The following is a 46,067-nucleotide window of genomic DNA, read 5'->3' as shown; positions in this document are numbered from 1 at the left end:
AACTGCTGCAGACCCTCGTCCATCAACGCTACAAGCAACGCCGCAGCATCCTCGTCACGTCCAACCGCGTCGTCCAGGACTGGGGGCGCTACCTTCGCGACAGCACCATGGCTTCGACGATCCTTGACCGTCTGCTGCATCGCTCCAAACTCCTCGAGTTTGAAGGCAAGAGCTATCGTCTCCGTGAAGCCGCTGCCAGGCTTGCCGTCACTGAGGAATCCGACGCATAATCCGCTCGTCCTGCCTGGGGGAATTTAGCCGCCCACAAGTGGAGGAGTTTGAACTGCCCATCGGGGGTTGTACTGCGCCCAGTTCTTGACGCGGTATTCGGCTTTCGAACTCGATTGCTTGCTGGTCGTGTCCTTGCGCATCTTCTCGGCAAAAATCGAGAATGTACGCAGGAAACCGAACTGTTATCAGAGCCACGCCCGTACGGTGTTGCGCGTAAACGTCAGCATGTCGCGGCCAGATTTATGCAACAACGCCACTCGAGGCGGTAATGTCAGAAGTCCCGGTGCTGGACTGACAACGCCGACGATTAGCGGCTGATAGCAAATTCGCTGGCACGCGCGACGGTCTTCGCCACGTTGTCCCCGACAGACGATCGGGTGAAACAGGGACATGCGCGCAAATTACCGACACGATGCAGGAACTCGGGCATGGCAACGTACGTGGAACGTCGCGATGGCAGTAAGGCGCAGGCGCGCAACTTCACGTGAGCACCTGAGTTTCTGCGACCTTCTTCCAAATTCTGCGGCGGCAGTCCGGTTCTATGTAGAGGTAAACGATCAGGTATGGCTGATTGCGCATCGTCAGAGCCTCGATTTTGCTCAAACTTCCTGAGGGCTTTTGATGGTGCAAAATGGTCCTCTTCGAGGCGCCATTGCGCGCGGCCGTACGCTCAAATCTTCCGTGAGGAACAGACCGTGTCACGTCGGAAACAGATATCTGACAACCTGTTGTCTAGTTTCTTCGATTTCTATTACGTCTGTAATCAGGCCATCAGCCTTCAAGAGATTTGGATTCTGGATCTCGTCCGATAGCTTTCGCATAGTGTCTTTAATAGCGCCTTCAGCACCAGACATCACTTTGCTCATCGTGTCCGCGCTAAAAACGCCGATGTGCGCCTGGGGATACGCCAGCACGGCTATTGGATCGAATCCGGGGCCGCTCATCGCATACACGCCGCCGGTGTAGGCTTTTCGGACGACAAGGAGTAGCTTAGGTACGTTGCATCTGACATGTGCTCTGAACAACTCCGCTGCTGCCAAAAATATGCCGCTATTTTCAGCTTCCCTGCCTATCATGAACCCGGGAACGTCGGCAAGGAAGATGATTGGCATGCTGGTCTTTGCAGCAATGTTTATCATCTTTGCCATCTTGGCCGCGGATTTCCGGTGGATGGCGCCGCTGTTGAATCGCGGGTTGTTTGCCACGATTGCCGCGAAATGTCCCTTAATGCGCGCATAGCCCGTCAGTGCTTCTCGCGCGTATTCGGCGTTTGTTTCAGTGAAGCTGCCTTTGTCGACAAAAGAGAGCAGCAAATGATGCATGTCGTAGGGGGTGCGGTGATTGGATGGAATCAGATTTTCAAAATCGACTGCGTCGGGTTCCTCATATTCAAGCGCTGTGTCTTTGACGAGGCAGCGTAGAAAATCTCTTACGCATTCAAATAAACGGCGTTCATCTTTGAACGCGAGCTGAACTGACCCCGAGCCCCTGCAGTGAACGTCTGTTCCGCCAAGCGAATACAGATCTGACTGCTCAGCCAGCATCGCCTTCACCATATCCGGACGGCCCATACATAGAGCCCCTTTCTCAGTCATCAACACCAGATCGGCGAGCATAATCGGAAGAGCCAACGGGCCTGACGTCGGTCCTAGTATTGCTGAGATCAGCAGATTGGCTTCTGCGAAGTCTGCAAGCGACGCGCTGACCCTGCCCATGCCTGCTGGAGACAAAAGCAATCTCGACATATCCGACGAGATTACTTTCGTTGTATCGAAACTGCCCACCTCTCCCGGATGATCCTGAATGTAGATCAACGGAGCCCGCTGGTCCCGGGCCTGATTCACTGTGCTTATGATTTGCTCGGCGGTACGCCATTGTCCGGCTCCCTTGAACATACAGTCTTGTCCACGATTCATGACCAGAAACGACTTGACCGAATTGATTAGTCCCTCGCCGCAGAGGAAGTGGGCGTCCGCCGTTGGATAATGGTCCACAAAGCTACCCGCGTCAAAAAGCATGCTTATTCTTTGCGACGAAATCTGCATGGATTGCTTACCTCCGAGCAGTGCGTGAGCGTTTGGAAGTCCAGCGCCAGCGCGGCTGAAAGTCGCGTACGCTACGAAGCAAGAATCTCTTCCACAGCGGCTGCCATCAGGAGGAGCCGGCGGTCTTGGCCGCGTGCGGCATCAAGGCTTATTCCCACGGGTAATGCATCGTTCGGCGCCACAGGCAAGGTAATGGAGGGCATTGCGACATTGCTGGCGAGGTCGGTGTTGCGTATTACGTCTGCGAATAGTCCTGGACGCTGTGCATCGCTAACGTGAGGAGTGCTGCGCGGGACAGTGGGATAAGCGAGAAAATCGATCCCTTGGGCGTTGAGCAGCGCATTCATTTGTAGCCGCAAAGCGTTAATGTTCTGTACTGCGGCGGTATAGTCTTTCGCGGAGATCAGACTTCCGTCAAGGTGTTGGTGAATGATGCTCCTCACGCACTTGTCATGGATGTTGTCGAACACAGCATTAACCCTACTTCCCCATCCAAACGAGAGCAGTGCGCGCGGAAAGTCCGTAAAAAATTCGTAGACTGGAATAGTAAAAGTGCCGAACTTATTTAATTCGGAAACAACCGCGTCATCGAGGTCGACGCACTGAAAGCCTGCGCGAGTGAGACGCCTGATCGCCTGCCAGCAATGCATCCGAACATCATCATCCAAGTCGTCCCACATGGAGCGTGGAAGACCGATTCGACAGCGAGTATTTGTTTGTTTTGACGGGATTTGGCTATCGGAGCTCAGCAAGTCGTATAGAAACAAAGCGTCTTTTGCCGTTCGCGTCAGGAGGCCCGGTGAATCCTTCGTGCGTGAAACCGGAATGATTCCGGCTGAAGACCAACGGCCACTTGTTGGTCTGAAACCCGCTATGCCGCAAAAGGCCGCAGGTATCCTCACCGAGCCGCCAGTGTCGGTTCCAATCGCCATCGGGACAATACCCGCTGCCACAGCTGCGGCGCAGCCGCCGCTGCTTCCGCCGGCCAAATGGCCCGGAGCCGCCGGATTGCCCACGGTTCCCCAATGGGGATTGACGGACGTGATTCCAAAGCTCAGTTCATGCATGTTGTTCTTGCCGGCGACGACGGCGCCGAGGGATTTGAGCTTTCTGACCACAAGTGCGTCGCGTGTGGCTATACAATCTTCCATGCCCGGTGTCCCGGCGGTTACAGGGAGTCCCTTGACGCAGATATTGTCCTTTGTAGAAAAAGGAATGCCGTAGAGTGGCGCGCCTCTCAGATTGTCCCTCGCTCTCGCGAAGTGCGCCTCCGGGCTGCGAGCACGTATGAAACAGTTTAGATGTGTCTGGTTAGCTTCGGCGTTCAGTGCGCGATCCCGGATCTCTTCCGCTGTAACTGTTCCAGACATTATGACGTCGCAAAGCGATTCAAGAGTGTTTTGAAAATGCATGAAATTTTGCACGTGGGAGGTCGGGGAGTGCGATATTAGTAGCAGTAGGCACTGCGTATATCGTCAAGAGGGTTGCCAGGTAAAAGATCACCCCCGACGCTACGTATAACGGCGCATGCGCTGTTGATCGCTGTCTGCACGGCTCCCTCAATCCACCCACCGGTGAAAGAACAGCCGCATCCTGCCAAGTAGAGCCCTGTATCGCTTGCTGGATCGTTTGCCGTCTGGAATTGAAAAAACAGACGCTGCGAATAGACATCCTCACCTGGGTAGTTGAGCTTGAAGGCGCCGGACGAATGCGGATCTGTCAGCCAGTCATGATGGAGGACGCAGCGTTCATAGTCCTCATCTGCAGGGACGAGGTGACGCGCAAGTTCTGGATGGAAGGTAGACAGGTCGTCGACGAAGCACTCGCACCGCTCCTTTTTGTCTGAAACACTCAGCAACTTGTGAGCGTCGTCCTCCCAAGTGTAGCTGAGCAAAACCACACCCCGACCATCTGGATTGTGAGGTTCGTAGTCAAGGCAGTATACGCCTCGTGCGAAGCTGTCAGACTGGATGGTGACGGGCAGTTTCTTGTTTATCCAGAACTTGTCTCGGGTGAGCATGAAGAGCTTTGACGATCCAGTCAGGTGAGTTTCTCTGACTGCTCTGGAAACGTCGCGGCTGAGAAACGTTTCGTCATCTGTCAAGCAATGAACCATCTGCATCGCCCTGTTGTTGCTGGTGACGATCACCCGGTCAAAGGTCGCAATTTCGTTATTGTCGGTCACGAGCTTGATCTCTGCACCTTCTTTGTAGATGCGACCGACGCCGCTGAAGCGAACCCGTTCGGCGACGGTGCTTCCATAAATATTCTCGTTTGCAATACGTTCAGCCAACGTTGAAATTCCGCACGAGATGAGGCGTTGATCGTCCATGTAACCGTTAATGACGAGACGCAAAATTTCAGTGAATCCGGCCTGATAGACGGAGAGAAAACCACCCGAGCCAATCCCAAGAGATCCAAATAGCTCGAAGTCGTACGGCCTTTCCCAAGCAGTACCTCCAGGCGGGCAAGGACCCGTGAAAATGGTGACGATGGCGGCATAGAACGAACTGTCGCGAAATAAATCCAGCCATGTTTGCCACGCGGCGCATGCCTCATTAAAGCGCTGCGATTTCAACATGGCCGTAATTTCGGCCGGCGCGACGAGAGATGTGCCATTGATCACGCATCCATCCTGCAAGAGAGCTCTCCAGCCTTCGTGTACACGCCTGAATAGAGGCGGTGGGGGATTTCCGGCCGGCCAGATATGGCGAACGCCGCGATAATGTAGTTCCGTATCAACGACTCCAGGATCGGGGAACGATGCTGTGGTGGGAATATCGTACCGGTCAAGGTAATGAAAAAGACCGGTCGCACTTGGAGGAAACCGCATTGCGCCCATTTCGGCGATGAGATCTGGGTGCTCTGAATCAAACGGCTGTGACCACAACCTGCCGCCAATGCGATCGCGAGCTTCAAACACAGTGACGTCGCCTACACCTGCTCGCATCAGTTCGTTCGCGGCCACAAGGCCGCTGACGCCTGCCCCCACGATAGCAACGCGTGGACTTGCGATATCCGAGGAAAGCGTTCCGATTGCCCCAACAGATGCGCCCCGCTCCAAAAACGGAGCATAGTCATACAGTAGATCGACGGTCGGCGATGGAACTTTCGAAGATGTGACGTAGTTTTTCATGGATTCCTCTCCTGTAATGGCAATGCATCGAGGCGAAAGACGATGATGGCGGGAATGACGCACGCATCTCGATAGAACAAGTCGAGATCCTATAATTCGTTGCCGATAACGTGTTGCTCGTCAGTAGAAAATGCCGCGCCGGAATGTCTATGCAATCGACGATAGCAATCTCCTGTAGCGGAATCAAGCAAGTAAAATTGATGTCTTTAGCAATCTGACGCGGGCTATGGATAGTTGTGTCGATAGTGTGAAAATGGAGGTGCTATACCTGAGATCCGACAATGTGCTCTGGGTCAACCTTAAGGGCGGTGACAACGATGGACTTTTCATCGGGTCAGAAACCTCGTCGCGCCCGCGCGTTTGTGTCGGGTCACGACGCCGGCACCTTGATCCATGTGGCATTGCAAGCGTGTGACTCTTCATTGTTCTCTTTTCCATCTCATTGCCTGTGAGCTCAATAGCGCTCGACGAGCACGACCAGTGGACCTTCCAGCATTGGCTTCCCTAACTGCAGAAGGGTGGGTTAGGCGTGCTCCACGAAATCCAAAGCCAAGCAACGCATCGCTCGTCCTCACGCGGCAATTACGCTGACGCACGGGTGCCGGGGAGTGCGTATTTGGAATAGGCGAAGACATCGCTACTGCACAGATGGACGACCAGTTCATGACTGGTCTTTTGGCGCCCCTTGATGATTTGCACCCAGCAACATATACATTGCCGGTACGACGAATAGTGTGAACGCAGTGCCGATCGACAGTCCGGTGAAGATCACCAGGCCCATTGCGTTCCGGCCTGCTGCGCCCGCGCCCGAGGCGACGACTAAGGGCAGTACGCCGAGCACCATGGCGACCGTCGTCATGAGGATCGGGCGCAGGCGTGCACCTGCGGCTTCCTCCAAGGCTTCTCGCTTACCGCGCCCCATGCGCTGAAGCTGGTTCGCGAACTGCACGATAAGAATCCCATGTTTGCTGACGAGCCCCATGAGCGTGACAAGTCCGACCTGCGTATAGATGTTGAGCGTCGAAAAGCCGGTATTGATGAAGACGAGAGCACCGAAGAGCGCCATTGGGACGGATACCAAAATGACTAGCGCATCGCGGAAGCTTTCGAACTGCGCTGAAAGCACAAGGAACACGATAATCGTTGCGAACGTGAGCGTGACCAGGAAGTTACCAGAATCTTGCATGAACTGGCGCGATAGCCCTGCGTAGTCGGTGTTGTAACCTGCCGGAGCTGCGTCGGTCGTGGATTTACGAAGGAAGTCGAGAACTTCGCCCTGGGAGACGCTAGGTGAGATCACAGCGGAGATCGTTGCCGCATTGAGTTGCTGGAACCGATTGATCGATTCGGGGACGACCGTTTGCTTCAGGTACGCAACCGTCGACGCCGGAATCATGTTGTCGTCCGGCGTGCGCAAGTAATAGTCGAGTACCTGTGACGGATTCAGTCGATCTATTTGCTGGACTTGCGGAATCACCTTGTATGAGCGGCCAGCGATCGAGAAGTAGTTTGCGTAGTTACCGCCGAGTGCAGCGCCTAGCGCCTGTCCCACATCGCTTTGCGTGAGGCCGAGCGACGCGATCTTGTCGCGGTCAACCGTGACGACGGCTTCAGGCTCGTCGATCCTTAGATCGCTATCGACAAAGAGAAACATGCCACTTTCACGCGCTTTCTGAAGCACGGCTTTCGTCACCTCGTCGAGATTCTCGAAGGGCTCTGTCGTGCTGATCACGAATTGCACGGGGAAACCCTGTGCGCCCGGCAAAGGCGGGAACTGGAACGCGGCGACACGAGCACCAGCAACGCTATTCCACCTCTGCTGAAGGTCCTGTTGTAGGTCGGTTGCGCCTCGTTTCCGCTTGTCCCACGTCTTGAAGAGCACGCCGCCGAAGCCCTGATTCAATGTCGGCAGGCCGGTCAACTGAAACATCTGGGCATACTCGGGCAAGCGCCTTGACATTTCTAATACCTGATCGGCGTATGTCTGCATTTGCTGGACTGTGGCATTAGGCGGCCCCTGGATCAGCGATAGCACGATGCCTTGGTCCTCCTGCGGCGCAAGCTCTGCTTGCGATGTCGAAAAGAGATACACGGTTCCGCAAAGCAGCATAACTCCCATGACGACGAACACGGAAGATGTGTCGAGGGCCGCATGCAAGAGCCGGGCATAGCCGGCATGCACACGATCTAGCTGTCGATTGACGAAAACGGCGAAACGCCCGGACTCGTGCACGTTCCGGAAAATGCGCGAGCACATCATCGGCGACAGGGTTAGCGCAATCACGCCTGACACCGCGACGGCGCTCGCAAGGGTGAACGCAAATTCAGTGAACAGGGCGCCTGTCAGGCCGCCCTGAAAGCCGATAGGCAGATATGCGGCGATCAGCACGGCGGTCATTGCCAGAATCGGGCCGGCAAGCTCGCGCGCGGCGGCTAGCGCGGCTTCCATGGGAGGCTTGCCTTCATTCATGTGGCGGTCGACATTCTCAACGACGATGATCGCATCGTCGACCACGAGCCCAATCGCGAGCACCATCGCGAGTAACGTCAACAGATTGATCGAGTAACCGAGCAACTGCATCATGAAGAACGTGCCAATCAGCGAAAGCGGCATCGCGACCACGGGTACGATGACGGCGCGCAAACGGCCGAAGAAGAGGAAGATAACGGCCGTGACAATCAGTAACGCCTCGACGAGCGTCTTCACTACTTCATCAATCGCGCTGTTGATGAAGTCTGTCGCGTCGTAGACGATATCACCAGCCATCCCCGTCGGGAACTGCTTTTTCAGATCGGGAAACACCGCTTTAACGCGTCTGGCCACATCGAGCACGTTTGCGTCAGGCGCTACCTTGATTCCGATAAACACAGAACGCTTGCCGCCGAATGCGACGCTGGAATCGTAATTGTCCGCGCCTAGCACGACATTGGCAACGTCCTCGAGATGCACTATCACTCCGTTCTTCTGTTTGACAGCCAGTTTCTGAAAGTCCTCCACCGAATGGACATCGGTACGCGCGTTTAGACTAACGCTGGTCATCTGGCCTTTTGTTGTGCCGAGTGTCGCGAGGTAGTTATTGTTGCCGAGTGCTGTGTAGACATCAGAAGCAGTGACATTATGCGCTGCGAGCTTGGTTGAATCGAGCCATGCGCGCAATGCGAACTGGCGACCGCCCAGTATCTCCGCGGTCTGCACGCCCTGAATGGAGTCGAGCTTCGGCTTCACGACGCGCAGCAGATAGTCGGTGACATTGTTGGGCGGCAGCACGTCGCTGTAGAAGCCCATATACATCGCGTCGGTGGTCTGACCCACCTGCATCGTCAGCACCGGCTGCTGGGCCTCGCGTGGCAACTGGTTACGCACTGACGCTAACTGTGTATTGATCTCGGTGAGTGCGCGGTTCGGATCATAACTCATGCGTAGCGTCGCGTTGATCGTCGACACGCCCGTGCTGCTTTTCGACGACATGTAGTCAATGCCCTGCACCTGAGCGATGGCGGCCTCCAGCGGCTGCGTGATAAACCCAGCCATTGTGTCGGCGCTCGCCCCGTAATAGGAAGTGGTAAGCGTGACTACGCCCGTCTGGGTTTGGGGATATTCACTGACCTTCAGCGTGGAGAGCGAACGCAAGCCTAGTACGAGGATCAGCAGGCTCAGCACTGAAGCGAGGACCGGCCGGTTGAGAAAAATGTCGGTGAATTTCATCGGGCGGTTTCTCACTGCTCCTGAGGCGTCGGAGCAGGGCTGTCCGCAGGTAGCACACGATTATTGATGACGAGCGGTGTGCCGTTCTGTAGCTTGAGCTGACCGCTCGTGACGACCTGCGCGCCCTCGTCGAGACCCTTCAGGATCGCCACCTGATCGCCGCGCGTGGGCCCCGGCGTCACGAATACCTGTTGCGCCACCGGCATCGTTTCACCGTGCGCGTTTTTGTGCTCGCTCGGTCTAATGACGAATACCGTTGCACCGTACGCATTGTGCGCGATCGCGGTTTGCGGCAAGGTCAGATAGCGCTGCTCGCTACCTACATCGATCTTCACGTTCGCGTACATGCCGGGCAACAGCTTGCGCTCGCGGTTGTCCAGGACCGCTTCGATCTGCACGTTGCGCGTCGTGCTGTCCACGCGCGGATTTATCGCGCGGACTTGGCCGCCGAAGCTGAGGCTCGCAAATGTGCTCGTATTTACGGCGACGTGCTGTCCGGCCTCGAGATGCCCCAGTTGCTCCTGGGGTAGATGAAAGTCGACGTAAATGGGATCGACGGCTTGCAGGGTAACAATTGCGTCCCCCGGGCTGATGTACTGGCCGGGATTAACGGTGGTGATCCCCACGCGTCCTGCGAAAGGTGCGCGAATGGTTTTCTTGGCGACGAGGGCAGCTTGTTGTTCGACTTGCGCCCGTTTGCTCTTCAGTTCGGCAGTGTCGGCATCCAACTGCGCTTTTGAGATGGCCTGAATCTCATACTGTGCCTTGTCGCGCGTGTAAACCGTTTGCGAAAGGTCCGCGGCAGCTTGTAGCGATGCGAGCTGTGCGCGATCAGAGTCGTCGTTGAGGCGCAGGAGGACCTGTCCAGCTTTCACTTCCTCTCCGGAACTGAATTCGATCTCGCGCACGAGGCCTGCCACTTCTGTCGTCACGTCGACGCCGCGCACCGCGCGCAGGCTGCCCGTGGCGGAAAGCTGTGGCTGCCACGTCTGATAGCTGACCACAGCTGACGTGACCGTGGCGGCGGCCATGCCGTCGCGCATCATGAATTTACTAATGGTATGCGCTTTGTAAAGATTGAAGCCGATCAGCGTGCCGAGCAGACTGCCCACGCAGATCAGCATGATGATCATCCGTTTTCCTGTTGGTCTTTTCGTCGTCATCGTAGTGTCCTTGCACGGCAAACTCTCGAGGCACAAGCGTCTTTGGCGCGCTGCCCGGGAAACGTATGCAGCGCGCAGCAATCGTCATGAGCATTCACTGGGAGCGGAGACCGGCGTTGGCATGCCCCTTCTCGTCATACGCCGTGTCATTCCACCAACTACCACCCAGTGCCTGGAATAACGCGGCTGTATCTGCATAGCGAGCTGCTTGCGCCTGCGCGAGATTCACGACGGCCTGCTGATATTGGCGCTGTGCGTCGAGCAGCGACAGATAGCTGACTCCGCCGACTCGAAACTGTCCGCGCGTCACATCCAGTGAACTGCTAGCCGCGCGCGAGGCTTCGGTTTGCGCGGCAAGAGCAGCCGCGTCGTGATCGAGTGCGCGCAATGTATCCGCCACATCTTCGAATGCGAGCAGCACGACTTGCCGATATCGCGCGTTGGCCTCGTCAAATGCGGCTTCCGCCGCCCTTTTCTTTGCGGTCAACTGCCCACCATGGAATATTGGTTGGGTGAGTCCCGCGCCGATGTTCCAGATCATGTCGGCATACTTCAGCATGCCAGCCGGCGTTAAAGACTGCGGGCCGTAATTCGCGGAGAGCATGAGTTGTGGATAGAGGTTTGCCGTGGCGACTCCGACCTCGGCGCTCGCCTGGTGCAGCACGGCATCGGCGGCCAAAATATCCGGTCGCTGCCGGACCAGCGAGGAAGGCAGACTGACCGGCAAGGTTTGCGGCAGCGTGAACATCGACATCGTGAATTCGGGCACACCTGTTTCGCTCGGTAATCTGCCCGAAAGCGCGGCAAGCTGGTGTCGAGTCCGATCAAGCGACTGCCGCAGCAGCGGTAGCGTCGCCCGTGTTTGCGCGACTAACGTCTCTTGCGCGAGCACGGCAATCCGGTCCACACCGCCGAACTCGAATTGCTTGCGCAGAACGCCAAGCTGCGTCTCCTCGTCGGCTACAATGTTCTCGGTCGCGCTGATCTGCTCACGCAGCGACGCTTCCTTGACGGCAGTCGTGACGATGTTTGCCGACAGTGCGAGGTAGGCGCCTTGCAGCTGAAAGCGCTCAAAATCGACCTGCGCGCCCAGCGATTCGAGCTCGCGCCGAACACCACCAAACAGATCCAGATCATACGAAACACTTACTGATGCGTTGTATAGAGTCAGTATTTTGTTGACGTTGGGCTGCCCCAACGTCGCGCCGTTCAGCTTTTCACGTAGAGCGTTGGGCTTGGCATCGACAGATGGGTAGAGTGCGCTCCCTGCTTGTGCGCGCAGATCCTCGGCGGCCCGGCGTAGCGCGGCACTGGCTGCTGCGATCGTTGGGCTGTGTTCAAGTGCTTCGCTTATCAGCGTGTTGAGCGGCTCGCAGCGATAGAGCGTCCACCATTGAGCAGGCAGGTCGCCGCCGGCCGCAAACCGCTGCTCAAGTCCCGCTTCGCCCTGCGACGATGCCGTGCGATCAGGTAAAGGCGTTGGTGTGTAACGCTGAATCGTGGGTGGCGCTGGAGGGTGGTATTCGGGGCCGACCGTGCAGCTGGCCAGCGAGCCGAGCAGTGGGAACACTCCAGCGATTACTGCGGCACACATGACAACCCGGCCTGTTGTGCAGTGAAAAGCTACCGCGCAAGATTGCGGACGCAAACGTGCACGACCGGAGCTGCAATGGACCTCGTCATTCATCTATCTACCTGGCTTGCGAGCGATGAGTGTTGTCAATATTTGGATGCAGAACTCCCCCTGGTTCAACGGTGTTGCTGCGAAGCGTGTATGCAATCACGAATGATGGCAACGGTCAGAACGGTGGAGCCAATTCAGGACCATATCGGCACCTTCGTCGACGGACTTACAACATGTGTCAATCAAGACGTCTGGATCCGTCGGCTCCTCATACGGGGAGTCGATGCCAGTGAAGCGCTGGATCGCGCCGCGCCTTGCCAGCCGATACAACCCTTTAGGGTCACGGGCCTCCGCCGCGGCTAAACTCGCGTGAACATGGATTTCGGCGAAATTATGGCTGCCCGCCGTAGACCGGGCGAATTCCCTATCGCGGCGGAACGGCGAGATGAGGCATACCAACACTACGATGCCGGCGTCGGCCAATAATTTTGCGACCTCCGCGACGCGCCGTACGTTCTCGTGACGGTCTGCATCGGTAAAGCCAAGGTCTTTGCATAGACCGAGCCTGACGGAGTCGCCGTCAAGAATGTAGGTGAGTCGGCCGGCTGTATGGAGACGCGCCTCCACGGTGTCAGCAATAGCCGACTTTCCCGCGGCTGATAGGCCGGTAAACCAGAGAATGGCCGGTGTTTGCCGAAGCAAGCGTGCTCTTGCCTCCGGGGGAACCCGGAAGCCGTGCGCATGCAACTCTGAAGTCGAAGGCTCATTCGCCATACTTGCCTACTTAGATCGGTGCGGTCGGGGTATGAGCTTGCGCTCACTTGTTGCGGCATTGCGGTGAAGATCCCAATTCATGCAACCCGAAAAGATTTCGGCTCGTCGATTGACGCCGATATCTCGTTTCTGCATGTCTTGGTGAATAGAAGACCATTGCACCAAACGTGTTCGACACCTCCCCATTCACACGCCGACGCAGCATCGGGAAAAAAGCCTCGTCCCAGGTGGTTGGCGCTGGTGTTGCAAAGCAAGGGAAGGCCTGTGAGCTTCTCGTATTCGATTAGCAGCTGCGCTACAGGGTGTTCGGATGACCTTGCAATGGTCTGCAATCGCGCAGAACCATCGAGATGCACGACGGCAGGTATCCTGTCCCGCCATTCGTCGCGTGTTTGATGATCGAACAGCATGTAGGGATCTGGAGTGCCTGGGAGAAATACAGCAGGCGCCCGGTCTTCAAGACATATGGGCGCCACAGGACGGAAATATTCCCGATGCTTGACATCGTTGAGAAGAGCCTTCGTGCTCGGCGAAGTCGCAGCGGCGAGAATACTTCTCGCCCCAAGTGCTCGGGGGCCCAGCTCGGCGCGTCCGGCAAGGAAAACGACGGGCCTATTTTCGGCGAGAATATGTGCAAGTTCAGCTAGGGAACAAGGTGACGCAGACCAGCCGGCCGCTCGGTTGCCCGTTTTCATTGCGGGGCCGCTATATACCGACCACTCTAACGGCATGAAGCCCTCGTTCGCGGCTATTGCGCAGCATGCGGTGCCGATCGCCGAACCGCTGTCGTTCGGAAAGGGCGGAATCCAGGTAGCATCGAACAAGCCACTTGCGCGTAATGCACTGTTCCATTTGATATTGAGTCCGCATCCGCCGGATATGCACAGGTTGCGCGGCCCAGGAATACAATGGCGCCGCAGAGCCTTTTCCATTTCGCGGACGAGTAGGCGCTCGAGGAAAGTATGGAAAGAGGCGAGTACGTCTTCGGGAGGTTTAGCCTGCAGCTCCGGCACGCATGCGTGGAAGAAATTGCGTATCGCTGCGAGCGATGTACTCGGAAGGTGGAGATTCTGGCGATAGTTTCGCGCAAGTTCTGTGTCGCCTGCAAAGCGTTCAAGGTAAAGATGGCGAAATATAGCAACGATTTCTTCGTCGACTGACCCCAAGGCGATGTATGCCATTAGCTTTCCGGCCACTCCCAGGTCCCACTCCGCACCCGCCGCCTTTGCGTACGGCCCGAAATGATGTCCGGCCGCCGCATACATTTGACCGATGATGGGGAACAGCTGGTCAATGAGCCGCACGTCGTCGCGTCCTACATGGTACAACCGTGGCACCATGCCGCCATCCCACACCAGGCATAACGCAGGTTGCCCAAGTTGTGCGAACGGACTCGTGCAGTATGCGGCGGCGACATGGCCGGACACGTGAGGGTAGCTCCTGTACCGATATGACTTGCCACCGATCAGCAGCCCAGTGCCGTCGACCGAAGCCAGAAGATCGCCGTTTTTTCGTTCCGTATAGGGGGCACCCTCGAGGACGATTGGGGTGGGGCCGCTCAGCACCTGAAACTGCGACGTCACTTCGCCGTCCCAGCCGTCGATCACAAATTCGTCGATGTCGTCAGTCCGTAGACCGTGCTCGGCTAATGCCGTTTCAATTGCATCGAGGTTCCGTATATCGTGATATCTCGGATTGTTGTCCCGCTTCTCCTGTTCGATGCAAAAAAGGAGCTTTCCGTCTTCGACAACGGCGATTGCTGCGTCGTGTGTCAGCTTGAGGCCACAGATGCGCATGGTATCTTTCACCCTAGCGAGGGAAATCTGATTGATGGGAAAAATGCACTGCGTTCTGGAAGCGTGCGAGCAGGCAATCCTCATTGGACGACTGGCCGACGCACTCGACTCGCTCAATCTCGGTGAACCGTTCGTTTAGCATCTTCAGCACCGTTTCAGCACCAGCAATATGTCCCCAGCGTTGACAATTGGCGTCACGTGCTGAACCGAATATCAACTGGCCGTCAGGCGCGAGTACGCATGCCAGTTTGCGGATAGCATCCCGCACTTTGGCGATGTCGGCGAGATAGTAGAAAACCTCCGCGACTACGATCAGTTCGAACCGCTCTGCGCTGGAAAAGTGCTGGACGTCTGCAACGATCCAGTTCACGTTCGGAGGGTAATTTAGCCGCTTGCGTGTCCTCGCAAGCGCTTGCGGCATCACATCCATCACGGTGAGCCGCTCACAGTATGGCGCCAATTTCTCTGTGAACGCGCCCCCCGCACATCCGACCTCAAGAGCATTGGCAACGGGACCTTTAGCGAGCGATAATCGAAGCATCTGAATATGACGCTCATGCTCGAAAGGGCTACTGTCCAGTTGCCACGGATCGTCCGCGTCCAACTCCCGACGCAACAAGTCAAAATGCGCTACGTTTTTCAATTTAGCTTTCCTGAGAGTGTGCGTTCAAATCTCGCTGCGGGACAGATCGAGCCGCTGACCGCATGTCCGGTGCAGATGCAGGTGAGTCATAGCTCAGGGCCATTGCGTTCGATTTCAGTCCCGTGCGGCCACTCACTCATACCCCTATCAATCGGCAAAATCACCGCCAGTACATCTTCAACACGTGTTGCCGGCAAATCGAGGTGAACGTTGGGAAGCGTTGAACGGACGCGAACCCCCGAGATGATCGTTCCCATTCCATGTCGACATAACCTGGTGAAGTGGTTCTTCAAAGCCTGGCGGACGGTGCCGAATGCGAATGGCACGCGAAGCTCCTGCAATACAGGATACATCGCGCGAATGGATTGGCTGATTCCGAGCCCCTCCAGGTCTGGCCGCACTCCATACAGACCCAGCTCCGCCACCAGCACGTCGGTTGCGCCAACCTTGATGAAGCGGCGCAACGAACCCATGTGCGCCGCCACACCTTGCGAATCGTAGGCAATGGCGCGGAGTTCGGGCCTCGCCCCGGCCCAACTTCGACCGCCGTCGAACGGCTTTGCATTGAACGGTCCGGTTGGACCATACGTTGTCCGGAAAAACTGGGCCAATTCGAGATGATCGGAAAGCTGGAGCTCATTCTCCCAGCACAGTTTCCACTGCACATTTGAGGACATGGAAAGTTACCTTATTCAGTTGCGTTTACGCGCAACCCGTGGCGTGCGATTGCCCAGAAGGCGGAAGCATCGCATTCGGGATTTTGCGCCAGTAGGAAACGCAAAGATCGTAAAATGAATCTTTAGATAGCAGACTTGCTAGAAGGATAGATTTGGTGCTGTTTCTATGAAAATGAACATGGGCGAACATGGGTCATGCGATCACGAGAAAGTCCATCTCACGCTGTTTCAAAAAATCTCTCATACGGCCCGCGACTGAAGTGACCTTTCAACTCTTCGAAGTTGAGTACGGTTTGCTCCAGAGGCCGTACTTCCTGCCTTTGAAGCGCCGTCCTGTGAGAGCAGGGATGCACGGAAGTCCCAAGGAACGTCTGCACCGCTTCCATGCATCCGGCGGGGTCATCGAGGAGGTTTTCATAGTCTATTGAAAGCAGATTCTCTGGCGCAAAAGAGTCGACGACTTGACGATGAAAATCGTCTGCAGCCTTAAAGTAGGCTTCGCATAATTCAATAGTCAACGCGACCTGCGGAGGCGGAGCTGATCCATTGTCCGAACCGTACTTCAGCCATTCACCACTTTGTCTCGCTTGCACCAGGGATCGCAGAGATTCCAGCGTATTCCTGCGGACTACAAGCATCGCCTTCAGGCATGGCCACCGTGCCAATTCTTCAAAGAACCCGGGGCGTTCCAGAAATTGCGGCTGATTGATCTTGCAACCGATATGCGTGGCGTACGCCTTTCCCTTTTGGACCGGATAGCGAAGATAGGCAAGTTCGAGAAGTTCCCGATTGCTGCACCTAAACCGGTTGGTGTCAGGCCAATTGGTGTCGTGGGTGTTGAGCAACTCGCCATTGCTCAAAACGTTCGGATGAGCATTCAGCAGTTCTTCCAGATAGTGAGTGCCGGTTCTAGGCATCCCGAGAATCACGAACGGCTGAGTTTTCGGCATGAAGTGGGTCATGGCGTGCATTTAATTAGGTTGAAAGCGGTGGTTCGGATGTAGCCCCAGTCCGACGCTTATCACAAGACTGCTTCTGAGGCGCAACGCCGTCAGCGTCAAGACATCAGGCGGCGCCGGACCAGTGTCGCAGACAGGAAGAACGGCAGTATTGTGTAGACACAAAGCACGCCCAGATGCAGCCCCATGTCGCCGACCGGACGTGCAAGCATCGCCGGACGGATCAATTCAACGGAGTGGACAAGCGGCAGGAACTGTGCAAGGTATTGAAGCGCGCCAGGCAGTTGGCCCACAGGGAAGACGACACCACTCAGGAACAACATGGGCGTAAGCACAAGCGTCTGGTAGAAAACGAAATAGTCATAACTCGGCGCGATTGCGACGAGTACCATTGCCACGCTCGCGAAAGCGAGGCCAGTGAGAAAAACGACAGGGATCACAGATACGATGCTCGAAAACGCCGCGTAACCGAGCGTCGCCGCAACCACCATCACGGCGGAGCCCGCGAGAAGGGCTTTTGTAGCGGCCCATGCCAATTCGCCAAGAATAACATCGCCAATTGTCAGTTGGGTGCAGAGCACGGCTTCCCACATGCGCTGAACTTGCATGCGAGCGAAGGCAGCGTAAATCGTTTCAAAAGTCGCTGAGGTCATGGCGCTTGTCGCAACCATTCCAGCCGCTAGGAACGCAATGTAAGGAGCGCCGTCGATGTGACCTATCATTATTCCGACGCCGAAGCCGAGACCAAACAGGTACATCATCGGGTCCGCCAGGTTGCCGAGAAGGGAGATAAGTGCCGCTTTTCTCCACGCCAGATAATTGCGCCGCCATACAGTGCGCCAGTTCCAGGCGTTGCCGGGTAGGGCAATCATAAACACTTCGCGCATTATTCAATCCTTCATTTCTCGTCCGGTCAGCCGAAGAAAAACGTCCTCCAGGTTCGCGGGACGTTGCACTATACGCAGACCTGTGCGCTCGCGCAGTTGCGTGCATACCAGTTGTGGATCGGCCGTGTAGCAGAACAGTGCATCACCGCTTACCTCCGTACGCTGCGCAAACGGCATCAGCAGCGCTTTTAGTTCATGTGGGTTGCCGCCATATATCTCGAGAACGTGACTTCCAATCTGCTCGTGGATTAATGCATCAGGTGCCCCCTCAGCAATGGTGCGTCCTCTGTCGATTACACATAGCCGATCGCACAATCGCTCTGCCTCTTCCATGAAATGAGTAGTGAGTAGAATTGTTTTGCCGCGTGCGAGTAAACAGCGCAATCGATCCCAGATGAGGTGGCGTGCATGCGGATCTAGCCCAGTCGTCGGTTCGTCCATGACAATAAGTTGCGGATCGTTGATGAGCGCGCGTGCAATGGTTAGGCGGCGCTTCATCCCGCCCGATAACTCGGTGACGCGTGTGTGAGCCCTGTCCTCGAGGCGTGCGAACTGCAGCAAGGATGGAACCACCGCCTCGATTTCGCCTGTGCTCATCCCAAAGTAGCGCCCGAAGAGCTGCAGGTTCTCGCTCACACTAAAACCTGGCTCCAGGTTGTCGAATTGCGGAACGACACCTATGCGCCTGCGCGCCAGGCGTGCCCGCGCTGGCACCGGTTCTCCGAGGACGGTAATCACGCCTGCGTCAGGCAGCGCCATACCCAGCACCATTCGCGTGGTAGTGCTTTTGCCGGCACCATTAGGCCCGAGCAGACCGAAGCACTCGCCGGGTTCCACACGGAAGGACAATCCATCGACAGCAAGCTTACCGCCGTAGGATTTCCTTACACTCGAGAAGGTGATCGTTGCATTAGACATGGAGCCAGAACTGTATACAGACCACTGTTTAAGGAAGATTCCGCAGCGCGCGCGACGCTACGCATTACTCGCTCTTGGGAACACGGTGCTCGCCGCGGTCTTTGACGGCAGAACTGCGGGAAAGCCAGTCACTGTTGTCCAAGGTACATAGAGCGTATGCCTTTACAGGAAGCAGCAGCAAAAGATTGATGAGTGTGTGCACTGAAAATCCAAGAAATCGAAGCTCTTGGGCGCGAATGGCAGCAACGGAGCAGCGGACCATCGTCATTGAAGCAATAACGAAGCCTGCCTGCCAAGGAGCTGTGGCTGTGAGCACGATCTGCAGAAAGCCGGAGATCATTGAAATGGCGAGCAGCAGAGAGCCAATGTTCTGCGCTACCACATCAAGAGTTAGGTAGCGGTCAAGACGAGGCAAAAGGCGAAGGGCGAGCAGGGTGTCACGATAGGTGCTGCGCGCCCAGCGCAATTGCTGGCGCAGGTACGGTCGCAGCTTATCTGGAACCACGGTCGCGGCGACTGCATCTCGAACGTACTCCGTCCGATAGCCCGCCGCGAGCATGAGAATTGTCAGATGGCGATCTTCGCCGAAATCGCTGCGCTTGCCCCGGAACATTTGCGTTTCGTACTGGTCCAGCAGCAGAAGAAGCGCTGTGCGCCGGTATATTGCACACGGTCCGCAGCAGCACATCACAGCGCCAAAGCGCGCTTGAGCCGCGCGCTCCTCGTTGCACGCAAGCCAGTATTCCATATCGATCAGGCGGGTCAGCCACGTGTCGCGGCGATTGCTGGCTACCAATTGACCCATGGCTGCACCGACCGATGGGTCGCTCATTGTCAGCACGAGTTTCTTTACTGCGTCCGGCGCCAGAGTGGTGTCCGAGTCTACGTTAAGTATGAGCTCTGAGGTCGAAGAACGTATCGCGGCGATTTGCGCTTTGCGCTTTCCCACATTCTGTGGAAGAAGCAGGACATTGAATCGCGGATCATGCTCGTGCTCCCGATACACCACGTTCAACGCATCGCGGTTGGCGGATCCATCATCGACCACGTGAACCCTGATGGCGCCCGCGTAATCCTGGGCGCCAATCGAGTCGAGACACGCCCGTAGCGTTTCTGGGTTTTCGTTATAGCACGGGACGATGATGTCGATGTCCGGCAAATACTCGGTGTCGGATATCTTGATGCATGCAGGTGGGCCGCTAGTCGGCAGAGTGTGAAGAACCTGCGCGCTTTTATAGATGGCCGAAAGTGACGCGTATAATAGGACAGATGTCGTGTTGATTGCGGCAGGAATGTTCATCGGGGTCGGTGTGCTAGGAGACGTTGGGATTCTCAGTACAGGCCTGCCGGGAGCGATGGCGCGGGAGTCAGGCACGGTAATACCATCTAGGTTCACGCGCGATTCGAGGGGCAATTATTCTCGTGCATGTAGAGTTGGCGTTTCTTCATGGAGCAGGAAAGACGCTGTTATAGCGTGCGAGAAAAATGTCCAGTAACGTACCTCATGGTAGCGAGGTCGACAAAACGCTTCCATCGGCGTCGGCTGAAAGTCAGATCAGCCTACGCCTTCTTCGGGGTCAGTATTTCCTTAGTTCTAGCCATGATCGTCAGCGCGCAGACCACGCGCATACTTATCTATTGGTAAGACGTTTCTAATGGAGTATATCGTCCACTTGTCGAGCAGTTTGGGGTCAGAGATGCTCGTTAAGCGAGATTTTCCATTGAACTTACGGAAGTGAACTGATGACGAAGCCCCTTTCCTTCAATCCTAGAATCAGGCGCGATAGTGCCATGACAGTCTGCACGCGCGAAGCATCGCGATGATGCAAGTCACACTCTTCGGGAGGAGCCCCGTCGTGCAGCAGTACTATCGAGCCGGGCAGAACGGATGTCAGTACAGAATCGACAATCGCCTCGGCACCCGGACGGGACCAATCTCGTGGATCTACCGACCAGTGGAGTGACATTAATCCCGCTTTCATGGATTCGGAGATAACGTCGTTCGTCCATTTGCCATACGGCGCGCGCATATATCGCACCGCTGCCGCTGGGCAAGCACGCTGGATAAGTGCGTTCGCTTCTGCTATCTCGTGCCGTATTTGACCTGGCTCACATTTCGACAAATCCCGATGGGAGAGGCTGTGATTCGCGACATCGTGGCCTTCCGAGACCATGCGCCGGATCAGTTCCGGATACTCAGCCGCGTAGGCACCGAGTACACAGAAGGTTGCCGGTACCCGTTGCCGCGCCAGCAGATCTAGTATTTTCGGGGTCCATATCGGGTGTGGTCCGTCGTCAAAGGTAAGGTAAACCTTACGCAAACCGTTACGTTCGCGCTCGTTTGGCACTTCCGCAATAGATTGCAGCATTTCACAATCGCTCAGTCTTCTCATGGTCTTCCACTTATCTTTGGATGAGTCGCCGTCTGCCTTGGAACCAGCCACAGTCGCAATCGCGAAATGCCGCGTAGTAGCTCAATATCTGGGAGTGGATGTCGAGAGTTGTTCAGTACAACGACAGGAATACTCATATCAATGACTTGCATGTCAAGCTGAATTGCCGTAACTTTGCGGTACCTCAGTTAATTTGTACAATCGATTCTGTCGATGTGCTTCATCCATAACGCGGATTATTAAAAATGCGCTTCAAAGGCCTCGATCTGAATCTTCTCGTCGCGTTGGACGCATTGATGGCGAAGCGTAACGTCACGCTTGCTGCACGCGATATCAATTTGAGTCAACCTGCCATGAGCGCTGCGGTGTCGCGGTTACGAGACTATTTTCGCGACGACCTCTTTGTGATGAGAGGCCGAGAGTTTGTGCCCACGTCACGAGCGATAGAGCTTGCCGGACCGGTGCGGGAGGCTCTATCGCATATCCAGCTTTCCATCATCTCGCGCGACGTTTTCCAGCCGGCCAAGTCGGATCGCCGGTTCAGGGTCTGCCTCTCTGATTTCATGACGCTCGTCTATTTCCAGAAGGTCATTAAGCGCGTTGCACGCGAGGCTCCCGCGGTCAGTTTCGAATTGATTTTCCCAGACGACGAGCCTGGGGATTTGCTGCGGCGTGGCGACGCCGATTTTTTGATTCTGCCCGATCTATTCCTGCCGGATACTCACCCGAAAGCGCCGCTCTTCGACGAGAAGCTCGTGTGTGTAGGCTGTCCCGCCAACAAGCAGTTGTCGGAGCAGCTTCCGCTTGACCGGTATATGTCCATGGGACACGTGACGGTGAGGTTCGGGCGGGCACGCAGGCCTACGATCGAAGAGTTTTTCCTACTAGATCTCGGTCTCAAACGGCGCGAAGAGGTCGTCGTCCCGACCTTTCACCTCATTCCGGCGGTGCTATCGGGTACCCGTCGCATTGCGACGATCCCATTAAGGCTTGCCAGGCATCTCGGGGAGGCCTCTCCTCTGCGGATCGCCGAAGTACCGCTCCCGCTATCCACTTTTACTGAGGCTATCCAATGGCCTGCGCTGCATAGCGGTGATCCTGCAAGTATCTGGATGCGCGAGCTATTGCTGGAGGAGGCGCAAAGTCTTGTTTAGAGGCGGTTTCATAAAGACTGTTGAGCCCGCTGAAGGATGTTCCAGCAGATCAGGCAACAGCCGAGTTTGAGAAACGTTTCATGAATGTCGGCGCGACGTTCGAAGCAAATACGTAGACGGCGGAAGTTGTGCAACCAGGCATGTGTACGTTCGACGACGGATCTTTCCACGGCCACTGCCGTGGGGGWGGCCGCGTCGCGCGATGCTGGTGGGAATRCTGCGCYCGTGAAGAATGCGKCGGTATTTGTCGTGGTCRTAACCCCGGTCAGCGTAGRCGCGGCCGGGACGGCTCAAAGGCCKCCCACGCACGCCGCYAATCGGTACGATGGCCTCAATCAGCGGAACAAGTTGGGTGRCGTCGTTACGATTGGCGCCAGTCAGGATTGCCGCGATCGGTGTTCCGTGGGCGTCGGTGGCGAGGTGGTGCTTGGATCCTGRTCGCGCTCGATCAGTGGGATTCGGGCCAGTTTTCGCCSGCCCCAACTGCGCGAATCGACGACGAGTCGACGACCACGCGCGAGAAATCGRTCTTGTCGACCGCCCTCAACTTCGCCAGGATGCGTAGCCTGCGCCAACAACTGACGCCGGAGCCGCCCCCCATCTCGGCTGGCAAATCTCGCAAGCGGATACCGGTCTTCAGCACGAACAAGATGCCGGTCAGCACAGCCCGATCCGGTACCGGTTTGCGGGCCCGGATGCTTGAAGCGCCGTGGCTTCGCTGGTGGTAGCAGTGGCTCGATCAGTGCCCACAGTTCGTCGTCGATGATTGGTTTGCCCATCTCCTCGATCCTGTTGATACGACGATCGAGGTCAACGGGTTACGTTACGAGTTAACAGCCCCTATGAACTCTTTTAAAACCGTCTCTTAGGGTGATGTCATGTGTACTGCTATTCGGCGAGCCCACGCTTTCGGCCAGCGTGTATCGGAAATCGCGCAACGTCGCGCGAATTGCCCTGTCGATTTCTTCCTCCGATGCGCCGCGATAGCGGAAGCGTGCGAGGATGTTGCTAGAGCGGCGGGAACCGTTGAATAAGTGACGTCTCACCGGGAAGATAGATTCGTAAAGCCCCGGGATAGCGTTCGGCAATTGTGCGTCGACGAATATCTTGCCGACGGGCTCTGGCAGCATCAAGAATCCACCGCGTGTGGGCGAGGTTGACGCGACTGACGCCGCCTGCGCCCGTGCGGCGAACCGCGCCTCGTCACCTGATTGGTGGGTGACCCAGAGGTCGAAGAGGTCGACGCCGTACAATTCATGGAAAAGAAAGGGGATTTCCCCGCTGCCGACACGGGCACCGACTTCCAGAAAATAGAATCCGTCGCAAGCTCCGATTATCTCGAGATGAAACGGTCCATTACTCAAGGCGAGCGCTTTCAGGCATGCCGTCGCAAATTCAAGCACAGCATCATTGAGCGGCCCCGGGTCGAGCATCACCGAGCCTAGGGGTTTTCCTTGTGCAAACTGAAGACGGGTGTTGATGTAGCGGGACGCGCGCGCAATTACCCATGTGTTGTCTCGCACGAAACCGTCAACGTGATAGACGGGCCCTTCGATGTACTCCTCGCACTCATACTCAACCAGCGGTAGTGTCGGCCACAACATATCCAAGCGCGTACGGGTGTCGATGAGCCGTACGTCTAGGCTTGCGGCTGCGGTACGTGGCTTTACAATGATCGGAAAGCGCATTACAGGGGACGAATTTGCTTTCGCAAAGGCCACATCTTCCAACGCTGCAACGCGTGGCACACGCAGGCCCGCGGCAGCAACGGTATGCTTCATAACGGCCTTGTCACGAAAGCGGACGACGGTATCGTGAAGGTCGCCAGGTATATTGAACGAATTGCGCAGTCGCGCGGCCTTCAGAAGGTCGAATTCGGACAATGCGATCAGCCTGTCGATGCCGCCGAGCGCCGCTTGACAGGAGGTCATCGCCTTATGCAGCGCGTCTTCATCGAGGATGTCGGATAGCTCTTCGACGTGCGCGGTTTGAGAGGTGTCGAGCGCAGCCGCGCCGTTCGGCGTGCAGATATAAGCGACGTTATTCGCCGCATGATCGATGTAGCGATGGTAAGCTGCAAAGCCGTCAGACCAGCGGTTAAGCACGACTATGCGGCTACGCGGGGCGGGGTTGTTGGTTGTCATGAAGGGCAAATCGTTCAGATATCTTTACAGGCCCGGCGGGATCCGAGCGTTCTCAGCGCTTCGGCAAGGCGCAAATCAAGGGTCGGGCGATCTGGCGCGATGAACAGCACATGGCCGACACGGCCGCTCATCGCCACTCGCAGTGGCACTGTGCCGCCGATATGAGAATGGACCTCCACCTCCTGGAAACCTGGTATGGCGCGAACGCGTTCGACGGCGGCCGCGTCGCCTACAGGTGTGAAGAACCGTACGCCGCTAACACACACGGCAGGTTTTGCATCGGCGTCGGGGGCTGGCTCGGGATCGCCGAGGTGGCTGCGTATCGCTATTTCCGGCAGAGAGATTGACCTGCTGAGTTCGATCAGCCGATAGATGCGATCACCTCCGAGGCAGGCCGCGATCTTGATCAGCACCGGACCGTCACGTGTTATGCGCACTTTGGCGTGGAAAACACCGACGGTCAGTCCAATCTGCGCCGCGGCGTGCTCGACGTAATTGACGAGCGCGGCTCCTTGGTCCGCGGTCAAAGAGGCTTCGACAAAGTGGCCCAATTTTGTGAAATTCTGCTCTGCGCCCAAGAGATTTTCGGTTACTGCGACGACGCGGGGTCCGTGCTGGCTGCCGACGTAGCCTTCGACGCAGTACTCTGGGCCTTCCAGATACTGTTCAAGGAGCAACACGTTGCCGGTCTTATGGTCGATATCGACAACGCCGTGATGCATTGCGCAATCGACCGCAAGTTGCAACTGGGAAAGAGAATTGACGTACGTCACATGCATGCCTCCGCCGCGGACAGGCTTGAGGACGGCTGGAAAACCTACGTGTAAAGCGGCTGTCATGACGTCGCCATGATGTGCGATGAGGGCGAACACAGGAACCGCCAGTGCGGCGGCGGCGAGATGCATGCGGCTGTAGTATTTATCGCGCGTGAGTGCTGCCGCTTCCGGCTGCAAATGTGGAAGACCGTGGAGCGCCGCTGATTCAGCTGCTACGCCTGTTGCGTATTCGCAACCGGGTACGATCGCATCGACGCCGATGGCGCATGCGGCGACCGCCACGGCGTTCGGCGAGGCAGTGTCTACCATCGTGTACGGTACCGTAGCGGCCTGCAGTTTGCGTGACAGGGGGGGCTCATCGCAGTTGGCCGAAAACACGTGGGTGGCCACGCCAAGGCGCACAGCTGAGGCGACAAGCGCGGTCCCGGACGAACGCGGCTCAATCACGATGATGGCGGTCATTTGAATGCTGCCTGTTCTGTGCCGGGTTCCGGCCGGGGTAGGGTCGCGACACGCAACTCTTCGAAATACTCGTGAATCATTCCGACAAAGTTGTTCAAATAGATCTCTGCTTTCCCCATTCCGCCCCAGCCGCCGATCGCGAGCTTCAGAGCGATCCATGTGGAGTCTTCCAGGCTGCGCGATTCGGCGTACTCAATGTGGCTGAGCGTACCTTTTACGTAGTCGTGCCCGAATGCGCGCGCGGCTGATTCCGCGATGACCTTGTTGTAGCGGCCCGAATACCATGCCTGCAACCAGCTCCAGAGCATCGTAGGGAGGGGGCCATCGCGGACGATGCTGAAGTAGAGATATCCGATTAGCTTGTCTGTACTATTGAATGGTCTAATGCTGTCCACGCTTGCTGCGGTCAGGCCGAACCGCTCGAGGTCATGCAGAAGATGGCATTCTTGCCCATATTCTTGTGCGAGGTGCTGCGCGAGCATCTGCGCGAGCGAGTTATCCTCGCGGCCGATTTTGTAAAGCGCGAACGCGCCTACTTCGTTGTTGAGCCGGATGCGTAACACGGTTTCGACGAGATGGCGGCGATAGTACTCACTGTCGATCCAGTCGCCGCGGTGGAACGCAACGGTTTCCGGCGAAATCGCGAGTATCTGGTCCATGGCGTGCTTGGCAAGCGCCTCGAAGCGAACCCGATCGTTGGGTGTATTCATGTGATCTCCAGATAAGATGAGAAGGAGCGAACGCGGCGCGCTGGGTTGCGGGTCGGCGGCGCATGAACCGGAGACACGAATTCTCGTCGCACGAAGCAATGCTGACTCCCTCGGATTGCGAAAGTCGCCACGCCTGGCCTCGAAGCTGCGCACCGGTCGTTGTGCGACGAGAAGGCGTTGAAGGCCGACCGCTCTCGGGTGGCCCCAAATTGGGTCGCTCTTTGCAGAGCGGTCTGCTTTGGCAAACGCCATCGCATCGAAATGATTTCTGTCAACCGAAAACTGGCCCAATCGTCTCCTTAAACACAGCGAATACTTTTTGCAACACGTATCTAGGCATCATTCTCATTCGTTTTTTGCTCACCCATGCTCTCTACGTGGGCGACGGAAGCATACTAACTGCAGCGGTATGCGTGGTATAAGCTGATAATGTTTATGTTTGAATGAGGGAAATTGATGATTCGCGATCTAGACAGCACGCTACTGCGTACGTTCGTGACGGTAGTGGAAGCCGGCAGTGTGAGCAATGCTGCCATGGAGCTACATCGTACACAGGCTGCCGTCAGCATGGCCCTTCGGCGGCTCGAAGACACAGTCGGCCAGCGCCTCCTTGAACGTTCCCCGCGCGGCGTGAAGCCGACCTCTGCGGGCAACGTTCTGTTGCCGTATGCACACAAGCTGCTCGAAATTGGCCTTGCGGCCCGTTCCGCCCTTACTTCGGGTGAAGTTGCGGGCACCGTGAAAATCGGAATTCCCGAGGACATCGCAATGAGTCACCTCCGCCATGCACTGCGGCAATTTTCGACATTGTTTCCTGATGTAGCCCTGGAGATCGTCGTTGATGCGAGTCCGGCCTTATCGCAGCGGCTCATGAGCAACACACTCGATTTCGCGATTGGTGATCCAGCTCTGATCCCCGCGGAACCGCTCGTCACCTGGCGACATCCCCTTCGCTGGGCGGTTGCGCGCACGCGCAACGATAATCTCGGAGACGGTCCGCTGCCGATTGTTGCATTCGGCGGTGCATGCCGGTGGCAGGAGAGCTATTTTGCCACGTTGCTTGAAGCAGGTATCGCTTGGCGCGTGGCCTGCAAAAGCACGAGCCTCTCTGCGGTTCAGTCAGCCGTTGAGGCTGGGCTCGGCGTTGCGCTGCTTCTGGACTGGCAGGTGCGCCGCGATACGATGCGTGCGATCGATCACCGTGCAGTGGGGTTGCCGCTGCCGCCGGTGGCGGAATTCGGTCTCTTTAGTCCTGGGCGCTTAGAAGACCGCTCGTCTGCGGCCAACGCACTTCAGCGTTTTCTTTTCCGTTCGCTGCAACTGAGTACTCTTGGAGACAGTGCACACGACGGAGCGTCAGCAGGCTTGCCACCGCGTGCTTCAAACTGATGAGCCTCTGAGACAAACGCGTCGAAGGGCCGAACTTCGGCGCGCCAAATGGAGGTGCAGACGATAACGTCCTGTTTTTTGAATCCAGCATTAACGCAAAGTGACGCGTATTCTCTAATTCACGCGCAGTCCTGCTATTTCCTCACAAATCAAGTGCGCGACTCATACATTTAAACATAGACTGCCGCACAGATCTAAATTTGTCGCAAAACCTACGTTTTTTTTCGGTAGTATCCCATCTGCGCACAAAGATACCTCGTGTTCTTTGTCACATTTCTGACGCCGCGACTGCGATTGTGTCGTCTCTGTCTGCTTTTGTCGGATTTCGTGCCCGTTGCGGCAAGAATTCACCGTGGCTTGCGCAAATGTAGCGCCGCCATTCATTGTGTTGGGACCCGGGTCCCGCGGCGCTAACGTGCAATTTCCGGAGTTCAGATTTATGTCGCATCTCGATGTCAATGAGAGTCATCTCAATTTTGACGTGGTCTACGAAGTAGTAAAGACGTTGACCTCGTCACGAGATACCGAAAGGACGTTGGAGACATCTTTGCGTTACCTCTCATATGCGTGCGGATGGCGCTCCGCGTTTATTGCGGTCGCTGAGCCAGACGGCCATCTGGGCGGCCTGTGTGGCACGGGGTTGTCAGCGGGCTGGCGTGAACGTCTGCGTTTCCTGCCCAATGAGGGGGTATTGGGGCGAATACACACCAACGACTCGGCTGTGGTGGTGGCGAGACTGCGTGATGAACCACTCTTCGTGGACAGCATCGAGATGTTTGACGGATTGGAAGGTGAGCATGTGGCACTGCTCGGGGCGTCGATCAGGTATGAAGGGCGTCCGCTCGGCGTACTTGTTGCGTTCTGCGAGAATACGGACGGACAGCGCGTCTTTGCTAGCGACCTCCAACTCATGAAGGTCGTCGCGGCGTCGATGGGCCAGGCACTTCTGCTTGATGGTGCGTCGGGGCAGATGCACCAAACCGCGCGACAGGAGATGAGACGAGCGGTCTATGCTGACCAGACTTCGCATCGTATCGACAATGTGCTCGGAGAATCTGCCCCTATGCAACGCGTCTTTTCGCAGGTTCATCAAGTAGCGCCTACGCGGACGACGGTGCTTTTGCGCGGCGAGAGCGGAACTGGAAAGGAGCTGATCGCGCGCGCGATTTATGGGTTATCGCCCCGCAAGGACCAGCCGTTCATCTCAGTGAACTGTGCGGCGCTCACTGAAACACTGCTAGAAAGCGAATTGTTCGGCCATGAGAAGGGAGCGTTTACCGGTGCGCAATATCAACGCAAAGGGCGTTTTGAAGTGGCACACGGCGGGACACTTTTCCTCGACGAGATCGGCGACATTTCGCCTTCGTTCCAAGCCAAATTGTTGCGGGTTTTGCAGGAGCGAGAGTTCGAACGGGTGGGTGGCACCACCCTGGTAAGAGTCGACGTTAGGCTGATCGTCGCCACGAACCGCAACCTCGAACAAATGGTGAAGGCGGGGGAATTTCGTGCGGATCTCTACTACCGCATCAACGTCGTGAGTATCCTTTTGCCGCCGCTGCGCGAACGCCGCGAGGAAATTCCGGCAATGGCGCAGCACTTTCTGGACCGCTTTAACCGCGACAATCGTCGATCTTTGCATTTCAATGAACAAGCGTTTCGGGTTCTGTCCAGCTGCTACTGGCCTGGCAATGTGCGCGAGCTGGAAAATTGCGTTGAGCGTACCGCGACCATGGCGGATCACGACACGATAGATCGATTTTCCTTTCTGTGTGAGAGAGGCCGGTGCCTCACCAAAGAACTGCATTACATCGAACGAGAAGACGCTGTGCGTCCTGCCCGCACATTGGACGCTACAAACAGTGAAGTGCCGAATGCCCTGTCGAGCGTAAGTGCCGGTGATTGGAATGAGGGTAGCTTCGAGACGCGAAGCGGTAGCGACATGCCGGGGAGCGAGCGGGAACAGCTTGTGTGGGCAATGGAGCGCTGTGGATGGGTACAAGCGAAGGCCGCACGACTCCTACATATCACGCCGCGGCAGATCGGCTACGCACTGCGTAAACACGGGATCAAGCTGCGCCGCTTCTGACGGCCGCGGCGGTTGCGCGCATGCACTTGGAGAGACTGGGCGAGAAGACTACCGGCAGGCAGGCTCTTGCCTGTCGGATCACTGTAGTGATTGGTTGAACTTCTTCAACGCAGGTAACAAGAACGACAAATCTGGCTTCGGCATAGCGCCGCTATGACCGCTAACTTGGGCTGCGATGGTGGTACGCAATTTGCCTGCAGTCGTGGACTTCTATCGTCAGGACTCTACGATGTGGCTAAAGACGAGCGCTGTCGAGATCTTCAACGAACCGGGTTGCGCAAAGAACCTGGCGAAGAGCGAAAAGGAGCGCAAGCAAGGCTGTTCGAAGCAGGTTTCGCCGGGGGCGGCCGCCGGCGGATGCGCATTCGACGGCGCGCGGATCGCATTGCAGCCCGTGGTCGACGTTGCACACTTGGTGCACGGGCCTATTGCATGTGAAGGAAACTCTTGGGACAACCGCCATTCGGCATCGTCTGGGCCGACTCTCTACCGCACCGCGTTCACAACCGATATTAACGAACTCGATGTAATTTACGGTGGCGAGAGGCGGCTCTTCAGGAGTCTGCGTGAAATTTTCGAAAAGTACGATCCGCCCGCCGTGTTCGTCTATCAGACGTGCGTGACCGCATTGATCGGCGATGACATAGACGCCGTATGCAAGCACGCGTCGGAAAAGTTCGGTAAGCCCATCATACCGGTGAATGCGCCCGGTTTCGCAGGATCCAAAAACTTCGGCAACAAGCTCGCAGGGGAGACGATCCTCGATTACGTCATCGGCACGTGCGAGCCGGCGTACAAGACACCATTCGATATCAATCTTATCGGTGAATATAACCTCTCGGGCGAGTTGTGGCAGATAAAGCCGTTGTTCGAGGCGCTCGGCATCCGGATTCTGTCCTGCATCTCGGGAGACGGCCGCTACAGCGAGATCGCGAGCGCACACTGCGCGAAGGTCAACATGGTGGTGTGCTCCAAGTCCATGCTCAACGTTGCGACAAAAATGCAGAAGCGCTACGGTATTCCATACCTCGAGGGTTCATTCTATGGAATTGGCGACATGAGCGACGCGCTGCGCGGGGTCGCGAGGCTACTGGTGGAGCGGGGTGCGCCGGACGATCTTATCGTGCGCACCGAGCACCTTGTCAAGGCAGAAGAGGCGCGCGTATGGGGGCGCATTGCTCCGTACAGGCAGCGGCTCGATGGCAAACGTGTGCTGCTCATCACGGGGGGCGTGAAGTCATGGTCGGTGGTCGCGGCGCTGCAGGAGGCCGGGCTCGAGATCGTCGGCACGAGTGTGAAGAAAAGCACGGAGGGGGATAAGGAAAGAATCAAGGAGATCATGGGCGATGAGACGCGCATGGTCGACAATTTGACGGCGCGCGAGATGTACAACATGCTCCGGGATGCGAAGGCCGACATCATGCTGTCTGGCGGGCGCTCGCAGTTTGTCGCACTTAAGGCGCGCGTGCCGTGGCTCGACGTGAATCAGGAGCGACACCATCCATACGCTGGCTACGAGGGCATTGTTAAATTGGTGCAGGAGATCGACCGTGCAATCCAGAACCCAGTCTGGCAGCAGGTGCGTATTCCTGCGCCGTGGGACGACGAAGGGCTAGTGCATCGCGAGGGGATTCGTAAGTCTTCCGCGCACATCAATCCGATTCCGCGGGGCGCAGACGGTGAGGCCTACGATTGGAACTTCCGCGCGGCGGTATCGAGTTGAGTTTCAGAGTGGGGCACATATCATGGCGATAGTCGTCGAGTCTGGAAAAGCCTGTACCGTTAATCCCCTAAGAATGAGTCAACCGCTCGGCGCGACGTATGCAGCCATGGGTCTTGATGCATGCATGCCGGTAATGCACGGCTCGCAGGGCTGTACGTCCTTCGCGCTCGTACTACTGGTGCGCCATTTCAAAGAAGCCATTCCGCTGCAAACAACGGCGATGAGCGAGGTCACCACGATTCTCGGCGGATACGAGAACGTAGAGACAGCGCTGCTGAACATTCGCAAGCGCGCGGCGCCTAAGATCATTTTGCTCTGCACGACGGGCCTGACTGAGACGAACGGCGAAGATGTGGAGGGGCACCTTGCGATGGTGCGAAAACGCAAGCGCGAACTGGACGATACTGAACTCATCCTCGTATCGACACCGGACTATATTGGTGCCTTTGAGGACGGCTACAGGCGCGCTGTGACCGCGATCGTCGAGACACTGGTGAAGCCGTTGCCGACGGTGCCTCAGCAGATCAATCTGGTGCCGGGCAGTCATCTATCGCCTGGCGACATCGACGAGCTTCGCGAGATTATTTGCGCATTCGGACTGGAGCCGATTGTGCTTCCAGATGTTTCCGGCTCCCTCGACGGCCACCTTGATTCTGCGTGGCGTGGCACGACGCTGGGCGGAACGACGATTGATCAGATCCGTGCCGCGGGGGCTTCGTCGTTCACAATTGGCGTGGGTGAGCAAACGCGCGACGCCGCCAAGACGCTCGAAACAATTGCCGGCGTGCCGTTCGAGATCCTCGAGCGGCTTACGGGGCTGGAGCCGAACGACCGGTTCTTGCATCGCCTTGCACAACTTTCGGGGCGTGCAGTCCCGGCCCGGTATCGCCGGCAGCGCAGCCAGCTACTGGATGCGATGCTCGACAGCCATTTTTATACTGGCGGTCTCAAAGTGGCGATCGGTGCGGAGCCGGACCTGCTGCTTTCGATCGGTTCGCTGCTCCGTGAAATGGGTGCGGAACTATCTGTTTGCATCAGTACCACTGCTTCGGCATCGCATGCGCTGTTGCCGGCAAGCCAAGTCATATTGGGGGACCTGGAGGACATGGAACGAGGCGCGAATAATTGCGACCTGCTGATCACGCATTCGCACGGCAGGCAGATGGCCGGTCGCCTCGGAAAGCCGCTGATGCGCGCGGGCTTGCCGGTGTTTGACCGCGTCGGCAACGCCCATCGTTGCCAGATAGGTTATCGCGGCACAATGAATCTTATTTTCGAGATTTCCAATCTCATGGTCGAGAGGATCTCGCAATCTCATCCGGGCGACTGGAAACTGCCGCAATCATTGGGCGGTCTTGATGTTTCGGTTCCGGGTTAGGTTTAAGAGAAGGGTGTTACATGCCGTAACTTGAACTTTATGAGGAGACCAGCGCATGAAGATCGCATTTGCGACACAGGACAAAGTGCACGTCGACGCTCATTTTGGCTGGGCGAAAAGCATTGCGGTCTACGACGTGACGACGGAAGAGCATACACTTTTACAGATTTTTGATTTCGGCGACAAGCTGGTGCAGGACGGCGATGATGAGAAACTTGCGCCGAAGCTCGAAGTGATCCGCGACTGCGCGATCTTGTATGTCGCGGCCATAGGCGGTACTGCGGCTGCGCGCGTAGTAGCACTTAATGTCCATCCAGTGAAAGTGCCGCAGCCGTTGCCGATCGAAGAAATTCTAATCAAGCTGAGCAGGGTTCTGAAAGGCACGCCGCCTCCGTGGTTGCGCAAGAAGCTCACCAGGGAACGTGGCAGATCGTACGATTTTGCAGGGGACGATGAGTTGCCAACTGGCCAAAACCGATCTTCGAGTATGGCGGTTCATGTTGCCAGTGACGCCTGTAGTGCGTCGTCCGATAAGGAGGGCATGATGAGTAACGATTCGCGGGAACTTAAGACGCGCCTGAAAAGACTCAACTCGTTGGCCACGCAGGCGAAGATGGATCTGCACGATCTGTCAGAAGAACTTCCAACGGGTTGGGAGCAGATAATGGTAGTCGCGCAACGCTGTCACGACGCGCATGCCGCGCTGATGCAGGCACGTCAGACCGCAGTTTCGGCTTCCGATTAAACTCCGGATCTCCAAATGAGCCATCTTTTTAGCGTGATACTCCCAAGCGGAGAGGTCTGGATACCTCGCTTTGTAGATTCACTCGATGAACAAAAATGCATCGGTTGCGGGCGATGTTTCCGGGTGTGTTCTCGCGGCGTACTTCAACTGTTAGGCATCGATGAAGCGGGGGATCATGTTCCACTGGATGATGACGATGAAGACGAGGACGAGCATGAAAAGAAAGTCATGACAATTGCGTATCGAGGTCTCTGCGTTGGCTGCACGGCATGTGCGAAGATATGCCCGAAAGGATGCTACACACATGCTGCGGCTCAAGTGTGAGCAAGCGAGGATTCCTATGGATTACTACGCGGCGTTAATGCGCTATGCGAGAAACCCGGACGACTTGACGGTGCTTGCGGTCGCCGGTGTGCTCGCAGCCGTGGTCGACGAAGGCGGTACGGAAAGATTGCCTATCCCCGGACTGGATGCCGAGGAGACACACTGGCTGCTTGCTCGCTGGTTCCCCGATGCTGAGAGTTCACTGGGCCTTTACTTTGGCGCGCCGGCTGCAGATTCACAACCAGGACCGTCTTATGACGACATCGATCTTGTAACGTTGTTAAAGACATACGCCAATCCGGTGGCAGGCACAACGACCGAGATCCAGTGCATTTCTCACGCACTGGCCTGCGCTTGCGCAGGCAAAAAACATTTGTGGCAGGAGCTACGCCTTTCTTCGCGCGGCGAATTGTCGGCGCTTCTCGAGTACTGGTTTCCGGCGCTTGCTGAAAAGAACGTTCACGGCATGAAGTGGAAGAAGTTTCTCTACAAGGAACTTTGCAGGAGCGAGGCGTTGAACGTGTGCCGGGCCTCAAGCTGTGGGGAGTGTGCGGAATATTCTAGTTGCTTCGGGCCGGAATGATTTTGCGGATCAGTGGCGACTCGGATTAGTATAGATATATTTGATGCCTTCTTCTGACGGTTGCAGGATGAATCACGTAGTGTATGTGATGTGGTGCACAGTACGGCCTAGTGATATGAATCCAAAACGATTAGGAATATTAACGTTAGTCGGTGGGGAACAGTTACGAAGAAGTTAAAGAGGGTGCTCTGTGGTGCTCTGATGGTCGCTGCGCTGGTGGCGGCGGCGGCGCTGGCTTCTGCTGCCTCGGAAAAGGAATGCGCGTGGCTAAACGCGGAGAGCCCTTGAGAGAGTTTTACCGTTTACTGGTGGCCCGGCGGGGGGTGCCCCTATGTGGTTCGTCAAGCGGTTGGGGCTGACTTGGGTTCGTAAAAGGTGCCGTCTCGCAGCATAGCGAACAGGACGTCGCAGCGGCGCCGTGCCAGTGCGATGAGCGCGTGGTTGTGCCGCTTGCCCTGCTGGACCTTGCGTGCGTAGTAAGCCCGTGAGACGGGGTCTCTCAAGGCGGCGAAGGCCGATAGAAACAATGCGCGTTTGAGCACCTTGTTGCCGCGTCTGGACGGATGCTCGCCACGGATGGATAAGCCTGCGCCGGGTAACTGGTGCGAGGCCAGCGTAGGCCGCCAGGTGACCTGCCGAAGCGAATGCTTTGTGCGCGACCTCGGTGAGGAGTCTGGCGGCGGTCCTGACGCCGACTCCCGGCATGCTGGTCAGGACCGGCCAAAGAGGGTGAGCAAGCACTAGCCGCTCAACTTCGGCGGCGATTTCGTCGCGCTGTTTGCGCAAGGAGGCGAGCTGCTGGGCTAGACGGGGCATGACGATGGTGGCGGCCTGCGTGCCGGGCACGATCACGGCCTGTTCACCCAGCGCCTGAACGACTTCGGCGGCCAATCCCTTGCCCATGCGTGGCGCGAGCTTGGTTGGTCGGTTGGCAAGCGTCTTCTCGCTGGTTGCAGCAAGCGCCGCTGGAGACGGGTAGCGCTCGAGTAGATCAAGCACGGCTGGATGTTCGAGGCGCGGTCCGAGAACGCATCTCGTTATACAGAAGTGGCGCAGTAGCAGCCGTTTGTCCGAAAGCGCATTGAGCGATGCACCTGCGTGATGGGCGTTAACGGGCGGATTTTCGCGTTTCGCAATTTACTCTCGACTTTTCGAATGCAGATTCGTAATGAGCCGGGAGCGTGGGTGGACGAGGAATTTGAAACACTGGATCTGGGTGACCCGAGGCGGACTGGCGACAGCCGGTCGATGCGGCCAGACCCTGCAGCGCTTCGTGAACGTATGTGACAACGCACGCGTAGCACAATGCACGCGCGTAAACTGCCTGCATGGCATCCAGTGACGCTACGCTTCCGGACGACATCGAGGCCGTGAAGGCTCTCGTGCTTGCACGTGAGGCGGCGTTACGTGAGCGCGAAGGTGATCTGCGGATCTGCGCGATACTGTGACGACGCTCCAGAAGTCGCTCTCGGACCGGGCGCTTGAAATCGAGCACCTGAAGCTGTGGATCGCGAAGCTTCAGCGCATGCAATTCGGGCGCAAGTCAATGTAGCTTGCCCGGCCGGATTGAGCAGGGGACGAGGATTCGTCGCCGGATTGGCGGCCTGATGTATTGGAGGGACTTCACGCGAGGTAGGCGGCTGGCCTGCCGGTAGGGCTTATCGGCGCCCGGACTGCGCGAGAAGGGCTTCCACCACGTTGAAGCCGACGCAGTCGGCCGGGTCCAGCCGGCGCAGCTTGGCAAGGAGCTTTAGGGCAACCGCGGGTTCGCGGCGGCGAACGCTGATAAAGGCCAGCGCCTTCAGCGTGAAGAGCCAAAAGCGTGCCGGTCCAGGAATCGTGAAATCTGTGTCGCCTGGCTGTACCGCACACCAGTCAATGTCAATTGACGCTTCCCGCGCTGCAGCTGTCAAAGCCTTGGTTGCAACTTCCTTCGCCTCGCCAAGCTCGCCCCGGTTCGCGTGAAACTTGTATAGCAGATAGTAGGGTGGCAGGCAGCGCGGGTGACAAATAACGGCGGTCCACAATGCAGCGGTAACATCGTCACAGCGGCCGCCACGTGTGTCCTCGATTAGGTGCAATACGGAAGGAGGCACGGCGCCGCCAAACAGATCTGTCGACTCAATGCCAGTAAGGAGATTCATTGACTTGCTCCGAAACGATAAGGCTTCTGACCCTTCCTGTGATAGGCGGAAGCCGAAATGCCGAGGTCGTATTCGTCTATCCAAACTTGAACTGGATTCCGTGGCCACCCCTCGGGTACTCCCAAGAAAGGTTGTGGTGTTCCCTGCATAGAATGCGACAACTGCCGCACTCAAGGCAGCCGTCGGTAATTAGTGTCACGGCGCCGTTGTTCTCGTTCCGATAACAAGAAGCGGGGCAGACGAACGTACAGCTTTTATCGCTACATTCATTAATGCAGGTCTCGGGATTTTTTATTTGGACGTGTGGTCGGCCGACGTCAACGCGGTAACGGTTTTGGAATAGCTTCTCGTCGATGTTCACAGTAAGTCTGGTCATCGGAAGGCCCTCCAGAGTTTGTACGCGTCGCCCACCAAGCCTGTTAGTGAGCGACTTTTGCGGAAACTCGCCATGACCTCACCCTTCTTGGTCTGCTTGTCCACGCCGTCGACCGTAATCATTGTCCGAGCCGCTTTGGCGACGAGATCAGGATATGTGGTGAAAAAATGCGGATTGCGATGCAAGATCTTCGGCATGTCTCGGTACTTGAACAGGTCCTTCATCACGAAACTCTTGTCGAGCGCGGCCTTGTACCCGGAGAGGGCGCAAGCCCGATAGCTGTGGCCTCCGGTGGCTTTTGCGGCTATCGCGGTCTCCGCGGCGAGACGTCCTGTCGTCATGGCAAGATTAGAACCTTCGCGATGTGCGGAATTGACGAAGCCACCGGAATCGCCGACGATCATCCAGCCATTGCCGTACACTTCCGGGATTGCATTGAAGCCCCCTTCGGGGATCAGATGCGCACAGTACTCCTTCATTTCACCGCCGGCGATGAGCGGGGCGATGGACGGATGACGCTTCATTTTTTCGAGCAACACATACGGGCTTGTACGGTTCGAGTTGTTTTTGAAGTCGCTCAGCATACAGCCGACGCCGATTGTCAGCGACTCCTTGTTAGTGTACAAGAAGCCGGTTCCAGCCATGCCGTCGGTGATTCGGCCGACCATCTCAATGACAACGCCCTCGTTATCGGCAACGTTAAAACGCTGGCAAATTATTTCCTCAGGCATAAAGAGAATCTCCTTCACAGCCAGCGCGACATTGCCCGCCTTGATTTCGCCGTGAAAGCCTGCCTTACGCGCCAATGTCGAATTGACGCCGTCCGCGAGGACCACGATGTCCGCATAGACTTCGCCGTGTTCGCGGTCGCATTGCACACCGACAACCTGGTCTCCGTCCACAATCAGGCGATTTACCGTGGTCTCGCAGATCAGCAAAGCGCCTGCTTCACGTACTTTCGATGAAAACCACTTGTCGAACTGTGCCCGTATGATCGTGTAGCGGTTATATGGGGGATTGTTATAGTCTTCGCTGCGCGCGTGCGTGCCGACAAACGAGGTATCGTCGAGCATCCACAGGCGCTGCTCGATGATGTGGCGCTCGAGAGGGGCATCGTCGCGGAAGTCTGGAATGATCTCTTCCAGTGCATTGGCGTAAAGAATCGCGCCCTGAACGTTTTTGCTTCCGGGATACTCGCCGCGTTCAATCTGAAGCACTTTCAGCCCGCCTTTCGCCATAACGTAGGCTGCGGCGTTGCCTGATGGTCCAGCTCCGACCACAATGGCATCGAATTTTGGGGAGGTTATCATGTTTGTTTTCCTTACGAGTCTAGCCGCTGCGGTGTCAGGTGCTGCTTAAAGGCCTGTGTTAGTTCTGGTAGTACGCGCATTGCGTCCCCCACAACCCCGTAGTGTGCGTAGTCAAAAATCGGGGCGTTTGGGTCGGTGTTGATTGCGACGATGACGTCAGAGCTTTCCATTCCGACCCGATGCTGGATCGCACCAGAGATTCCCGCGGCGATATAAAGCTTGGGCCTGACAGTTTTGCCGGTTTGTCCGATCTGGCGTTCGGCTCGGACCCAACCCGCCTGAACGCATGGGCGGCTGGCGCCGACTTCGCCACCGAGCACCTGCGCCAGCTCGAATAGCAGCTTGAAGTTCTCGCGATTCTTGAGTCCCTTGCCGCCGCTCACGATCACGTCCGCGTAGGCGAGGTTGATTTGATCGCTCGTTTCGTCGGGGATGAAGTCAAGCAATTTAGTTACTATATTGGCCTCGATCATCCCGAGCGTTTCCTGCACGATCTCGCCACTGCGGCCTTGCTGCGCCGGCGGCATGGACATGACTCGTGGGCGCACAGTCGCCATCTGAGGGCGAGATTCGAGCGTCATGATCGTACATAGCAGAGAGCCGCCGAAGGTCGGCCGCGTCGCAGCTAGTGCACGCGAGGCGGGATCGATATTCAACTCGGTGCAGTCGGCTGTAAGGCCAGTCAGAAGCCGTGTTGCGACAGAGCCCGCGAGATCTCGGCCCATTGAAGTCGCACCGAGCAACAGTATCTCGGGGCAATACTTGCTAACCAGATCTGACAGGCCTTTCGTGAACGGTTCATTGCGATAACCGCGCAACACCGGATCGTGGATGACATACGCTTTGTCCGCGCCCAGGGTGAACGCCTCAGCGGCAAACTGCTCGAGTGGCTCTTCAGTACCGCCGAGTACCGCTACAGCGACGTTGCTGCCTAGTTTGTCGGCGAGCTTGCGAGCCTCACCGATCAGTTCCCACGATACGCTGTGCGCTCGGCCACGGTCGTGCTCGATGAAGACCCACACGCCCCGATAGTCTTTCATACGGTCGGGAAGTTCCACGTTGCAGCCGTTAGCCTGTGCGATCGGCGCACCCGGTTTTTTTTTCCAAGCAACAAGCGAATTCATGCATTCCTCTCCGTGAGCCGCAGGTCCGCCTCCAGCGTCGGATGGCGAGTGAAGATCTTATGCACGAGTTGAGCCGCCGCGTCGTGGAGACTCGACTCGTCGAATTCGATCATCTCGGCATCTTCTTCACGCGGCGTTGCGCCGAACACCTTACGTACGACGGTATGTGAACCCTTCAGCCCGATCTTGCTGACGTCATCGATCCCGGCCTGCTCGCGGTTCCACTTGCGTACGGGGAAGCGAGCGGCATGGATTACTCTGGGCAGTGTTGCGAAACGCAGATCGTTCGTGTTTTCAAGCATCGTAACAAGGCACGGCAACGCAGTCTCGAGTACCTGAACGCCCCCTTCAGCACGGCGTTCGACCATGATCGTGCGTCTGACGAGGTCGATCTCGAGGATTCTCGACACGTAGGTAAGCAGTTGGATGCCCATGCGCGTCGCGATGCCCGGGCCGACCTGGGCTGTATCACCGTCGATCGTTTGTTTGCCCGTAAAGATCATATCCACTGAGCGTTCACTCGCGATCTGGCGTGTCGCGGCGGCCAACGCATAAGAAGTGGCGAGCGTGTCGGCGCCGGCGAACGACCGGTCGGTGATGAGCACGGCGTCGTCTGCACCGTAGCTGATGCATCTACGCAGTGCGTCCTCGGCCTGTGGTGGTCCCATAGAAAGTATCGTGACCCATGCGCCGAAGCGGTCTTTTAGCCGCAACGCTTCTTCTAGCGAGAAGAGATCGTAAGGGTTGACGATTGCCGGCACGCCTTGCCGCATGATGGTGTTGGTCACAGGGTGAACCCGAATCTGGGCAGAATCCGGTACTTGCTTGATGCAAACGACAATATGCATTGAGGCTCTCCTGATCAGAGGCCGCTGCGTGCCGACAGCAACGCGCACAGGCTTTTGAGGAAGACGACATGCCGGTCTGCGGCCTTCTAACGACTTTAAACACTCGTTGTTCAGGGGGCCTGGATACAACGAAGTCGTCGCAGGCCTTCCGCAGCAAGCCGTGATAGGTAAGCCGTCGCGGGGGCGGCGTGTCGTTCTGATATTTGATGTACCGAAGGAAGCGTTTCATGATGTGCAGGCGGTTCAACTTCACTATTCTTTCGTCGAGGGCAATGCAAAAGACTCGGAAATCCTCCATAGATGAAAGTGGACGAAGTTTCGAATAAGCTCTTCCATGGGTTTGCTCCTCCTAAGTCCGTTTTTCGCTATGAGCGGCCTTCAGGACGCTCTGACTAGCGTGCTCCGTGACTCACTTAAAAAGCGGCGGAGATCGATTGCGCTAGGCGGCTGCTTATGTTGCGTGGCGAAGGCGCGGATGCGCGGTAGCAGTAGCGGCACAAGCCGCTCCGATACCTTCAGGCCCAAAGCGTCATATGCGTCACGCACGCCTTGAGACCCAGAATGTTTGCCGAGCACCGTAGACCGTTGCCGGCCCACCTCTGCGGGATCGAATCCTGCGTAGGTTGCGACGTGTTTGGAAAGGCCGTCCGTGTGAATTCCCGCTTCGTGAGTAAAAACGCCTCTACCGACGATGCTTTTTCCAAAGGAGACGGCTCGGCCCGACGCATGTTCGACCAGCGACGAAATAGCGGGCAGCGCTTTAGTGTCGACCCCCGTATCTCGTCGCAGAAGATGACGTGCTCCCATCACGACTTCCTCTAGCGCCGCGTTGCCGGCTCGCTCGCCAAGACCGTTGACTGTGGTGCTGGCATGTGTTGCGCCTGCCGCAAGGGCCGCTAACGTGTTGGCTGTGGCCAGCCCGAGATCGTCGTGCGCATGGATTTCGATCTCGAGGTCCACGGCAACGCGCAGCGCCGCAATCGCGTGGTATGTCTCAAACGGATCCAGCACGCCAACCGTGTCTGCGAAACGCAAGCGCTGAACCCCGTGCTGCTGTGCGCATTGAGCCACTTCGATGACAAATGAAGGATCCGCGCGCGAGGCGTCTTCCATGCCGAGAGAAATCGTTGCGCGACTTCCGATTGCTATGTCGACAACTCGCGCAATTTGACTCAGAACCCACGTACGCGACTGCTGCAGCTTGTGGCGCAGATGAATATCCGAAACAGGGATGGAGAGGTGAACGATGTCGGCATTGCAACGCAATGCCGCCGCGAGGTCGCCTTCGGTGAGGCGTCCCCAAACGATTATACGGGAGTCGAGATTTAACCCGGCAATTTCCGCTATGCACGCCATTTCCTCGTCGCCCATTGCGGGAACCCCGACTTCGAGTTCCGGCACGCCGGCCTGCGACAGGGCGCTCGCGATCGCGCATTTTTCCTCGACGCGAAATGCAACACCTGCAGTCTGCTCACCATCGCGGAGCGTCGTATCATTAATAATTGGAACATGCATGTCAAGTCTCCCGAGAGATGTCGATAGCGCTGCAAACATCGTGCCAATGGGATGCTACGGCCGAAGTGCGGTTCTGTTTGACCCTGAAATGCGTCATGTCGGGAATCTGAGTACGTGGTGTGATAAGTCGCGTCGGGAATGTCCCATTCCCAACAGTGTCGCGCTTGAACCTGGCCGATCGGGTTATCGGCGCACGCAGAAGCGGTTGCTTTTATCGCGAGTAATTCAAATGAATAAGAACTGAGACACAGCGCCAGCGCAGCTGGACTACCCATGTGTCATGGCGACGGAGCACGGCGATGCTCTCGGCTTCAAGTATCGTCCGCTCGCACATCGTGCGTTTTCGCGTTGGCATGGATTTCGCTGTGAGCGATGGCACGCACACTGTTCATTGCGGAGAGATATCCATGCACGATTGCGCAAATGCCGGCGCTCTGATCTTGGCCGACGGCGCCAGAGTCACACACATCATGCCATCGGTGTCGGCCGCGGATCCAATTGCCCGATACGGCCGCTCTGATTCAAATGGCGCACCAGGCGGGTCAAGTTGCTGTTCGACCGACGCACCAGAAAACATCAGTGTGGAGGTGTGGGAAAAGGTTAGAGATCACCCGTGTTATTCGGAAGAAGCGCATCGCCATTATGCGCGCATGCATGTCGCAGTGGCGCCCGCCTGCAATATCCAATGCAACTACTGCAACCGAAAGTATGATTGTTCGAACGAGTCGCGGCCTGGTGTGGTATCAGAGAAGCTCACGCCGGATCAGGCCGTGAAAAAGGTGATGACCGTCGCCTCGAGGATTCCGCAATTGACTGTCGTCGGGATCGCGGGCCCGGGGGATGCACTGGCCAATCCGAACAAAACGTTCGACACCTTTCGTATGCTTCGCGAACTCACGCCGGACATTAAGCTATGTCTTTCGACGAACGGGCTTTCGCTGCCTGACTATGTCAACGAAATTTGCGATTACGGCATTGATCACGTGACGATCACTATCAACATGGTCGACCCTGTCATCGGCGAAAAGATCTATCCGTGGATCTTTTGGGATCACAGAAGAGTCACGGGTGAAGAGGCCGCGCGAATTCTGCACGAGCGTCAGATGCTAGGGCTCGACATGTTGAGCGCGCGTGGCGTACTTACGAAGATCAACTCGGTACTCATCCCTGGCATCAACGACGAGCACCTGGTCGAAGTGAATCATGAAGTAAAGAGGCGGGGGGCATTTTTGCACAACATCATGCCGCTGATCTCGGATCCTATGCACGGCACGTATTTCGGTGGCCGTGGCCAGCGCGAGCCTACCGCTGGCGAGTTGAAGGCCGTGCAGGACGCCTGCATGGGCGGCGCGGCCCTAATGCGCCATTGCCGGCAATGTCGTGCAGATGCCGTAGGCCTTCTGGGCGAAGACCGCCATCACGAGTTTTCGCTCGCAAGCATCGAACACCTGGACGCCGTGGACACGCTTGAGCTTGGCCGTACACGTCGACACCGCGTCGACGCCGAATGCGATGGAGAGTGCAAGATGAAACATAAGACACGAGGCTTGTCAGGAGCGACCCGGGTGCTAGGCGATGTCGAGGTGCGGATTGCCGTTGCGACGAAGGGAGGCGGGCTCGTCAACGCACATTTCGGCCATGTTTCCGAGTTCCAGATTTTCCAAGTCAGCGCCGCTGGAGCCCTGTTTGTCGCGCACCGCCGCGTGGGCGCTTATTGCCGCGGCGGCGATGGCGCTGAGGATGACTTGGTGCCGATCATACACGCGATCAACGATTGCCATGCTGTGCTGGTTGCAAAGATTGGCTTGTGTCCACGGAAGTCGCTATTAGAAGCGGGAATCGAACCCGTGGATATGTACGCCCACGAACCAATCGAAAAAGCCGCGCTTGCATGGCTCACCGACTATTGTGGCCGTCTCGCGACTGGCGAAATTGACCACACGGGCCGCGGCGACGCGGCAATACCACAGATCGGATTGACTAGGGTGGGCGAAGATGCCCGTGTTTGAGCGGCAGGTAGCGTAGTCGTCACGACGTGCTCGGTTACACAGGAAATCATCACAAGGAGTGCCTGGTATGGCCCTAAAGATCATTGCCTCCGCCTGCACTGGCTGCTCGGCGTGCGAGCCGCAATGCCCAAATGTCGCCATCATCGAGAAAGGCGGCGTCTTCGCAATCGATCCGCGGAAATGTACCGTGTGCGAAGGGCAATTCGAAAGTCCGCAATGCGTGGCAGCGTGCCCTGTGGACGGGTGCATCGTGCCGGCCTAGCGCTGCGGTTCCGCTGCTTTGCGCAGTGTTCCCGACGATTATTCAATTCGACGATTTCTAAATCATGTTGCCAAATTTTGCAGTGACACCTGCCGCCGAAAAGTTCCTGCACCGTATCGTGCGCTTTTCCGGGCTGCCATCCGGTGCGGGCGTCCGTATTTGTGTGAGTACCGGCGGTTGCTCCGGATACGAAGCCGAACTTAGCGCCGCCGACGATGCGCAGCCCGGTGATGAGACTACGGAGATCAATGGATCTGCGGATTTTCTTGTCGGCAGAAAGTCGGCTGTTGCTCGACGGCTTTACCGTCGACTTCGTCGAAACACAAGACAGGTGTGGTCTTGCATTCAACAACGGCAATCAAGCATTTGGCGTCGCCGCGCGCGATGGCGCAGGCAAGTCGAGCGTCTCTCGCATCGACGCGAGTGCGATCGGGCGCGGACTTAACTCATTGCCGCGGGAGGTGTCATGAAGCGTGCATCCCTGTATTTAAATGAGCTGGGCGTGAGGGACGTTGAGAGCGACGATGCAGTCGAACTCGCTTTTCCACCGCGGTTCGCCGTTGGCGAGCGAGTGATTTCACGCGCCGTGATTCGTAACGACGGTACATACAACGGTAAGGCTATGGGGGAACTGCTCGTGAGCCAAGGCGATGCCGGTTATGTCAGCGCAATCGGCACGTTTCTGCAGCGGTTCTACGTCTATGCGGTTCACTTTTTCGAAGGAGACCGCCGTGTCGGAATGCGCGCGAAGGAGCTCTGCACGCTCGACCGCCTGCCGCAGGACGTGCTCGCACAACTGGGGAGGCGCGCCGACGCGCTTCGCTGGATCGGTTCGTGGCACGCCGATATGGAGAAGGAGAACTGCGTGCAGATGCCGACGCTAAGCGCCGAGCGTATTAGTGAGCCGCTCGATGATGGTGGACTCCCTTAACTCAGCCTGTTTGTGTGGGATAAGGCGGCATCGTACTGCGCACGTGCGGCATATCCGCCGGTTGTCGCAGCCATACGTCCGGCGGGAATCGCTTAACCAACCCGGGAGATATAAACGTGAAGGTCACGATCCGAAAGGATGACAATGGCGTATTCAGGGCTTATGTTCCGAAGAAGGATCTCGAGGAGCCAATCGTCTCCATCGATGGAGCGCAGCTGTGGGGTGCACGTATTACGCTTGCTAACGGCTGGCAGTTTCAGTTGCCCGAACTTGCGAACGACACCACGCTTCCGGTAACTGTCGAGGCGCGGCGCGTGTCAGGTGGGTGCGAATGACATGGGCCTTACTGTGGAACAGATTCATGCGATAACTGAGCTGGTTTGTACCGAACCGACGCTGCTGGAAGCCGCGGTAATTTGGCGAAAGCGATATCCCGAGGTGCGCATCATTCGGATCACCGCAGTCGAGCTAAGCGACGAGAAGCCCTTCCTCGAGTTCCGTGGTCGCCGGGTCTATCTAGCGACATGGACAGGCATTTGCATTAACGTGACCACGGACGCAGCGCAAGCGGATCTGCTCATACTGACAGAGGAGGCGTTTTGCGATGGCGACTGAAGAAATCGCACGCGGGCTGGCCTACCGGACCACGACGATCCAGGTTGTTTTCGCGGGCTTTTGAGTCGTTAGAGGATGCCATTGTCGCGGTGACTCGACGCTCGGCAGCTCGATGGCCCTGCGTGTGCTGGGCATCGGGACGGGTGACGCAATTACCAGCGCACCCTGCACGCCCCATCCCATAGACTGCACGTTGAATTACCGTGGCCGGCTTAGCAGGCCGCTGAAATACCGCTTAAACACGTCATCGCGCAGAGCTCGTGAGGCGTTGATAGATGGACCACTACTTGTCCCCTGGAGATCATGCGCGGCGCCGACACATTCACCGAGAGTCTGTTTTCCATGCGCAAGCTGGACGACTTCGTCCCCAAGTCGCATCCGTTGCGTTCGATCCGCGTGATGGCGAATGAAGCGCTGGCGAAGATGGATCGACAGTTCGCCCAGATGTACGAAGCGGACATAAAGGGCGGGCGGCCGAGCATCGCGCCAGAGAAGTTGCTGCGAGCC

At 57.0% G+C, this 46,067-nt stretch carries 40 protein-coding genes and 5 pseudogenes; 18 read left to right on the top strand and 27 right to left on the bottom strand.

The window, feature by feature from the left end; translation table 11 throughout:
- Positions 1-230 (top strand): ATP-binding protein (locus E1N52_RS38190; protein WP_165979312.1); only part of this gene is annotated, 230 nt, incomplete at its 5' end.
- Positions 231-929: 699 nt separating this feature from the next.
- On the opposite strand, the gene E1N52_RS38185 is transcribed toward E1N52_RS38190, so the two are convergent.
- The 15 genes from E1N52_RS38185 to nodB all read right to left on the bottom strand — a co-directional run bounded on the left by E1N52_RS38185 (position 930) and on the right by nodB (position 20,952).
- Positions 930-2,276, bottom strand: coding sequence for a carboxyl transferase domain-containing protein (locus E1N52_RS38185; RefSeq protein WP_133189706.1), 1,347 nt, complete (start codon positions 2,274-2,276; stop codon positions 930-932).
- 71 nt (positions 2,277-2,347) lie between these two features.
- Positions 2,348-3,688 carry an amidase family protein gene (locus E1N52_RS38180; protein WP_133189704.1) on the bottom strand — a complete coding sequence of 447 codons (1,341 nt, stop codon included), beginning with the start codon at positions 3,686-3,688 and terminating at the stop codon, positions 2,348-2,350.
- Positions 3,689-3,723: 35 nt separating this feature from the next.
- Positions 3,724-5,412, bottom strand: a complete 1,689-nt coding sequence (locus E1N52_RS38175; RefSeq protein WP_133189702.1) for an NAD(P)/FAD-dependent oxidoreductase — start codon at positions 5,410-5,412, stop codon at positions 3,724-3,726.
- A 661-nt stretch (positions 5,413-6,073) separates the two neighbouring features.
- Positions 6,074-9,118 carry an efflux RND transporter permease subunit gene (locus E1N52_RS38170; RefSeq protein ID WP_133189700.1) on the bottom strand — a complete coding sequence of 1,015 codons (3,045 nt, stop codon included), beginning with the start codon at positions 9,116-9,118 and terminating at the stop codon, positions 6,074-6,076.
- Between the two features lie 11 nt (positions 9,119-9,129).
- Complete coding sequence (locus E1N52_RS38165; protein WP_133189698.1) at positions 9,130-10,281, bottom strand: efflux RND transporter periplasmic adaptor subunit; 1,152 nt, start codon at positions 10,279-10,281, stop codon at positions 9,130-9,132.
- A 94-nt stretch (positions 10,282-10,375) separates the two neighbouring features.
- Entirely contained in the window at positions 10,376-11,875 is a 1,500-nt protein-coding gene (locus E1N52_RS38160; protein WP_425468199.1) for an efflux transporter outer membrane subunit, read from the bottom strand.
- A gap of 186 nt (positions 11,876-12,061) precedes the next feature.
- Positions 12,062-12,679, bottom strand: a complete 618-nt coding sequence (cysC, locus tag E1N52_RS38155; RefSeq protein ID WP_133189694.1) for an adenylyl-sulfate kinase — start codon at positions 12,677-12,679, stop codon at positions 12,062-12,064.
- A gap of 77 nt (positions 12,680-12,756) precedes the next feature.
- The gene (gene nodU, locus E1N52_RS38150; RefSeq protein WP_133189692.1) at positions 12,757-14,475 is read right to left on the bottom strand and encodes a nodulation protein NodU; all 1,719 of its coding nucleotides are present in this window, start codon (positions 14,473-14,475) and stop codon (positions 12,757-12,759) included.
- A gap of 13 nt (positions 14,476-14,488) precedes the next feature.
- Positions 14,489-15,118, bottom strand: coding sequence for a nodulation methyltransferase NodS (gene nodS / locus E1N52_RS38145; RefSeq protein ID WP_133189690.1), 630 nt, complete (start codon positions 15,116-15,118; stop codon positions 14,489-14,491).
- An 86-nt stretch (positions 15,119-15,204) separates the two neighbouring features.
- The gene (locus tag E1N52_RS38140; protein WP_133189688.1) at positions 15,205-15,795 is read right to left on the bottom strand and encodes a NodA family N-acyltransferase; all 591 of its coding nucleotides are present in this window, start codon (positions 15,793-15,795) and stop codon (positions 15,205-15,207) included.
- 218 nt (positions 15,796-16,013) lie between these two features.
- Positions 16,014-16,745, bottom strand: a complete 732-nt coding sequence (locus tag E1N52_RS38135) for a sulfotransferase (RefSeq protein WP_281282819.1) — start codon at positions 16,743-16,745, stop codon at positions 16,014-16,016.
- 107 nt (positions 16,746-16,852) lie between these two features.
- Positions 16,853-17,641: an ABC transporter permease gene (locus E1N52_RS38130; RefSeq protein WP_133189686.1), complete on the bottom strand. Its 789-nt coding sequence runs from the start codon at positions 17,639-17,641 to the stop codon at positions 16,853-16,855.
- Between the two features lie 3 nt (positions 17,642-17,644).
- The gene (nodI, locus tag E1N52_RS38125; RefSeq protein ID WP_133189684.1) at positions 17,645-18,559 is read right to left on the bottom strand and encodes a nodulation factor ABC transporter ATP-binding protein NodI; all 915 of its coding nucleotides are present in this window, start codon (positions 18,557-18,559) and stop codon (positions 17,645-17,647) included.
- Between the two features lie 64 nt (positions 18,560-18,623).
- Positions 18,624-19,859, bottom strand: a complete 1,236-nt coding sequence (gene nodC / locus E1N52_RS38120) for a chitooligosaccharide synthase NodC (RefSeq protein ID WP_133189682.1) — start codon at positions 19,857-19,859, stop codon at positions 18,624-18,626.
- 427 nt (positions 19,860-20,286) lie between these two features.
- Entirely contained in the window at positions 20,287-20,952 is a 666-nt protein-coding gene (gene nodB / locus E1N52_RS38115; protein WP_133189680.1) for a chitooligosaccharide deacetylase NodB, read from the bottom strand.
- A 245-nt stretch (positions 20,953-21,197) separates the two neighbouring features.
- On the opposite strand from nodB, the gene E1N52_RS38110 reads away from it, so the two are divergent.
- A complete protein-coding gene (locus tag E1N52_RS38110; protein ID WP_133189678.1) occupies positions 21,198-22,106 on the top strand; it encodes a LysR family transcriptional regulator in 909 nt (302 codons plus the stop codon).
- A gap of 8 nt (positions 22,107-22,114) precedes the next feature.
- On the opposite strand, the pseudogene E1N52_RS38105 reads toward E1N52_RS38110, so the two are convergent.
- The 4 genes and pseudogenes from E1N52_RS38105 to E1N52_RS38090 form a co-directional block, all read right to left on the bottom strand.
- Positions 22,115-22,885: pseudogene (locus E1N52_RS38105) on the bottom strand (IS5 family transposase).
- 51 nt (positions 22,886-22,936) lie between these two features.
- The gene (locus E1N52_RS38100; protein WP_205965736.1) at positions 22,937-24,250 is read right to left on the bottom strand and encodes an ATP-grasp domain-containing protein; all 1,314 of its coding nucleotides are present in this window, start codon (positions 24,248-24,250) and stop codon (positions 22,937-22,939) included.
- Between the two features lie 14 nt (positions 24,251-24,264).
- Positions 24,265-25,488 (bottom strand): ATP-grasp domain-containing protein, encoded by a 1,224-nt coding sequence (locus E1N52_RS38095; protein WP_133189676.1) that lies wholly within the window; start codon positions 25,486-25,488, stop codon positions 24,265-24,267.
- Positions 25,485-26,198, bottom strand: a complete 714-nt coding sequence (locus tag E1N52_RS38090; RefSeq protein WP_133189674.1) for a hypothetical protein — start codon at positions 26,196-26,198, stop codon at positions 25,485-25,487. Before E1N52_RS38090 ends, E1N52_RS38095 begins: the two co-directional genes overlap by 4 nt.
- A 456-nt stretch (positions 26,199-26,654) precedes the next feature.
- On the opposite strand from E1N52_RS38090, the gene E1N52_RS38085 reads away from it, so the two are divergent.
- From E1N52_RS38085 to E1N52_RS38055, 8 genes and pseudogenes are all read left to right on the top strand, one after another.
- Positions 26,655-27,587, top strand: a complete 933-nt coding sequence (locus E1N52_RS38085; protein ID WP_133189672.1) for a LysR family transcriptional regulator — start codon at positions 26,655-26,657, stop codon at positions 27,585-27,587.
- A gap of 439 nt (positions 27,588-28,026) precedes the next feature.
- Entirely contained in the window at positions 28,027-29,673 is a 1,647-nt protein-coding gene (nifA, locus tag E1N52_RS38080; RefSeq protein ID WP_133189670.1) for a nif-specific transcriptional activator NifA, read from the top strand.
- A gap of 229 nt (positions 29,674-29,902) precedes the next feature.
- Positions 29,903-31,396 carry a nitrogenase iron-molybdenum cofactor biosynthesis protein NifE gene (gene nifE, locus E1N52_RS38075; protein WP_133189668.1) on the top strand — a complete coding sequence of 498 codons (1,494 nt, stop codon included), beginning with the start codon at positions 29,903-29,905 and terminating at the stop codon, positions 31,394-31,396.
- Positions 31,397-31,418: 22 nt separating this feature from the next.
- Positions 31,419-32,774: a nitrogenase iron-molybdenum cofactor biosynthesis protein NifN gene (gene nifN / locus E1N52_RS38070; RefSeq protein WP_133189666.1), complete on the top strand. Its 1,356-nt coding sequence runs from the start codon at positions 31,419-31,421 to the stop codon at positions 32,772-32,774.
- A 55-nt stretch (positions 32,775-32,829) separates the two neighbouring features.
- A pseudogene (nifX, locus tag E1N52_RS45085) lies at positions 32,830-33,243 on the top strand (nitrogen fixation protein NifX); the annotation flags it as partial.
- Between the two features lie 75 nt (positions 33,244-33,318).
- On the top strand, positions 33,319-33,519 hold the full coding sequence (locus tag E1N52_RS45080; RefSeq protein ID WP_246089400.1) for a CCE_0567 family metalloprotein: 201 nt from the start codon (positions 33,319-33,321) through the stop codon (positions 33,517-33,519).
- Between the two features lie 15 nt (positions 33,520-33,534).
- Entirely contained in the window at positions 33,535-33,843 is a 309-nt protein-coding gene (gene fdxB / locus E1N52_RS38060; protein WP_133189662.1) for a ferredoxin III, nif-specific, read from the top strand.
- A 16-nt stretch (positions 33,844-33,859) separates the two neighbouring features.
- Positions 33,860-34,426: a nitrogen fixation protein NifQ gene (locus E1N52_RS38055; RefSeq protein WP_133189660.1), complete on the top strand. Its 567-nt coding sequence runs from the start codon at positions 33,860-33,862 to the stop codon at positions 34,424-34,426.
- 341 nt (positions 34,427-34,767) lie between these two features.
- Here E1N52_RS38055 and E1N52_RS38050 read toward each other — a convergent pair.
- A pseudogene (locus tag E1N52_RS38050) lies at positions 34,768-35,455 on the bottom strand (transposase); the annotation flags it as partial.
- Positions 35,456-35,754: 299 nt separating this feature from the next.
- Here E1N52_RS38050 and E1N52_RS38045 point away from each other — a divergent pair.
- A pseudogene (locus tag E1N52_RS38045) lies at positions 35,755-35,972 on the top strand (IS66 family transposase); the annotation flags it as partial.
- Positions 35,973-36,084: 112 nt separating this feature from the next.
- Here the strand turns inward: E1N52_RS38045 and E1N52_RS38040 are convergent.
- The 7 genes and pseudogenes from E1N52_RS38040 to nifV form a co-directional block, all read right to left on the bottom strand.
- A complete protein-coding gene (locus tag E1N52_RS38040) occupies positions 36,085-36,570 on the bottom strand; it encodes a hypothetical protein (protein ID WP_133189658.1) in 486 nt (161 codons plus the stop codon).
- Between the two features lie 76 nt (positions 36,571-36,646).
- Positions 36,647-36,946, bottom strand: a complete 300-nt coding sequence (locus E1N52_RS38035; RefSeq protein ID WP_133189656.1) for a ferredoxin family protein — start codon at positions 36,944-36,946, stop codon at positions 36,647-36,649.
- A complete protein-coding gene (locus tag E1N52_RS38030) occupies positions 36,943-38,256 on the bottom strand; it encodes an FAD-dependent monooxygenase (protein WP_133189654.1) in 1,314 nt (437 codons plus the stop codon). The genes E1N52_RS38035 and E1N52_RS38030 overlap by 4 nt, the downstream gene beginning before the upstream one ends.
- A gap of 11 nt (positions 38,257-38,267) precedes the next feature.
- The gene (locus tag E1N52_RS38025) at positions 38,268-39,380 is read right to left on the bottom strand and encodes an electron transfer flavoprotein subunit alpha/FixB family protein (RefSeq protein WP_133189652.1); all 1,113 of its coding nucleotides are present in this window, start codon (positions 39,378-39,380) and stop codon (positions 38,268-38,270) included.
- Entirely contained in the window at positions 39,377-40,228 is an 852-nt protein-coding gene (locus E1N52_RS38020) for an electron transfer flavoprotein subunit beta/FixA family protein (protein WP_133189650.1), read from the bottom strand. The genes E1N52_RS38025 and E1N52_RS38020 overlap by 4 nt, the downstream gene beginning before the upstream one ends.
- Positions 40,229-40,316: 88 nt before the next feature.
- Positions 40,317-40,538 (bottom strand): annotated as a pseudogene (locus tag E1N52_RS45630) (nitrogenase-stabilizing/protective protein NifW); the annotation flags it as partial.
- A 68-nt stretch (positions 40,539-40,606) separates the two neighbouring features.
- Entirely contained in the window at positions 40,607-41,743 is a 1,137-nt protein-coding gene (nifV, locus tag E1N52_RS38010) for a homocitrate synthase (RefSeq protein ID WP_133189646.1), read from the bottom strand.
- Positions 41,744-42,150: 407 nt separating this feature from the next.
- On the opposite strand from nifV, the gene nifB reads away from it, so the two are divergent.
- The 7 genes from nifB to E1N52_RS37975 all read left to right on the top strand — a co-directional run.
- A complete protein-coding gene (nifB, locus tag E1N52_RS38005; protein WP_205965737.1) occupies positions 42,151-43,752 on the top strand; it encodes a nitrogenase cofactor biosynthesis protein NifB in 1,602 nt (533 codons plus the stop codon).
- A gap of 67 nt (positions 43,753-43,819) precedes the next feature.
- On the top strand, positions 43,820-44,014 hold the full coding sequence (locus E1N52_RS38000) for a 4Fe-4S binding protein (protein ID WP_133189644.1): 195 nt from the start codon (positions 43,820-43,822) through the stop codon (positions 44,012-44,014).
- A gap of 248 nt (positions 44,015-44,262) precedes the next feature.
- Positions 44,263-44,484 (top strand): hypothetical protein, encoded by a 222-nt coding sequence (locus E1N52_RS45480; RefSeq protein ID WP_342777946.1) that lies wholly within the window; start codon positions 44,263-44,265, stop codon positions 44,482-44,484.
- On the top strand, positions 44,481-44,945 hold the full coding sequence (locus tag E1N52_RS37990) for a nitrogen fixation protein NifZ (RefSeq protein WP_133189642.1): 465 nt from the start codon (positions 44,481-44,483) through the stop codon (positions 44,943-44,945). Before E1N52_RS45480 ends, E1N52_RS37990 begins: the two co-directional genes overlap by 4 nt.
- Before the next feature lie 116 nt (positions 44,946-45,061).
- Positions 45,062-45,280, top strand: a complete 219-nt coding sequence (nifT, locus tag E1N52_RS37985) for a putative nitrogen fixation protein NifT (protein WP_133189640.1) — start codon at positions 45,062-45,064, stop codon at positions 45,278-45,280.
- Between the two features lies 1 nt (position 45,281).
- Entirely contained in the window at positions 45,282-45,560 is a 279-nt protein-coding gene (locus E1N52_RS37980) for a hypothetical protein (RefSeq protein ID WP_133189638.1), read from the top strand.
- Positions 45,561-45,863: 303 nt separating this feature from the next.
- Positions 45,864-46,067: transposase (locus tag E1N52_RS37975; RefSeq protein ID WP_484217453.1), on the top strand; the 204-nt coding region annotated here is incomplete at its 3' end.

Source organism: Paraburkholderia guartelaensis (genome assembly GCF_004353905.1).
Lineage (GTDB): Bacteria > Pseudomonadota > Gammaproteobacteria > Burkholderiales > Burkholderiaceae > Paraburkholderia > Paraburkholderia guartelaensis.
Note: the sequence above shows the minus strand (reverse complement) of the source record. Positions and strands in the feature narration are given on the sequence as shown.

Coding starts and splice junctions, on each gene's coding strand:
- fdxB (WP_133189662.1), top strand. CDS start 33,535: ATGAGCCATCTTTTTAGCGTGATACTCCCAAGCGGAGAGGTCTGGATA.
- E1N52_RS38165 (WP_133189698.1), bottom strand. CDS start 10,281: ATGACGACGAAAAGACCAACAGGAAAACGGATGATCATCATGCTGATC.
- nifV (WP_133189646.1), bottom strand. CDS start 41,743: ATGCATGTTCCAATTATTAATGATACGACGCTCCGCGATGGTGAGCAG.
- nifA (WP_133189670.1), top strand. CDS start 28,027: ATGTCGCATCTCGATGTCAATGAGAGTCATCTCAATTTTGACGTGGTC.
- E1N52_RS37980 (WP_133189638.1), top strand. CDS start 45,282: ATGGGCCTTACTGTGGAACAGATTCATGCGATAACTGAGCTGGTTTGT.
- E1N52_RS45080 (WP_246089400.1), top strand. CDS start 33,319: ATGAGTAACGATTCGCGGGAACTTAAGACGCGCCTGAAAAGACTCAAC.
- E1N52_RS38040 (WP_133189658.1), bottom strand. CDS start 36,570: ATGAATCTCCTTACTGGCATTGAGTCGACAGATCTGTTTGGCGGCGCC.
- nifE (WP_133189668.1), top strand. CDS start 29,903: ATGTGGCTAAAGACGAGCGCTGTCGAGATCTTCAACGAACCGGGTTGC.
- E1N52_RS38100 (WP_205965736.1), bottom strand. CDS start 24,250: ATGACAACCAACAACCCCGCCCCGCGTAGCCGCATAGTCGTGCTTAAC.
- E1N52_RS38095 (WP_133189676.1), bottom strand. CDS start 25,488: ATGACCGCCATCATCGTGATTGAGCCGCGTTCGTCCGGGACCGCGCTT.
- E1N52_RS38180 (WP_133189704.1), bottom strand. CDS start 3,688: ATGCATTTTCAAAACACTCTTGAATCGCTTTGCGACGTCATAATGTCT.
- nodB (WP_133189680.1), bottom strand. CDS start 20,952: ATGAGAAGACTGAGCGATTGTGAAATGCTGCAATCTATTGCGGAAGTG.
- nifB (WP_205965737.1), top strand. CDS start 42,151: ATGCACGATTGCGCAAATGCCGGCGCTCTGATCTTGGCCGACGGCGCC.
- E1N52_RS38170 (WP_133189700.1), bottom strand. CDS start 9,118: ATGAAATTCACCGACATTTTTCTCAACCGGCCGGTCCTCGCTTCAGTG.
- E1N52_RS38110 (WP_133189678.1), top strand. CDS start 21,198: ATGCGCTTCAAAGGCCTCGATCTGAATCTTCTCGTCGCGTTGGACGCA.
- nodU (WP_133189692.1), bottom strand. CDS start 14,475: ATGCGCATCTGTGGCCTCAAGCTGACACACGACGCAGCAATCGCCGTT.
- E1N52_RS38140 (WP_133189688.1), bottom strand. CDS start 15,795: ATGTCCTCAAATGTGCAGTGGAAACTGTGCTGGGAGAATGAGCTCCAG.
- E1N52_RS38090 (WP_133189674.1), bottom strand. CDS start 26,198: ATGAATACACCCAACGATCGGGTTCGCTTCGAGGCGCTTGCCAAGCAC.
- E1N52_RS38000 (WP_133189644.1), top strand. CDS start 43,820: ATGGCCCTAAAGATCATTGCCTCCGCCTGCACTGGCTGCTCGGCGTGC.
- cysC (WP_133189694.1), bottom strand. CDS start 12,679: ATGGCGAATGAGCCTTCGACTTCAGAGTTGCATGCGCACGGCTTCCGG.
- E1N52_RS38025 (WP_133189652.1), bottom strand. CDS start 39,380: ATGAATTCGCTTGTTGCTTGGAAAAAAAAACCGGGTGCGCCGATCGCA.
- E1N52_RS37990 (WP_133189642.1), top strand. CDS start 44,481: ATGAAGCGTGCATCCCTGTATTTAAATGAGCTGGGCGTGAGGGACGTT.
- E1N52_RS38055 (WP_133189660.1), top strand. CDS start 33,860: ATGGATTACTACGCGGCGTTAATGCGCTATGCGAGAAACCCGGACGAC.
- E1N52_RS38085 (WP_133189672.1), top strand. CDS start 26,655: ATGATTCGCGATCTAGACAGCACGCTACTGCGTACGTTCGTGACGGTA.
- E1N52_RS45480 (WP_342777946.1), top strand. CDS start 44,263: ATGGATCTGCGGATTTTCTTGTCGGCAGAAAGTCGGCTGTTGCTCGAC.
- E1N52_RS38030 (WP_133189654.1), bottom strand. CDS start 38,256: ATGATAACCTCCCCAAAATTCGATGCCATTGTGGTCGGAGCTGGACCA.
- E1N52_RS38185 (WP_133189706.1), bottom strand. CDS start 2,276: ATGCAGATTTCGTCGCAAAGAATAAGCATGCTTTTTGACGCGGGTAGC.
- nifN (WP_133189666.1), top strand. CDS start 31,419: ATGGCGATAGTCGTCGAGTCTGGAAAAGCCTGTACCGTTAATCCCCTA.
- E1N52_RS38130 (WP_133189686.1), bottom strand. CDS start 17,641: ATGCGCGAAGTGTTTATGATTGCCCTACCCGGCAACGCCTGGAACTGG.
- E1N52_RS38020 (WP_133189650.1), bottom strand. CDS start 40,228: ATGCATATTGTCGTTTGCATCAAGCAAGTACCGGATTCTGCCCAGATT.
- E1N52_RS38035 (WP_133189656.1), bottom strand. CDS start 36,946: ATGACCAGACTTACTGTGAACATCGACGAGAAGCTATTCCAAAACCGT.
- nodC (WP_133189682.1), bottom strand. CDS start 19,859: ATGAACATTCCTGCCGCAATCAACACGACATCTGTCCTATTATACGCG.
- E1N52_RS38135 (WP_281282819.1), bottom strand. CDS start 16,745: ATGCCGAAAACTCAGCCGTTCGTGATTCTCGGGATGCCTAGAACCGGC.
- E1N52_RS38160 (WP_425468199.1), bottom strand. CDS start 11,875: ATGTGTGCCGCAGTAATCGCTGGAGTGTTCCCACTGCTCGGCTCGCTG.
- E1N52_RS38175 (WP_133189702.1), bottom strand. CDS start 5,412: ATGAAAAACTACGTCACATCTTCGAAAGTTCCATCGCCGACCGTCGAT.
- nodI (WP_133189684.1), bottom strand. CDS start 18,559: ATGTCTAATGCAACGATCACCTTCTCGAGTGTAAGGAAATCCTACGGC.